Origin of the sequence: Micromonospora sp. NPDC049274 (assembly GCF_040678875.1) — a bacterium.
In the GTDB taxonomy this organism is placed as follows: Bacteria; Actinomycetota; Actinomycetes; order Mycobacteriales; family Micromonosporaceae; genus Micromonospora.
This window is the reverse complement of sequence record NZ_JBFAQS010000005.1, coordinates 337659-395329: the sequence shown is the minus strand read 5'-3', so window position 1 is coordinate 395329 and position 57671 is coordinate 337659. Positions and strand designations below refer to the sequence as shown.

The following is a 57671-nucleotide window of genomic DNA, read 5'->3' as shown; positions in this document are numbered from 1 at the left end:
CACTACGTGCTCGCCGCGCTGGCTGTCGCCATCTACCTGTTGACGGCCGTCCGGGGTGTACCCGAGTCACCCGGCTACCTGTGGGCGCGCGCCTCCAGTGGCGACGGCCGTGACGGTGACCTGCGGCGAGGGCTCCAACTCCTGGTGCCCACGGTGGTGGTGACCGTCGCGGTGGCGCTCGTCGCGGGCATGACCGTGCCGCTGTCCGCGGCCGTCTCCGAGGCGACGTCCACCTCGGCGACCCCGACCGCCGACGAGGGGACGTCCACCGAGACGCCGCCGACGCCCGACCCGGTCCCGACGACGGCTTCCGGCGTGGAGACGCCGACACCGACAGCGAGCGACGACCCGGACGCGCGGCGACGTGCGCAGGCCGAGGTGGTGGACGCCCTGCTGTCGGAGTCGATCGCCTCCCGCGGCGACCTGGCCACCGCCATCGCGGCTGTGGGAGAGTGCCGCGACCTGAGCCGGTCGCTCGCTCTGCTGGACGGCGTCACGCGGGAACGCCGCGCCCAACGTGACCAGGCCGGAGCTCTTACCGTCGACGCGCTCGGCGACGGCCCGGCGATGCGGTCCCACCTGGTCTCCGCCTTCACGTACGCCGGGGACGCCGACGCGGCGTTCGCCGCCTGGACGCGACGCTCCATCAGCTCCGGCTGCTCGCTCGACGCCAACTGGCGGCGGGGAAATCAGCTCTCCGAGCAGTCCCAGAAGGCCAAGAACGAATTTCTGCGCCTGTGGAACCCGATCGCCCTCTCGTGCGGGTTGCCCACGCGCACCAGCAAGGAAATCTAGGGAGCTGGGAGATGACGACGTGACGGTGACCGAGGCGCCGCAGACCGACCACTTCGACTTCCCGTCGTACCAGGTGCCACCGCTGCTGTCCGACACCACACGGCGCCTGTGTGGTGCGGCCTACCTCGACCAGTCGTACGCCGACACGGTGATCAGAGAGGTGATCGAGGACGAGCGGCGTGCCGTCGCGCTCTCGTTCGGCTTCGACCTCAACGCGGTCGTCCGGCACTGCTTCCGGGCACGGCACCGCTACCTGACCCGCGATGCCATGCTGTTCGCCCTGCTCGTCATCGGTGTGGTGACCTCGCTCAGCGCCACCGTAGGTTGGCTGGTGCTCGGATTCACCGTGCTGCTGGCGCGCTCTCGGGAAGCGCGCACGCTGTCCCTGCCCGCCCGCTTCCTGTTGTTCGGAACGCTGATCACCATCGTGGTGTGCAGTGGCGGCCTGGCGCTCGTGCTGCCCCTGTTCAGTCTGTCCGACGGCCTCGCGTTCCTCGCCGGCCCCCTGCTGGGCTCCGGCCCCGATCTCAGTGCCGACGCACTGGTCGAGGCGTTGCGATCCAGGATGACGGCCGGCCTCTTCGGCTTCCTGGCCTGGATGCCACTCCTGCTCGGCGCGGCCACGCTCGCCGTCCTCGTCCGGTTCGAACGCGCCACCCACCAGATCCTGACCGACGAGCTGCGCCCCGGCATCCCACCGGTCCTGCCGACCCTGCCCGACGAACGGGTTGCCCGCCGACTCGACCTGGTGGCCCGTGCCCAGTACGGCAACATCACAGTCCAGGAGGGGGACCCCTTCCTGGGCTGCGGCGCGGCGGAGCACGGCTGGTCGTACGCCATTCCGGTGCGTCCCGCCCTCGGCCGGGCCGCCGGCACGGATGCCCCGCCGATCGACCAGGCGGAGCTGGGACCGGCGCTCACCGCGCACGTCCGGGCGGCGATCCGGCGGATGCGGGAGGAACCGCTGCCCCGTCCCGTCCGGGTGCCGGGGCTCTCGCTGGTGCCGCACATCGTGGCGGACGGCGTACGCCGGCAGGGTGACCCGCTACTCGACCCGGCGACCGGGATGCCGCGCAGCCGCGCCTCGGAAGAGGTGATCGACGTGATCGTCCGGCATCCGCAGGGCGGGCTGCGCTACTACGACCGGATCGTCGTCAGCGGTGCCGGGAAGCCGCTGCACACAGCCGACGGGCGGCTCGTACTGCCCGAGCAGGACCTCGGCATCGACATCTCCGCGTTCGTGCACGCCGCCGTCGAGGGCGGGCTGCTCTATGTCGAGTTCGTCACCACAGTGATGTATCCCATCAAGGCCCGGTACGCGCTCGTCGACCGGCTACGCCCCGAGCAGTCGACGGTCCGGATCGCGCGTGACGTGCTGGCGAACATGGTGACCGACTCGGTGCTCAGCGGTTGGAACCTGGTCAAGCGACTGCGGCACGAGCGGGGCATGAAGACCCGGATGGACGACGCTCTCGCCGCGAGCGAGCAGTTCCGGACGCACGACTACGGCGCCCGGGTCAGTGTGCGCCAACTCGTCGCCGAGCCGGCCGCGGTCAAGCACCTGCAACTGCTCGACGAATGGAAGTACACAAAGCTCCTGGAGCGGGCCGTGTTGGAGGCGGTCGCCTCGTTCCTGACCGAACGTGGCCTGGACACCGGCGATCTGGTGCAGCGCGCGTCCCAGGTGCAGAACATCTTCGGCAACGTCAACACCATCTTCGGCGGTCAGCAGGCGATGGGCAGCTCCCACGTCACGTTCGAGCAGCACAATTAGGAGGCCCAGGATGGCGGACCCGGATCAGCCACCCCGGTCGGTCGTGTTCCACAACACGATCCTTGGTGGTCAGCAGGCGATGGCGAGCGACAATGCCGTCTTCGTGCAATACAACGGGACGAACGACCTCGCCGAGCGGTTCGACGCGCTGCTGCGCACCCTGAAGGAGCACGTCGCCGACTTCGAGGACCCGGATCGCGCCAGCCGCGAGGTGGCAGCGATCGAGGCGGCCCGTGAGCAGCGGCAGCCGGACCGCACGCCGGTGCTGACCTCGTTGGAGATCCTGGCGGCCCTGGCCACGGTGGGCGGAACGCTTGCCGAGGTGATCCGGGGCGCCATCGACATCGTCTCCCAGCACTGGCCACTCTGACCTGCGCCGTGAGCAGAGCTGACCGGCCCGGCCGCGCCGAGCGCGCCCGCGTCGGTGCGAGGCACTGCCGGGAGGTGGGCCAACGGCCCGCCGCAGGCGCGGAGCGCCGAGCGCCACCGACCAGGAAGCAGAGCGGGCAATATACCGATGGACATCTATAGACATGCCATCCTGTTAACGCTAACGTTGCCGACGACCGTCGATATCGGAGCGTAATCTGACCGTCACGAAGGGCCTGTAACCGCTGGTCCCGGCTGTGCGGTCGACATCGTTCGCGGCGTGGGGCGGGTGGATTGCGGCCGGCACGGGACGGCCCACGATCACCACCGGGCGACTCGCGCCGAGGGCCGGACGATTCCAGGCCATCTTCATCGATCACCTCCGCGTCCCCGGGCAGGACCGTGGGCGGTGACCGGCAACCGTAACGCCGCGTGCAGAACCCTCTGGTCCGCCGACCACACCGTCACCGACGGCGCACCCCGGCGCCGGACGGCCTCGGCGTCGCCGTACGCGGCCGCAGACCGGGCCACGTCCCGCCGTTCCCCCTGCTCAGAGTCCGGGCCCGAGCAGGGGGAACGGGACTGGCCCCGCGACATCGTCAACCTCACCGATGAGGAGAGCACGTGCGAATCAGACACCCCCGGCACCGGCGGTCGGCGCTCGCCGTCGGCACCGCCACACTCGTGCTCGTCGGCGCCGCCCTCACCCAGACCGGCGCTTCGGCGGCCGCCGCCGGATGCCAGGTCACCTACTCGGTCAGCTCCCAGTGGCAGGGTGGCTTCGGTGCGAACGTCACCGTCACCAACCTGGGTGACGCCGTCACCGGATGGCACCTCACCTGGAACTTCGCCGCCGGCCAGACCGTCACGCAACTGTGGAACGGCAGCTTCACCCAGGCGGGCGGCGACGTCGCCGTCACCAATGCCCCCTACAACGCCGCCATTTCCACAAACGGCAGCACGAGCTTCGGCTTCAACGGCAGTTGGACCGGCAGCAACCCCGTGCCGACCTCCTTCGCCCTGAACGGCACCACCTGTACGGGAGACGTGGGCCCGACGACACCCCCACCCACCACACCGCCACCCACCACACCCCCACCCACGACGCCCCCACCCACGACCCCGCCCCCGACGACCCCGCCGCCCACCACACCGCCGCCGAGCACGACCCTGCCCTGTGACATCTACACGGCCGGTGGCACGCCCTGCGTCGCGGCGCACAGCACCACCCGCGCCCTGTACGCCTCCTACAACGGCTCGCTCTACCAGGTACGTCGATCCTCGGACAACAGCACCCGCACCATCGGCGTGCTCAGCACCGGAGGACGGGCCAACTCCGCCGCCCAGGACAGCTTCTGCGCGAACACCACGTGCGTGATCACGGTGATCTACGACCAGTCCGGGCGGGGCAACAACCTCGGCTACCAGGGCGCGGGCGGGATCGGGGGCGCCGTGCAGCCCGCGGTCGCGACCCGGGAGTCGTTGACTGTCGGCGGCAACAGGGTCTACTCGCTCTACATCAACGGCAACAGCAGCTACTGGCGCGACGGGCACCTGACCGGCATCCCGACCGGGGCCGCGCCGGAGGGCATGTACATGGTGACCAGTGGCACCCACGTCAACAGCGGCTGCTGCTTCGACTACGGCAACAGCGAGACCACCCGTCGGGCCGACGGCCGGGGCACCATGGACGCCATCTACTTCGGCACGAGCTGCTGGTTCGGCGGCTGCTCCGGCAGCGGTCCCTGGGTGCAGGCCGACCTGGAGTGGGGTCTGTTCCCCGGTGGCAGCAGCTCGTGGAACCCGAACCAGCGGGCGTTCACCAGCAAGTTCGTCACCGCGACGCTCAAGAACAACGGCACGACGCGCTTCGCCATCAAGGGCAGCAACGCCCAGTCCGGCAACCTCTACACGCTCTGGGACGGCTCGCTGCCCTCGGGCTACAACCCGATGAGGAAGCAAGGCGCGATCATCCTGGGCAGCGGTGGCGACTGCTGCATCGACAACTCCAACCAGAGTGTCGGCACCTTCTACGAGGGCGCGATGGTGGCCGGCTACCCGTCCGACGCGACCGAGAACGCGGTGCAGGCGAACATCGTCGCCGCCGGCTACCGCTGAGGCTCCGCGGCCACCCGCCGGGCGGCGGGGGCCGCGACCAGGTCCGCTACGCCACGTGGCCCGGCTCGGGAACAATCCCGAGCCGGGCCACTCGTGCGTTCAGGCCGTGCGCCGCGAGCGCACCCCACCCGCCACCATCGACGAGATGGGGTACGTCCTCAGCTCCGCGTCCACTTCTGGCTGTTGCTGCCGTTGCAGGTGGCGAGGACCACCTGGGTGCCGTTGGCCGTACCGGCCGCGTTCGGTGCGAGGCAGAGGCCGGACTGCACCCCGGTGATCGTTCCGTCGGTGTTGACGTTCCACTGCTGGTTGGTGCCACCGTTGCAGTCCCAGATGATCACCCGGGTGCCCGCGGTCGTCCCGGCGCTCTCGGCGTCCAGGCACTTCGAGCCGTACACCTGGAGTTGTTTGCCGGCGGTCGACGACCACTGCTGGTTGGCGCCGGCGTTGCAGTCCCACAACGCCACCTGGGTGCCGTTCGTCTGCGACTGCGACGGGACGTCCAGGCACCTACCGGCGCCTGTGTTGCGCAGCGCCGCCGTGCTGCCGCCGCCGGCACCGGCGACGACGTTCAGGTTGTCGAACTGCGCGGTCTGGCCCTGGCTGGTCCCGAAACCGACCAGACCCGCGGAGTACGCCGAGTCGGTGGCCGTGCCGACTGTCGCACCGTCGACGGTGGCGGTGATGGTGCTGCCGGAGAAGCCGAGAGCGAGGGTGTGCCACCGGTTGGTTCCGAGAGCGGCGACGCTGCCACTGCGCAGGGTGGTGAGCTGGTTGCTGGTGCTGTTGCGCAGGATCGACCAGGCCCCGCCGTCGGTGACGCGCAGGAAGTAGGCGTTCTGGGCGCTGACCGGGTCCAGGGTCTGGTTGCCGACCCGCCCCTCCAGCTGGACGTAGCCGGACTTCTCCAGCATGACGTCGGCCGAGACCGTGTAGTTGTTCCAGTTCAGGTTGCCGCCGTACGTGCTGGGGTCGGCCAGGGTCTTCCAGGTGATCGGCGCCATCGGGGACGCCTGGCGCAGGCACATGCCCGTCCGGCCGCCGCCGCACGTCGCGGTCTCGAACGCGCCCTGGTTGTCCTGCAGGTACTTCGCCAGCTTGCCGGCCGGGTAGCTCTCGAAGGTGTCGCTGTAGGGCAGGCCGAGCTGGCCCTGCGACGGGCTGGTCGCGGTACCCTTGCCGGCGCCGCTCGTGGTGGTGATGGTGTAGATGCGACCGGGCTGCACGGTCAGCGAGTACGCGCCGCCGGACGGGGTGATGTCGGCGCCGCGCACGAAGTGCTCGGCGGTGTTGGAGGAGTTCAGGTTGGTCGACCACACGTGCACCGCCGACGTGGACAGGCCGCCGGTGACGTTGAGGTTCAGCGTCTGCGCGGCGGTCGCGTCCATGGTCTCGATGACGGTGGTGTAGTCGGAGTTGTTCGTCGACTTCAGCGACACGTAACTGCCGTTGTTGCGGACGCCACCGAGATAGCCGCTGGACGAGTCGAGGTACTTCCAGCCGGGCGCGGTGAACTGGGTGGTGTGCGCGACGGTCCAGGTGTTCTTGCCGACGGCGTACCAGCCCGACCAGGGCTGGTTGGCGAGCATCAGCCCGACGGTGGCCCAGGGGATGTTCGGGGTTGTCGCGCCGATCAGGTTCCAGTTGATGTACGCGGTCATCTTCCCGTCGAGGTAGCCCCGGTTGATGCCCCGCGCCAGCGGCTTGGCGCCGTCGTTGTAGTCCTGTGAGCCGCCCTCACTGTTCCAGAGCGTCTCGCCGGTGGCTGTCGCGTTGGCCGACACCGTGCAGGTCGTCTGCGCGGCCAGGTAGCCGCACGGGTAGTGACCGCCGATGACGTCGATCGCGTTGCGCAGCGCGGCGTTGTTCACGGCCACGTTGGCCGGGTTCCAACTGCCCGGGTAGTCGTCGCCGAAGATGAGCTTGACGCTGCCGTAGCCGTTGTTGTTGAGCGCGCTACGCAGGCTGATGGTCCAGTTCGCGTCGTACCTGCGCTCGTTCTGGGCGGCGGTGAGGTAGTCGATCGTCAGGTTGTGCTGCCGGGCGCAGCCCAGCCACGACAGGTGGTAGTCGATCGAGTCCTGGGACATGAAGTTGCCGTTGCCGATCCAACCCGGCGCACCCCAGGCCAGCCCGACGAGTTTGATGTTCGGGTTGCGGGCCTTGGCCTGCTCCATGATCCACCACTCGTAACCGCGGTCGCAGTTCAGATCGCCGCGGAAGTGGGAGTGGCTCGGCTCGGACCCGCTCGTGGAGTTGGTGTCGCCGCCGATCTCCACCTTGAGGATCTGCAGCGCCGCGCCGTAGCCGGGCTTGAACAGGTAGTCGAGGATCTGGCCGCGTTGCGGCTCGGGGTAGTCCATCAGCAGGCGACTGTTGCCGCCGCCGCCGCTGACCGCGCCGACCCCGTCGAACGTACGGCCACCCGACGCTCCGTTGATCGTGATGGAGGTGGCGGCCTGCGCGGGTGTCGTGAGCCCGCCCACCACGCCGCTGGCGGCCAGCACACTGCCGGCGACCAGGAGCGCGAAGGTTGACGAACGGCGGATCAGACGTGTGATTCCTGGCATGTGATGTCTCCTTGGAACAGGTGTGGGGCACGGCGGCCCCCTGGTCACACCGCGCGCCGCCGTCCCGGTTCCGGGTCCGGTGGCGTCGCGGGTGACGGACCGGGAGCGGTCCGCCACCCGCGTCGGGTGCGTCAGGCGCCCGCCGGGTGTGTCAGTTGGCGGTGCAGGTGGGGGTCAGGCCGGCGCCGCTGCCGGTGCCCTGGAAACCGAACTCGGCGACCTGGCCGGCGGCGAGCCGCCCGTTGTAGTCCACATTCGAGAAACGCACGGCCCCGGTGCTGCCACTCGCCGTGGCGGACCAGGTGTTGGTGACGCTCGCGCCGCCCGGAAGCGTCATGCCGACCGCCCACCCGTTCGTGCCGGCGGAGCCGGCGGTCACCTTCACCGTCGCCACGAACCCGCCGTTCCACGCGTTCAACGACACCGAGGCCGCACACCCACCGGGAACGGGCGGAGGGGTCGTCGGCGGCGGCGTGGTCGGCGGAGGGGTGGTCGGCGGAGCAGTCGTGGGCGGCGGTGTGGTCGGCGGCGTCGTGCCCTGGAACTGGGCGAAGAACTTCCAGACCTCGCCCTTGGTCCAGGTGGTGATGCCACTCTCGGCGTACGTGCCGTCGACCGGGCCGGGCATGTGGCCGTTGTCGAAGGCCGCCCACTGGACGGGGTATCCGGCGCGGCAGCCCGAGTAGGTGGTGGTGATGTGGCTGCGGCTCCCCGCGGCCGGCTCGCGCGGGCTCTGCGCCGTACACCCGTTGTTACGGACGAAGGTGTCGCGCAGCGCGCGGCCCTGCGAGATGTTGAGGACGTTGTCGGTGATCCCGTGCAGGCCGAAGTAGGCGATGGGTTGGGTGCCGCCGCTACAGCCGCTGATCTGTGCGCCGCTGAAGACGGCAACGGCGCGGAAGGTGGTGGCGCGGGCGCAGGCGAGGGCGTAGCTCATGCCGCCACCCCAGCTGAAGCCGAGGGCGAAGCGTTGGGTGGTGTCGACGCAGAGGTCGCCTTCGATGCGACGGATCATGTCGTCGACGAAGGTGACGTCCTCGCCACCGGAGTTGCCCCACCCGTTGCCGAAGCCCTGGGGCGCGACCAGGATGGCGGTGTCGTTCGACTGCTCGAGTTGGCCGTAGTAGGACCAGGGTCGTCCGCTGGTGCCTCCGGAGTCGACCTCGGTCGCGGTGCCGCCCCGCCAGTGGAACGCGAAGATCAGCCGGTACGGGTTGGTGTTGTTGTAGTTGCTGGGGATCCGCAGGATGTAGCTGCGGCTCTTGCCGTTGCTCTGGATCGTCTGCGTACCGCTGCGCAGCGTCGGGGCCTTGCCGCAGCCGGCGGTCGCCGCGGCGGTGCCCACGTCCGCGACCGGCGTGGTGGCGCCGAGCCCACCGCTGAGCGCGGTCGCGCCCGCCGCCACGACGAGCAGCGCCGCGAGCGCGATGGGCCCGGAGCTGAACCGATGTCTGAACATTGACCACTCCCTCTTTCCGGTGGGTCAGTTGGCCGTGGGGGCGGGGTGCCGCACGGTCATCCGCGCGACGACTCCCACACGGGCGCGCGACGTCCACCGCACGTCACCGGCGGCTGCTGACAAGTCCTGATGCGACGGCCGCCTGCCCTGCGGGACGTCGTGATCGCGAGGGTCGAATCAGCTGGCCCGCCCGGTGGGCCGTGGACGCTGTTCGCCTCGCATCGACTGTGAGCGATAACATGCCGTTCGTCAAGTCGTAACGAACGACGTCTGACAAGTCGCCGTAGGGGCCTTCGATCGCAGCGGGAGGCGCGGCCGACACGCGCCTTGTTATCGGTAACATGTGGAGCCGGAGGACCTGTCGACGCAGCGGATTCCCGGCGGCGATCCGACCGGGTGAGCCCCCGCCGCGACGCCGACCGGCGGCAGGCATCATGTCGGCGTGAACTCAACCCTGGCCGCCCTGCTCGGCTCCGCGCTCACCGCCTTCGCATCGCTGTTCGTGGTGTGGGTGCACAGTCGGATCAAGCGGCGCCAGCGGGAGCGGGCCGAGCTGCAGCGGGCGTACGTCCTGGTGCTGTCCGGCGCGCTCCGCCTCGCCCACAAGGCCGAGGCGTTGCGACAGACCAGATACTGGCGATCGGGCCTGCCGGAGGCGGGCAACGACCTGCTCGGAGGGCAGCGGCCGCTGGGGCCGATGGTTCTGCACGACTGGCTGGCCCGGGACATGGCCACCGTGGAGGCCGCCTGGTCGGAGATCTGGACCCGCGCGGATCAGGACGGCATCGCGCTGACAAACGGACTCATGACCGCGTTCAACGCGGTGCTGGCCGCCGCGCTGCGGACCAGCGGGACCGAGCCGTTCGAGGCGTCCGACGAGATGACGATCGCCGGCCGCCGCCTCGGCGAGGCGCGCCGGCAGCTCGCCCTGCATGCCCGCCGGGTCGCGAACCTGGGTCCGCGAGACGTCGACCTGTTCACCGAGCGCGAGTACGGCTTACCGGTGGGTTGAGATCCCGTTCGCCGTCGCGGACGTGTCGCTCGGCGGGCGTGGGCAGGACCAGGTGGACGACCCCGAGCATCAGCGCCGCCACCACACCGTCGAGCCAGTAGTGGTTGCCGGTGGCCACGACGACCAGCAGGGTGACGATCGGGTGGGCCACCCACAGCCACCGGAGACGCCCGCGGGTCACCGCGACCAGCGCGACGGCCACGGCCAGCGCCCACCCGACGTGCAGCGACGGCATGGCGGCGTACTGGTTGCTGAGGGTGTCGGTGTCGGGTGGACCGTAGACGGTGGGCCCGAACCGGCGGCCGGTGTCCACCAGGCCCGTCAGCGCGGTGAGCCGGGGCGGCGCCAGTGGGACCAGGAGGTGCAGCGCCAGAGCCCCCGCGGTGAGACAGGCGAGCACGCGACGCGTCCACAGGTAGTGCGCCGGGTGCCGCAGGTACAACCAGACCAGGGTGAGCACCGTGGCGGGGAAGTGCACGTACGCGTAGTAGCTGTTGGCCAGGTGCGCCACCAGGTCGTACGCGAGCAGAGGCTGTTGGACGGCGGACTCGTCGGGCAGGTGTGTCAGCCGTTCCAGGTGCCAGATCGACTCGCCGTTGGCCAGCGCGGTCGACACCCGGCCGGCCACCGCCATGCGCGCCATCTTGTAGAGGAGGAACAGCGTGGCGACGAGCAGCAGTTCGCGCGCCGCGCGGCGCAGCGCAGTGGCCCGGCCGGGTGCCACCGGCCGCGGCACCGCCAGCTCTGCGATCTCCATGGGCGCCTCGATTCAGTCACGTCACCGGGTGGACCGGGCCGCCACCGTCCGGAGACGGTGGCGGCCCGCTGCGGTCGGACGTTAGCGCCGGTCGGGCGCCCCCTTCGGGGCGGGGTCGACGTTGACCTGGTCGAACGCGGGCGCCCCGTCGACCGCGTCGGCGCCGACCGCCGCCGTCGTCGCGGCGTCCGGCAGGTCGAGGCTGGTCCGCAGGGTGACCGGCCTGAGTAGGAGCGCTGCGATGACGCCGACCACTCCGATGGCGGCGGAGATTCCGAAGATGTGTCCGGTAGCGTCACCGTACGCGGCCCGCACAATGTGCTGGATCCCCTCGGGCAGCGCCGTGATGTTGAGGTTGCTGTCGCCGCCGGCGCCGGAGGCGGGGATCCCGGCGGCGGTCAGGTCGCGCGTGATCTGGTCGGTGACCCGGTGGGCGAGGACCGCGCCGAGCACCGAGACACCGATGGTGCCGCCGAGCGACCGGAAGAACGCGACACTGGAGCTGGCCGCGCCGATGTCCTTGAGGGCCACCGTGTTCTGGACGGCGAGGACGAGGTTCTGCATGGTCATGCCGACGCCGGTGCCGACGATGAACATGGCGACACCGACCAGGACGAGCGACGTCTCGTGGTCGATGGTGCCGAGCAGCGCGAACCCGGCGACCAGGATGATCGAACCGGCGACGATGTACGGCTTGATCCGCCCGGTCCGGGTGATCAGCCGGCCGGCGACGATCGAGGAGCCGAGGACTCCGGCCATCATCGGGATGGTGAGCAGACCGGCCTCCGTCGGGCTGTAGCCGCGGCCGATCTGGAAGTACTGGCCGAGGAAGACCGCGCCGCCGAACATGGCCATGCCGACCGCGAGGCTGCCGAGGATGGCCAATGCGGTGGTGTGCTGGCGCACGATGCCGAGCGGGACGACCGGCTCGGCGGCCCGCGACTCCACCCAGACCGCGAGTGCGAGCAGCAGCAACGCGCCGCCCACCATGGCCACGGTCTGCCAGGAGAGCCAGGCGAACGAGCCGTCGACGAAGGAGATCCAGATCAGCAGTACGCTGACGCCGGCGGCGATCAGGCTCGCACCCAGGTAGTCGATCTTGACGTTCTCCCGCCGCAGCGTCGGCAGGTGCAGGGTCGCCTGGAGCAGGATCAGCGCGATGACGGCGACCGGCACGCCCACGAAGAAGCACCAGCGCCAGCCCAGCCAGGACGTGTCGACGATGAGACCGCCGAGCAGCGGGCCGCCGACGGTCGCGACCGCCATGACTCCGCCGAGGTAGCCGTTGTAGCGCCCCCGCTCACGCGGCGGGATCATGGCCGCGATCGCCACCTGGACGAGGGCCTGCAGGCCGCCGACCCCGATGCCCTGGAACGCCCGGGCCGCGATGAGCTGCCCCGCGCTCTGCGAGAAGCCGGCGATGACCGAGCCCAGCAGGAAGACCACGATGGCGACCTGGATGAGGAGCTTCTTGTTGAACAGGTCGGCCAGCTTGCCCCAGATCGGGGTGGTGGCCGTCGCGGTGAGCAGGGTCGCGGTGACGACCCAGGTGTACTGGTTCTGGGAACCGTTCAACGACCCGATGATCTTTGGCAGCGCGGTCGAGACGACCGTGCTGCTCAACATCGCGACGAAGAGCACCAGCAGCAGACCGCTGAGTGCCTCGAGCGTCTGCCGATGGGTCATCGGCTCGGTGCCGGCCGTGGTGGTGGGTGCGCTCATCGCGCGGCCTCCAGCTTGTCGTGGTTTTCGAGGGCGACGCCGTCAGGGCTGCGCGGGGTTCACGCACGGACGCATTCGCGCACCTGACTTGGTTGCCTCACGCAAGCATCTACCGATCTTGCCCAATCGGCAAGTTTGCCCATTGAGAAGCCGATCACTCGACGTACGCTGAGCGCGATGGACGAGATCACCGGCCTGCGGGAGCGCAAGAAGGCGGCCACCCGCCTCGCCCTGCACGAGTCAGCCCTGCGCCTCGCCGCCGAGCAGGGCCCCGACGGCGTGACAGTCGAGGCGATCGCCGACGCCGCCAACGTCTCCCGGCGGACGTTCTCGAACTACTTCTCCAGCAAGGAGGAGGCGCTCTTCCACGGCGACACCGTGCGCCTGCGCCGACTGTTGCAGTTGGTTCACGAGCGGCCGGACGGCGAGCCGCCGTGGACCGCGCTGAGCCGGGCGGCCGAACAGTTCACCAGGGAATCATCGGATGATCGCGACCACAGCTGGCTCACCCGACGCCGGCAGCTGCGCGGGCACCCCGGGCTGGCCGCGCACCAGGTGGCGGCGTACACCGCGATCGAGCGGGAGCTGGCCGCGGAGCTCGCCCATCGGCTCACCGGGACGGCGGTGGCGCTGCGCTCCCGCCTGCTGACCGCGACCTTCCTTGCCGCCCTGCGCGTCGCCATCCAGCACTGGATCGACCACCCGGGCCAGGACCTGCTGGAGATCGTGCGAACCGCGCTCGCGGAGGTCGCTCCCCCGTCGGCCGGCGCTGCGGCGGGCGACCCGACGGCCTGACCACCGACGGGCAGACGACGCGGCGCGACGACGGCGGGCCCCGTCGCGCCGGCCACCACCGCGCTGGGCGATGGTGGCCGGCGGACGAGGCCCGCCGTCGACGGGATCAGCGGTAACCGGCGCTCACCACGCTGGCCTGCACCGCGTTCTCGGTCGCGTCGGACGGGTAACCGGCGACCATGGCCCCCTCGTAGAACGTGCCGGCGCTCAGGTTCGCGCCGCCGTCGGGCTTGCAGCAGTCACCGCCACTGCCCAGGATGATCGCGCCCTGCTTCTTCATCGGGTTGTAGCCCGAGGGCAGCGAGCCGTCCCACAGCGTGTAGAGGCTTCCGGACTGGGCGTCGCTGCCCTTCATGGCGAAGCGCGTCGTGCCGTTGTTCTTGAGCGTCGCGGTGACGAACTTGCTGGTGAACGCCCGCTGGTTCGGGTTCCACGAGCTGCTGCCACCGGGGAACAGACCCCACTCCAGGTCGGCCTGCACCCAGGGGCCACTGCCCGAGCAGCCGCCGAACCAGCACTGCTTGCCGAAGTTGATGGCGTCCATCGCGCCGGCCGCGTCGGCCTTGCGCGTCGTCTCGCTGTTGCCGTAGTCGAAGCAGCAGCCGCTGTTGACGTGGGTCCCGCTGGTCACCATGTACATGCCCTCGGGCGCCGCGCCGGTCGGCACGCCGGTCAGGTGCCCGTCGCGCCAGTAGCTGTTGCCAGGGTTGATGTAGAGCGAGTACGCCTTGGCGCCGCCCACCGTCAGGGACTCCGTGGTAGCGGTCGCCGGCCTGCTCTGCGGCGAGCCCGGAACCACGCTGGACCCCTGGTACCAGAGGTCGTTCCCGCGACCGGACTGGTCGAAGACGACGGTGATCACGCATGTCGTGCCGGAGCAGAACGAGTCCTGCGTCGCCGCGTTGGCGGTGCCGCCCGTGCCGTTCAGCCCGATGTTGCGGGTCGTGTTGTCCGACGAGCGCCGAACCTGGTAGAGGTTGCCGGCGTACGTCGCGTAGAGGGCTCGCGTCGTGCTGTGCGCCGCCACGCACGGGGTGCCGCCCGAGGCGTAGATGTCGCACGGGCGCGCGCCGCTCGGCGGCGGGGTGGTCGGCGGAGTGGTCGTCGGCGGGGTCGTGGTCGGCGGGGTCGTCGGCGAGGCCCACTGCTGGTTGGCGCCGCCGTTACAGGCCCAGAGGATCAGCTTGGTGCCGTTGGCGGTGGCGGCGCCGTTGGCGTCGAGGCACAGCCCGGACTGGACGCCGGTGATGGTGCCGTTGCTGTTGACGTTCCACTGCTGGTTGTTCTGGCCGTTGCAGTCCCAGATGATCGCCGCGGTGCCGTTGGTGGTGCCTCGGCCGGAGGCGTCCAGGCACTTGTTGCCGTACACCGTGAGCTGCTTGCTCGACGTCCAGGTCCAGGTCTGGCCGGCCGCGCCGTTGCAGTCCCACAGTTGGGTCTGGGTGCCGTTGGTGGTGCTGGAGTTGGGGACCTCGACGCATCGACCGGACGGGGCGCCGACGATTGTGGTGCTCTGCCCCGGCGCGATGGCGGCGGCCGCCATCGGCGCGGCGGCGGCCTCGGCGGCGGACGATCCGGCGCCGGCTGCCGCACCGACGGTGACGAGGACGAGGACGCCGGCCAGGGCACTGGCCAGGACCGCCAGGCGTGGGAAGCGATGCCTCGGGATGGGATCGCGGGCCGGGCCGGGCCCGGTGGGGGACGGGGTTCGCACGGGGTGCTCCTCGGAGTCGTGGCAGCGCGTGGATGTGCCGACGCCGCGAGTGGTGGTGGCGGGGGCGGCCGAAGCGAGTCGCGGCAATCGTAGGATCATTTTTCGATGAGTGTCAATGAAAGCCCGGTCGGCGGAAGTCCGGCGGTGGCCGCCCGTGCCGGCGGCCACCGCCTGACCTCTTCCGCGCCGCCTACCGCCCCCAGATCCGCCAGGTTTGGTTCAGCGGGCTGCCCTGAGTGACCGCGTTGCAGGGCCACTGGAGGACCGTCGCGCGGGCCGCCGTGGAGACCCCGTTGACGTCGACGCACTTGCCGCTGTGCCGGGCGACGAGCTGGTAGTCGTGCGAGTCGTTACCGGAGTAGGTCACCTTCCGGAGGGTGAACTGCTGGTAGGGCACGTTCTGGCAGGTCCGCTGGTCGACGGCGGCGCTGTTGGCGGTGGAGCCGCCGCTGACGTCGAGGCACTTGCCGCTCTGCTGGTTGACAACCGTGTACGTGTTCGCCACGCCGGCGACCGGCTGGAAGTTCCAGAGCTGCTGGGCGCCGCCCTCGCAGTAGAACTGCTGTTGGACGTTGCCGTCGGCGGTGCTCAGGCCGGTGTTGTCCAGGCACTGCTGAGAGTGCTGGGCCACTGCCACCGACTGGAAGCCTCCTTCGGAGGGCGGCAGCAGGGTCACCGTGTACGTGTCGTTCTGGTTGCCGTACCCCAGGTTCACCGTGGCGTTGTTGTTGGACAGGGTGACGACGCTGTTGGAGACCGTGATCGGACCCTGCACCGCACCGCCGTTGTTGTACGGGATGCGCTGCGTGAGCACCCGCACCTGGTTGTTCTGCACGACACCACTCGTCGTGTCGAGACGTTGCAGGTTGACGCTCAGGTTTCCGGTGGTGCGGCCACCACCGACCAGGACCTTCGCCACCCCGGTCGTCTTCGTGGCGTACGCGTCGTACGACTGGCTGCCGGTCACCGCGACGTTCTGGCCGGTCTGCGAGGCGTAGTAGCGGTAGGCCCACCACTCACCCTTGGGCTGGTGCTGGCCGGCCGAGTTGCGGATCAGCAGGTTGCCGAGGTCGTTGTGCAGGTTGCCGGCGCTTGCCCAGTTGGCCCGCAGACCGTCCGCGCCGGCCCGCTCCAGACGCGCGATGTACCAGGCGCCGTCGGCCGGGTTCTGCTCGTTGGACGCCCCGTACTCGTTGATCTGGTACGGGCGCGGATGCGGGATGCCACGCGGGTCGAGGGTGGCGTTGGCGGCGGCGACGTTGGCGACCGGGTCACCGGGCAGCGAGTGCCAGCTGATGATGTCCGGGACCGTGTTGGTCGAGCGCACGAAGTCCAGGTACTGGTTCCAGAACGCGTGGTTTGTCGACGGCACGCAGGCGCAGCTCGGCCCGACGATGAGCTGGTTGGGGAATTCCGTCCGGAGGCGCTGGTAGGTGCGCCGCCAGAGCTCCAGGTACTGGGAGATCGGCCGGTTCCAGAAGATGGTGATGTTGGGTTCGTTCCAGATGTCCCACTGCACCGACAGGCCGGACGCCCGGACGTCGTTGATGACTCGGCTCAGGAAGTTGTCGTAGTCGGTCCAGTTGCCGTTGTCGCCGGGGAAGCGGGAGATGCCGGCACCGTCGGCGCCCCACAGGTCGTGCGGCAGCAGGATGAACTGGCCGCCGAGGGCGGCGGTCCGACGCGCCTGGGCGAGTGTGGCGTTCCAGCGACGATCGTAGTTTCCGCCGACCCAGCCACTGCCGGGCAGTTGCGCGCCGCCAGCGCGCATGTAGCGGAAGTTCACGTCGCGGTAGAAGTGGTCGGGCGGGCCACTGGCGTTCTCGGTCATGCCGTAGATCCAGCCGGCCGCGCGGTAGGTGGGCGTGCCGGTGGTCGTGGAGAAGTTGACGCTTATCGACTCGTCCGCGGCCTGGGCCGGGGACGCGGCGACGGTGACGGCGGTGGTTGCGGCGAGCAGGCCGACGACGAGTCGGGCGACGAGCGCGTGGGCTCGCCCCGACCTGCTGCGGGACGGGGTTTTCACGGGCGGCTCCTTGGTGGGGCGCGGGGGACGCTCTCCGGAGGGCTGCGCTTGCGAATCGATTCGCACGGATCGTAGGTCGGGGACTCACTCGTGTCAATGAAGTGACGATCGGGTGAAGGCGGTGTTTCCCAGCAGCACCAACCGGCCAGCTCACCCAACCCTTGACCAGCGAGCAGGGGCGGTCCTATCTTCGTGCGAACCGTTTCGTCGAATCGGTTCGCCTCATGGTCGGACGTGGTCCGGCCCGCGACGGTCAACCCACGACACCCCACCTGACGATCGACTTTAAGTGAGGCAGCACATGACAGGACTCAACCGACGGCGACGCCTGGCCGCCGTTGCCGTGCTGGCGCTCGCCGCGGTGACCGCCGGCGCCTGCTCGTCGTCGTCCGGCGACTCCGACACCGGCGGCGGGGCCTACCTCGTCTGGGACCCGTATCCGCAGTTCGCCGACGACTCCGACTGGGTCGCCCTGCTCAAGAAGTGCGGCACCTCGGCGGGCGTGACTGTCGAGCGGACCGGTTACGACACCACCGATCTCACCAACAAGGCGCTGCTCGCCGCCCAGCAGGGCAACTCGCCGGACGTGCTGATCGTCGACAACCCGGTCATCTCGACACTGGCCGAGGCCGGGGCGCTCACCACCACCGACGAGAACAAGCTGGACGTGTCGAGCATGGCGCCGAACCTGCTCGGCGCCGGCCAGAGCGGGGGCAAGACGTACGGGGTGCCGATCGGGGCGAACACCCTCGCGCTCTACTACAACAAGGACCTGCTGACCACCGCCGGCGTCGACCCGGCCTCGGTCACCGACTGGGCGTCCCTGACCGCGGCGCTGACGAAGGTCAAGGCGAAGGGCAAGAAGGGCATCACCTTCTCCGCGATCGGCACCGAGGAGGGCAGCTTCCAGTTCCTGCCCTGGTTCTGGGGATCGGGCGCGCAGCTGACCAGCCTGGACTCGCCGCAGGCGGTGTCCGCCCTGACCCTCTGGACGAACTGGCTCAGGCAGGGCCTCGCCCCGAACTCGGTCATCAACAACACCCAGACCACGAGTTGGCAGGAGTTCGCCAGCGGCAACTTCGCGTTCGCCGAGAACGGCACCTGGCAGCTGGCCAACGCGGAGAAGCTCGGCTTCTCGTACGGCACCATCGCGATCCCGGCCAGCGCCGGTGGGCCGGCCCCGGCGCCGACCGGTGGCGAGTTCGTCTCGATCCCGGTGCAGAAGAAGACCGGTCGGTACGCGACGTCGCAGAAACTCGTCACCTGCCTGACCAACGCCGACAATCTCCTCACCACCGACACGACGCTCTCCTACGTCGCGCCCGTCACCGCCGTACAGGACCGGCAGGCGACCGAGAACCCCAAGCTCAAGGTCTGGGTGGAGGCCGTCCGCGCGGCGAAGGGCCGCACCGGTGACAACCTCGGCACGAAGTACCCGAAGATCTCCGAACCCCTGTGGACCGCCGTGCAGGCGGCCCTGAGCGGCGGGAAGTCGCCGCAGGAGGCGTTGACCGGCGCGCAGGCCTCGGCCACGAGCAAGTAAGCGGGCCGACCCGACACGATGACCCCCACGACACGTACCACCACCACAAAGCGAGGCCACGGCGGGGCGGCGAAGGCCGCCCCGCCCGGGCCCCCCGCGCCTCGAACCCGCCGGCCCGGACGATGGCTGGCATGGGGCTTCCTGGCGCCGACAGTCGTCTACCTGCTGGCCTTCTACGCCTACCCGCTCTACCGCAACATCGAGCTGAGCCTGCGCGAGTACACGGTCCGCTCGTTCGTGCAGGGCGGCGCACCCTTCGCCGGCCTGGACAACTACCGCACCGTCCTGACCGACCCGGCGTTCTGGCCGACGTTGACGCACACACTGGTCTTCACCGGCGCGTCACTCGTCTTCCAGTTCACCATCGGCATGGCCCTGGCTCTCTTCTTCCGTCAGAACTTCCCGCTGTCGGGCACCCTGCGGGCGCTGATCCTCGTACCCTGGCTGCTGCCTTTGATCGTCTCGGCCTCGACCTGGTCGTGGCTGCTCAACAGCGACTCGGGGTTGGTCAACGCCGCGCTGGGCGTCGTCGGGATCGACCCGGTCAACTGGCTCACCTCGCCGACCTGGTCGCTCACCTCGGTGATCATCGCGAACGTCTGGATCGGCATCCCGTTCAACCTGGTGGTGCTCTACAGCGGTCTCCAGGCCATCCCGGTCGAGGTGTACGAGGCGTCCGCGCTCGACGGCGCGAGCGGCTGGCAACGGTTCTGGTCGATCACCTTCCCGCTGTTGCGCCCGGTCTCCGCGATCACGCTGCTGCTGGGGCTGATCTACACGCTGAAGGTCTTCGACATCATCTGGATCATGACCCGGGGCGGCCCGACCGGTTCGTCCGCAACGCTCGCCACCTGGTCGTACCGCCTCGGCTTCGGCAACATGCTGCCGGAGTTCGGGCCGGGCGCGGCCGTCGGCAACCTGCTCATCGTGATGGCCCTGATCGCCGGGCTCGTCTACATCCGGTCCCAGCGGAGGCAGTACCAACGATGACAACGTCACCGCGTCGCGTCTGGTGGAAGACCGGAATCGGTCTGGTGCTGACCGGGCTGATGCTCTTCCCCGTGTACTGGATGATCAATGTGTCGTTCACCCGGGACCAGGACATGCGGGCCAGTCCGCCGCACCTGTTCCCGACCAACGGCACGCTGGACGGCTACCGGGCCGTCCTCGACCAGCAACTGCCGTACCTCGGCACCAGCTTCGTGGTCGGGCTCGGCACCGTCGCGCTGACCCTGGCGCTCGCCGCCCCCGCCGGATACGCGTTGGCGAAGCTACGGCCGCCAGGCGGCCCGGCGCTGAGCTTCCTGCTGCTGATCGCCCAGATGATCCCGGGAATCATCATGGCGATGGGCTTCTACGCCATCTATCTCACCCTCGGCGTGCTCAACACGCTGCCGGGCCTGATCCTGGCCGACACGACACTCGCGGTGCCGTTCGCCGTACTGATCTTCACGGCCTTCATGTCCGGCATCCCCGACGAACTGCTACAGGCCGCCGTGGTCGACGGCGCGGGACGGCTGCGGACCTTCTGGTCGGTCGTGCTGCCGGTCAGCCGCAACTCGATCGTGACGGTGTCGCTGTTCGCGTTCCTGTGGTCCTGGTCGGACTTCATCTTCGCCTCGACCCTCGCCGGCGGTGGCGACCACCAGCCGATCACCCTCGGCATCTACCACTACATCGGCAACAACAACCAGCAGTGGAACGCCATCATGGCCACCGCTGTCGTCGCCTCCATCCCGGCCGCCGTGCTGCTGGTCCTGGCTCAGCGGTACGTCTCGATGGGCGTGACCGCCGGCGCCGTCAAGGACTGACCACCCCGCACCACAGAAAGGCAACCGCCACCCATGACCGTCGCCCCGTCCGGTCCGGAGTTCGGAATCCAGGACATCCCGTTCAGCTACCGAGGATCCTGGCTCAACATCTCCCCGGTGGTCGCCGAGAAGACGTACGCCGACGACCTGCACCTGGTGTCGCACCAGACCGGGCTGCACCCGGTGCTGCGCCTCTCCCCCACGGCCGCCGGCACCACAGTCGTCGCCACGCCCGCGCTGCTCACCTGGCATGCCGGTACCGGTCGGATCGACGCCGTCTACGACGGACCGGACACCCTGCGGCTGCGGGGCCGGCAGCTCGGCCTGCGCATCGCGGCGGCCGCGGACACCCTCACCCCGTTCAGTGGCACCTACCTCTACCTCGACCCGGTCGACGGGTCACACGTGTTCACCTCGTACGAGACCGGGCGCCGCTACCGGGTGACGGTGCTCTCCGGCGGGCTGCGCCGCACCGACGGCGTCGAGGCGCTCGGCGCCGCCGACCGCTTCCTGGACCTCCCCGGCGACCAACCCTGGGAGATCGCCATCGAGGAGTACGCCACAGCCCGCCGGCCGTACGCCGTCGCCGTCCCCTTCGACCAGGTGTGCCGCGACCGCAGCGCCGAGTTCGCCGCGTTCGTCGACGCGGTCGCGCCCTGGCGCAGCGCGGACACCCCGGCCGCCGAACTGGCCGCCTACGTGTTGTGGTCCGCCACCGTCGCCCCGGCGGGCTTCGTCACCCGGCCCGCCGTCCTGATGTCCAAGCACTGGATGGACAAGGTGTGGAGCTGGGACCACTGCTTCAACGCGATCGCGCTCGCGGCCGGCGAACCGGAGCTGGCCTGGCACCAGTTCCAACTGCCCTTCGACCACCAGGACGGCGCGGGCGCCCTGCCCGACTCGGTCACCCACTCGGAGGTCCTGCACAACTACGTCAAGCCCCCCATCCACGGCTGGGCCCTGCGCCACCTGCGCCAGCGGCTTCCCCAGCCACCGGACCCCGCGGAGCTCGCCCGGACGTACGACAGGCTGGCTCGCTGGACCGGGTTCTGGCTCGACGCGCGCCGCGCGCCCGGCCAGGACCTGCCGCACTACCAGCACGGCAACGACAGTGGATGGGACAACGCCACCACGTTCGACGACAACCGCGTCCTGCAGACCGCCGACCTGGCCGCGTTCCTGGTGTCCCAGCTACGCTGCCTGGCCGACCTCGCCACCGAGCTGGGCGAACCCGCCGACAGGTGGTCCCGGGAGGCCGACCGGATCCACACGGCGATGCTCGGCCAGCTGTGGGACGGCAAGCGCTTCACCGCCCGCAGCCCGCACACCGGGCAGCAGCGGACAAGCCGCAGTCTGCTCGACCTCATGCCCGTCGCCCTCGGCGCCGACCTACCCGCTCCGATCGCCGACGCGCTGGCCCGGGACGTCGAGACCCACCTCACCACGCACGGGCTGGCCACCGAGCCGACGGACTCGGCCCACTACCTCGCCGACGGCTACTGGCGGGGGCCGATCTGGGCGCCCTCCACCGTGCTGGTCGAGGACGGTCTGCGGCGGGCCGGGCACACCGGGATCGCCGACGACATCAGCCAGCGCTTCCTCGCGCTGTGCGAGAAGTCCGGTTTCGCGGAGAACTTCGACGCCGAGACCGGCGCCGGGTTGCGGGACCGCGCGTACACCTGGACGGCCAGCAGCTACCTCATCCTCGCGGCAGCTCAGGAGGAGCGCCGAGCCGCGCGGCGATAGGCGGCCGGCGCGGGCCTCACCGACCCCCGGGGCCCGCGCCGGTCAAAGGGTCAGCGCGTCCGGACCGGACCGGTGCTGGACCGCAGCGAGATGGGCGGGCTGTACAGGCGGTGCCGCGGCACGCTCTCGGGGGCGGCGATGATCTCCAGCAGCAGCGCCACCGCCTCGGCGCCCATGTCGCGCATGGGGACGTCCGCGGCGGTCAGCGGCGGGCGGAAGTCCTCCGCCCAGTGCTGGGCGGCGACCCCGGTGACGGAGAAGTCGGCAGGTACGGACAGCCCGGCGCCGGTCAGCGCGCGCTGCATCCCGGGCAGCGCCGCCTCGTTGATGGTGGCCACCGCCGTGACCTCCGGATGTGTCCCGAGCAACTGCTCCACGCACGCCTCGCCGGAGGCCGTGTCGTCGCCGCAGCAGACGTCCACGCCGGTCAGACCCCGTTCCGCCACCGCCGTCTGAAAACCGGTGAGCGCGCGGTGGCTCGGCCCGTAACCCGCCGCCACCAGCTCGGCGGAGCGGTTGACAAGCGCCACGTGCCGATGCCCCAGGTCGGCCAGGTGGTGCACGCAGCGCGCGATCAGACCGGCGTAGTCGATGTCGACCCAGCTCATGCCGTGCGCTTCGGCCGTCCGGCCGATCGTGACGAACGGCAGCCCCGTTCTGGCCAGCCGCGTGACCCGGTCGTCCTCCAACCGGATCTCCATGAGGACGACACCGTCCACCCGGCGCCCGCTGACGATCCGCTCGAACGACCGGTCGTGGTCGCCACCGGACGGGGACAGCAGCACATCCAGATCGTGGCGGGCGGCGGCCTCGACGACGCTGGCGACGAAGCCCAACTGCATGTCGGTCAACCGCTGGCTCGCCGGTGGGATCACCAGCCCGAGGGTGCGGGTACGCCCCTCCTTCAGGGCGCGGGCGCTGGCGTTCGGCCGGTAGTCCAGCTCGTCGATGACCGCCTGGATCCGCTGTCGGGTCGCCTCCGAGACGGTCCGCTTGCCGCTCAGCACGTACGACACGGTGCTGCGGGACACCCCGGCCCGCCGGGCGATCTCCCCGATGTTCATACGCCGCCCTCGAATCGTTCCCTGCCCCGACGGGGACGCGCCCAGCTCCGGTTGAGCATAAGCGCTCGGCGGCGGCACCCGGACGCCCCGCCCGACCGGGTCGGCTCGCCCGGTCGGCCGGCCTCCGACCCGGTCAGGAATCAAGAAGCACCTGTCGTCACCCAGGCCTAGCCTTTTCCCAGGTAGCCGGCACCACGCCGGGCCGAGGAAAGATCGAGAGGGAGCACACCATGACCGAGTCCGACGGCTTCAGCGCCGAGGAGCGCGCGGCGATGAAAGAGCGTGCGGCCGAGCTGCGCGCCGAGGGCAAGAAGGGCGCCAAGAGGGCAGACGGGTTGCAGGCGGTCCTCGACCGGATCGCGCAGATGGCCCCCGACGATCGCGCGCTCGCCGAGCGTGTGCACGTGGCGGTGACCACCGCCGCACCCGGGCTGTCGCCGAAGACCTGGTACGGGATGCCCGCCTACGCGAACGCGGCCGACAAGATCGTCGTCTTCTTCCAGGACTCCGGCAAGTTCAACTACCGGTACTCGACGCTGGGCTTCCAGGACACGGCCACCCTCGACGACGGCGACCTCTGGCCGGTGGCGTACGCGCTGCGGACGTGGAGTCCCGAGGTGGAGAAGCGGGTCGTCGAGCTGGTGCGGGCCGCGATCTCCTGAGCATCGCCCCGACCCGGTCGTTCGCGGGCGGCGGCCCGATCCGCTGGCGAGCACTCTGGTGCCGCTTGCGCCCACCGGCGATGATCGACACGTGTCGCTCTGGGAGGTCGTCTCGCACATCTGCGTACCGCTGATGGTCGTCGGCGGCGCCGCGTTCATCGTGGTCGGCGCGTGCACCAGCCCGCCGGATTCCTTCTCCTGGCCACGCGGCTGGCAGTGGGCGTGGGTGGGGCTGTGGCTCATGGCCGCCGGCGACGCGGCGTTCGGCGTCGACCGACAGTGGTTCGAGCGCGCGTGGAAGGGCGCCGCCGCGCTGCTCGTCGCGGTGGCGTGCGGGGTCGCCGTGTGGCGTCACCATCGGTGGCGGAGGCGGGCCGGGCCGACGGGCGCTGAGGAGGGTGGTAGCTGACGCACCCGGACACCGGCCGTCCAGCCCGCCACCGGGCCGGCGGCGGGCTGGAGCAGAGGCGGGAGACGCGCCGGGTCAGGTCGTCGTGCAGGTGATGTCGGTGGGCGGGTTGTTGACGCCGGTCGTGGAGGCGATGAAGCCGAACGTCGTGGAGCCACCGGCCGGCAGCGACCCGTTGTAGTCGACGTTCGTCACCCGCACGTTCGCGCCGCTCTGTGTGTGCGCGCCGCTCCAGATCTGGCTGATCACCTGCCCGTTGGGGAAGGTCCAGGAGACGGTCCAACCACGGGTCGGGGCCGCGCCGGCGGTCACGGTGACCTCGCCCTGGAAGCCGCCCGACCACGAACTCGTCACCGTGTACGTCGCCCGCGCGCCGGACGGTGAGGGCGTGCTCGTCACCGTCGGCGTCGGCGTCGGGCTCAGGGTGGGGGTGACCGTGGGCGTGGGCGTCGGCGTGCTGCTCAGCGTCGGCGACGGGGTCACACCGGGGCGCGCGGCGCGGTAGGTGTGCCCGGCGCGGACGGCGAACTGGACGACATCGGTCTCCGGTCGGGTGGTGGACGGTGTGCTGTCGTCGGTGGCGTCGACGAGGGTGAACGAACCGGTGAAGAGCCGGGCGCGCAGACGTAGCGTGCCGTCCCGGTCGGCACGGACGCTGATCTCGTCGGCCTGCCCGCTGGTCCAGCGCACGCCGACGGTGTATCCGCCCCGACCACGCAGGCCCGCGACCTGGCCGGTGGGCCACCCGCTGGGCAGCGCCGGCAGCAGGTGCAGTTCGCCCGTGTGGCTGTGCAGCACCATCTCGGCGATGCCGGAGGTGGCGCCGAAGTTGCCGTCGATCTGGAACGGGGGATGCAGGTCGAACATGTTCGGCGCGAGCCGGTCGGTCCGCACCAGGTCCTTCAGGAGCTTGTGGGCGCGGGTGGCGTCCTCCAGCCGAGCCCAATAGTTGATCTTCCAGGCGAGGGACCAGCCGGTCCCGTCGTCGCCCCGCAGCTCCAGCGTCCGGCGCGCGGCCTCGTACAGCGCCGGAGTGCCGCGCTTGGTGATCTGGTTACTGGGATGCAGGCCGTACAGGTGTGAGACGTGTCGGTGGTTGCGCTCGGTCTCGACCCAGTCGGCGAGCCACTCCTGGACGTTGCCCCGGGAGCCGACACGTGTGGGCGCGAGCCGGTCCCGGGCCGTCCGCACCTGAGAGCGGAACGTGGCGTCGACGCCGAGCACCTCGCCGGCCCGGGCCACCGCGTCGAACAGGTCGCGCAGAATCTGGTTGTCCATCGTGGGACCCGCGCAGACGCTGGCGTTCGAGTGGTGCGGCAGCTCCGGCGAGTTCGACGGGTTCGTGACCAGGTATCCGAGCGTCGGGTGGGCGACAAGGGTGTCGAGGAAGAACTGGGCCGCGCCCTTGAGAGCCGGGTAGTTGGCCTGGAGGAAGCCGACGTCGCCGGTGAACAGGTAGTGCTCCCAGATGAGGGTGGACAGCCAGGCCCCGCCGGTCTGCCACATGCCCCACAGCGCCCCGTCGACGACCGAGGCGCCCCGCCACCCGTCGGTGTTGTGGTGTGTGACCCAGCCACCGGCGCCGTACTGCGCCTGGGCGACGCGCGCGCCGGTCACCGTGAGGTCCCGGACCATGTCGAAGACCGGCAGGAAGCACTCGGGCAGGTTCGTCGTGTCGGCGGGCCAGTAGTTCATCGGCAGGTTGGCGTTGATGGTGTACTTCGAATCCCACGGCGGGGTCATCGAGTCGTTCCAGATGCCCTGCAGGTTCGCCGGTTGCGTGCCCGGTCGCGAGGAGGAGATCAGCAGGTACCTGCCGTACTGGAACAGCAGGGCGGAGAACTGCGGGTCGTTGGTGCTCGCGTGTTGGGCGATCCGCACGTCGGTCGGCTGGTCGGCGGCGGCCGTACGCCCCAGGTCGATGGTCACCCTGTTGAACAGGGCCTGGTAATCGGCGAGATGGCGACTGCGCAGCTGGTCGAAGGCGACGGCGCGGGCGGCGTTGAGTCGGGTGCGCGCGATGCCCTGATAGTCGCCGTTGACGACGCGGTAGTTGACGTAGCTGGAACCGATCGAGATCAGCACTGTCACGCTCGTGGCGCCGGAGACGCGCAGGGTTCCGCCGGAGCTGCTGACCGTGCCGCCCGTCGCGACGGCCTGGGCCAGGGCGAGGAAGCGCACCGACCCGTTGACGCCCTCCATGGCGCCGGAGATGCCGTCGATGCCGATGGTGGCGGCGTCGGGGCTCGACACCGTCGTCCGCTGTGGGCTGTCGAAGGTCGCGTTGAACGTTATCGAGCCGGCCCGGTCGGCGGTCAGCCGGATCACGATCACCTGGTCGGGCGCGCTGGCGAACGACTCACGCTGGTACCGGATGCCGTTCAGCACGTACGTCGTGGTGACGGTGGCGGTGGTGAGGTCGAGTGTCCGGTTGTACTGGGAGGCGCCGCTGGCGGACCCGAAGGCGAGCCGGAGGTTGCCCACCGGCTGGTAGGCGAGCTGGCCGCCCGGGTTGCCCATCATCGTCTGGTTGATCAGGTCCTGCGCCTGGGTCCACTGGTCGGCGAAGACCCGTCGCCGGATCTCGGCGAGGTTGGCCGCGCCACGGGTGTTGGCGGAGTCGTACGGGCCGCCGGCCCAGATGGTGTCCTCGTTGAGCTGCAACCGTTCGGTGTCGACGTTGCCGAACACCATCGCGCCCAGCCTGCCGTTGCCGATCGGCAGCGCGCGTAGCCAGTCGGTGCCGGCGGGTTCGTCGTACCACAGGGCGAGGTCGCCGGCGGCGAGCACCTGCGGCGGCGCCACCGAGCCGGCGCGGGCGACGGCGGACCACGCGACCGGCAGCAGGGCGGCTCCGGCGCCCGCGGCACCGGCCCTCAGCACGTTCCTTCGTGTCACGTCGGGCATGGTTTCTCCATTCAGCGCAGCTCAGAGGCGCAGGCAGAGGAGGGAGGTGCCCGTTGCCGGGCCACCGCCCCAGGAAGTCGAATGTCGTGGACGCGCGCCGTTCGCGGTCTCGAAGGAGACGCCGTCGGTCGTGTGCGGGCACCCCACGCTGTTAGCGTTAACAGTGCTGCCCGGCCGCACCCTGCACTGACGCTTCACAGCCGGAGACCGGTGCGCCGAGCTCCCGGCGGCGCGCCATCTCACCCTCTATAGACCTTCGTAGATGGCAAGGCCAGCCGTCAAGACATGGCGGCGATGTTTCCCGCCAGCACCCCTCGGGGGTCCCCGCCCGGTCGCGAGGCGCACCACTACGACCTGGAGGTGCAGGCCGGCGCCGTCCGCGTCGTCGGCCGCGTCGGGCCGTTCGGGCAGGTCTTCGCGTCCCTCGACGTACCCGCTGGCCCGCTGGTCCTGACGGTCACCACCCCGACCGACGACCTCTACCCGCCGACCGTGACCTCCGCGGCGGACCTCACGGCCGCGGACGAACCCTTCGGCGTACGCCCCGCCACCTCCGACATGGTCGCGTTCGAGGTGGAGACCCCCGAGGGTCGCGTCCTGCTGGCCGAGCTCGACGGGCGCTACCTGTCCACCGAGGTCGCCGGCGGCTTCACCGGCCGGGTCATCGGCCTGTACGTCACCGAGGGCAGCGCCGCCTTCGACTGGTTCGACTACCGTCCGGCGGCACGGCCTACCGACTGAGCGCGGACCGGTATTTTTTTTGGCGGTGATGTCGAGAATCGGCGCGCGGCTCCGTCTCCGAGGTGAACGTGACCGGAACGGGTCACACCAGCGAGGAGGAACACGACGATGGCGAAGTACCTGCTGCTGAAGCACTACCGCGGCGGTCCGGCCGCGGTCAACGACGTACCGATGGACCGGTGGACGCCGGAGGAGATCTCGGCGCACATGCAGTACATGCGCGACTTCGCCGCCCAGTTGGAGAAGACCGGCGAGTACATCGAGGGTCAGGCGCTCGCCCCCGAGGGAGCGTGGGTCCGCTACGACGGCCCCGGGCGCCCACCGGTCACCGACGGCCCGTTCGCCGAGACCAAGGACCTCATCGCCGGCTGGATGGTGATCGACGTCGACAGCTACGAACGCGCCGTCGAGCTGGCGGGGGAACTGTCGGCCGCTCCGGGGGCGGGCGGGAAGCCGATCCACGAGTGGCTCGAGGTGCGCCCCTTCCTGACCGAGCCGCCCACCATCGCGGAGTGACCTCGGCGATGAACGAGGCACTGCTCCGGAGTCTCACGCCGGCTGTGCTCGGGATCCTCGTCCGCCGCGGAGCTGACTTCGCGGCGGCCGAGGACGCCGTGCAGGACGCGCTTGTCGAGGCCGTCCGCGTCTGGCCGGCCGACCCGCCACGGGACCCGAAGGGCTGGCTGATCAGCGTGGCCTGGCGCCGGTTCCTGGACGCCACCAGGGCCGACGCCGCCCGGCGCCGTCGTGAGGACCTCGTCGACGAGGAGCCGGCGCCGGGGCCTGCGCCCGGGGTGGACGACACCCTGCAGCTCTACTTTCTCTGCGCCCACCCGTCGCTGACGCCGTCGTCCGCCGTCGCGCTCACACTCCGCGCCGTCGGAGGGCTGACCACCCGCCAGATCGCCCACGCCTACCTGGTGCCCGAGGCGACCATGGCACAACGCATCAGCCGGGCCAAACGCACAGTCTCGGCGGTACGGTTCGACCAGCCCGGCGACGTCGGCACCGTGCTGCGCGTCCTCTACCTGGTCTTCAACGAGGGCTACACGGGTGACGTCGACCTCGCCGCCGAGGCCATCCGGCTCACCCGGCAGCTCACCGCCGCGATCGACCACCCCGAGGTGGCCGGGCTGCTCGCCCTCATGCTGCTGCACCACGCCCGCCGGGCCAGCCGGACCGCGCCCGACGGCAGCCTGGTGCCGCTCGCCGAGCAGGACCGTGGCCGGTGGGACACCACGGTCATCGCCGAGGGCGTGGACATCCTCCAGGCCGCCCTGGCCCGCGACCGCCTGGGCGAGTTTCAGGCCCAGGCCGCCATCGCCGCGCTCCACGCCGACGCGCCCACCGCCGAGGAGACCGACTGGGTGCAGATCGTCGAGTGGTACGACGAGCTGGCGCGCCTGACCGACAGCCCTGTCGTCCGGCTCAACCGGGCGGTGGCCGTCGGCGAGGCCGATGGCGCCCGGGCCGGCCTGGCGGCGCTCGCGGCGCTGGACGACTCACTGCCCCGCCACACGGCGGTGGCGGCGTACCTGCACGAACGTGACGGCGACCTCGCGAGGGCGGCGCGCCTGTACGGCGAGGCGGCCCACCGGGCCCCCAACCTCGCCGAGCGCGACCACCTGACGCGCCAGGCCGCTCGGCTCAACGCTCGCCGGCAGCGGTGAGGCTCACGCCGAGCGCGCTGGCGCGTGCCACGGGTTGACCTGCCGGCCCCGCCACCTGGTGCGGCGGGGCCGGCCCGAGCGGACGTGTTCGGTCAGCTGTTCAGGGTGGCGAGCAGCGCGCTGCTCATACCCTGCTCACCGCGCGCGTTGGGGTGGAAGGGCGCGGCCGAGTTCTGCGGCACCAGCCCCTCGACCCACCGGGTGCCGCTGCTCTTGCACGCGTCGCGACCGATCGACGGGGTGTAGACGTCGGCGTAGGTGGCGCCGTTCGCCGCCGCCGCGCCGGCCAGCATGGCGTTGAGCGACTTCTCGATGGTGCGCAGGTAGGGCACGTCCTGGTAGGCGATCGGGACCACCGGCCAGCAGCCGTACCCGCTGTCCGGCAGGATCGCCGGATACCCCAGCACCACGACCCGCGCGCTCGGCGCGGCGCGGCGGATCGCCTGGAGCACTGTGGTCACCTTCGGAACGGTGGCCGCGATCCGGGCCTGCAGCTGGTCCGTGCCGCCGGCGGTGTACCGGTTCTTGCACGGTGATCCGAGGGGACTGCTGAGGCTGGCCTGGGCGCATTCGCCGATGATGCCGGAGAAGCCGATGTCGTTGCCGCCGATCTGCACCGTCACCAGCGCCGTGCTCGACGTGACCGCGTTGAGCTGCGGTGGCACCGTGATGCCCAGCTGGCCGCTGCCGCCGTAGAGGATGTCGTCGGTGGTGGCCCCGGAGCAGCTCACGTCGGCGAACGACGCCGAGCCGGCGGACGCGGCCACCAGTGAGGGATAGTTGCGGTTGGACCGCAGGCAGTTCAGGTCGACCTGACTGGGGATCAGCGGACCGGCGGTGTACGAGTCGCCCAGCGCGACGTAGCGGCCGGAGGGGACCGCGGCGCTGGCGGGTGCGGCGACGGCGAGCAGCACACCGGCGGTGGCCGCGGTGAGCGCGGCGAGTCGGGTGGCTGCCCGCAGGAGCGGCAGGCGGGGACGGGGCATGACGCCTCCCAGGGGAGATCGCGGTGGCGGTGGTGTCGAGATCCTGTCGCCGTCGCCATGCGCCGTCAATATAGACAGTCCTCACTAAATATCGTCCCACGGTGTGGGCCACGAGGGCTGCGCGGTCGGCCCCGACGGCCCTCGCGGTCCACGCCGGATGCCGGCGACGTTGACGTCATATGTCGTACGAGTTAAATTGGCATCGATCTATGCCGTTGGCTCCTGTGGGCCTCGCCACCGACCACCCGCAAGGAGTACACGTGCTCAAACGAAGAATCGCCCTGCTGCTCCCCGCGCTCCTCGCCGCCACCCTCGGCACCGCGGTGGTCAGCGGCGCGGTGGTGCTCACCACCACCGCGCCCGCGCAGGCGTTGGAGAACGGGCTGGCCCGCACGCCGCAGATGGGCTGGAACGACTGGAACTCGTTCGGATGCAACGTCAACGAGTCGCTCATCCGGCAGACGGCCGACACGCTTGTCTCCAGCGGCATGGCAGCGGCGGGATACCGCTACGTCAACATCGACGACTGCTGGTCCACGAAGCAGCGCAACGGCAGCGGTGACCTGGTCGCCGATCCACAGAAGTTCCCGAGCGGCATGAAGGCCCTCGCCGACTACGTCCACGGCAAGGGCCTCAAGCTGGGCATCTACTCCTCGGCCGGGACCCTGACCTGCGCCGGGTACCCGGCCAGCATCAACTACGAGCAACGCGACGCCAACCTCTGGGCATCCTGGGGGATCGACTACCTCAAGTACGACAACTGCGGCGACCACCTCGGCCGGAGCGCGCAGCAGCGCTACACGGCCATGCGGGACGCGCTCGCGGCCACCAACCGGCCGATCCTCTACAGCCTGTGCAGCTGGGGACAGGACAGCGTCTGGACCTGGGGTGCGGGGGTGGGCAACTCCTGGCGTACCACAGGTGACATCGGTGGTAACTGGAACTCCATCATGGGCATCCTCGACCAGCAGGTCGGCAAGGAGTCGTACGCCCGGCCCGGCGCGTGGAACGACCCGGACATGCTGGAGGTCGGCAACGGCCCCACCGACACCGAGTCCCGGGCGCACTTCAGCCTCTGGGCGCTGCTGAACGCCCCGCTGCTGGCCGGCAACGACATCCGCACCATGTCGGCGGCCACCCGCACGATCCTGACCAACACCGACGTGATCGCCGTCAACCAGGACTGGGGCGGTCAGCAGGGCCGCAAGATCAGTGACAGCGGCGACCTGGAGGTCTGGCGCAAGCCGATGTCCACCGGCGGGGTGGCCACCGTCCTGCTCAACCGCGGCAGCGGCACGACCACGATGTCCACCACGGCCAGCGCGCTCGGGCTCGGCAGCGCCGGCTCGTACACCGTGCGTGACCTCTGGTCCCACACCACCTCGACGTCGACAGGCACGATCAGCGCGTCGGTGCCGGCACACGGCGCCGCCATGTTCCTGGTCACCGGCGGCGGCACACCTCCGCCGACCACCGCCCCGCCGACCACTCCCCCACCGAGCACTCCTCCGCCGAGCACGACGTCAACGATCCGCAGCACGTCCGCCGGCCGGTGCCTGGACGTCAACGGCGCGTCCCAGACCAACGGCGCCACCGCCATCATCTGGGACTGCCACGGCCAGGCCAACCAGTCCTGGACGTCGACCAGCTCCCAGGAGCTGCGGGTCTACGGGGGCAAGTGCCTCGACGTGTTCAACGCCGGCACCGCCAACGGGACATCGGTGATCATCTGGGACTGTCACGGCCAGGCGAACCAACAGTGGCGCTTCAACGCCGACGGCTCGATCACGGCGGTCGCCTCGGGCCGCTGCCTGGACCTGGTGGGCAACGGTACGGCGAATGGCACCCGCGCCCAGATCTGGGACTGCAACGGCGCGGCCAGCCAGCGGTGGAGCCGCAGCTGAGCGATCAACCCCGGTAGCCGGGGGCGTGGCCGGCCGGGCGACACGCGGGCATCGACCCCGCGTCGCCCGGCCGACGCGCACCGCGCCACGCTCACCCCTGCGCCACACGTGCAACGTGCGACGCATAGCATTGCCACGGTTCGGGGCGGCTCTGCTGAAACGAGGCGACATGCGTTGGCTCCAGCGGTTGCTGGGCGGCGGGCGGGTCCAGCTCGACCCGGGACGGCAGCAGGCGCTGCTGCGCGACCTCCAGCACGGGTACGGCCCGCACGCGCGGGTTCCGTTTCCCGCGCAGGTCGAGGCGGCGACCGGCATGCTGAGCGGCGACGACGGGCTGGTGGTCGCGGCGCGGATCCTGCACCAGGTCGCCGACGAGGCGCACACGGATCTGCGGGCGCAGGCGCAGGACATCCACCGGCGGACGGGCCGGCGGCTCCTGGTACACCGGAAGAACTACCGGCCGCTGTGGACCGAGGCCGGTCCCGGCCTGCGGTGGCCGCTGTTCGGTTTGCCGTGTGGCTTCCACCCGTACGCCCAGGTGGCCGCCGCCGTCGCGGTGGTCGGCAGCGGGGCGGCCCGGCTCGAGCGGGTGACCGACCCGAACCCGCTGGTGACCCACCTGTTCGAGGTGCTCGACCTCACGACCGCGGGCTGGGAGTACGGCCGGGTGCGGGTGGACACCGACGCCGCCGCCCTGGCCGATCGACTGATCACGAGCGCCGCGCAGATCCTCGCCGCGATGGACGACCCGCCCCGGCTGCCGCCTCCGGTCCGTGCGCTGATGCGTCGCAACAACACAGTGGACGTGCACGATCCGGCAGGCCCGCGGGCGGTGGGACGGATCAACCTGGGCGCGCGGATGCGGGAACAGTTGCTGGCCTGACCGCGGCGGCGTCGACGGGGCGCTCCGGAGCCAGCCCTAGGCGCGGGTGTGCGCGCCCAGGAAGGCGAGCAGCAGGGTCACCGTCTCGTCGGGGTACTGCACGTGCGGGTAGTGACCCGCGCCCTCGATGACCTCGAGCTGGCCCAGCCCGGCCGGCAGCGCGGCCACGATCGCCTCCCCCTCGGCCCGCGGGTCGGCCCAGTCCGGGTCGAGCGTGCCCTCGACGATCAGGGCCGGGCAGCGGACGTTGCCCAGTTGCGCCCCCGCGTCGGCGGGCGTCGACTGGCCCATCTTGCGCATCGCCGCCATCCGGCCGGGCTCACGCATCATGGCGTCGATCCGGGCCGTGCGGGCCGTCCAGTCGGCCGGTTTCCGCGCGGGGTAGGCGATGTCGAGGTAGCTGCGCCAGAGCGGCACGCTGCCCAGCAGGCCGGTGCCGAGCAGCCGGGCCATGCCCCTGCGGTAGCGAGCGACCCGCAGGTCACCCAGCTTGATCGACTGCTTGCGGGTGAAGGGGGCCAGCTCGACGATGCCCGTGATCAGCTCGGGCGCCTGGGCGGCGGCGATGGTGGCGGCCCCGCCGGAGATCGAGTGACCGACCAGCACCGCCGGACCGCCGAGGTGACGGATCACCGCGAGCAGATCGCCGGCGATGTCGGTGCGGCTGTAGGAGGGCCACCGCGCGCTCGACTCGCCGCAACCCCGCAGGTCGACGGCGGCCACTCGGTAGCCGGCGGCCACCAGGCGCGGCACCACGAAGCGGTACGCCTCACGACTGTCACCCATGCCGTGGGCGAGGACGACGAGCGGCCCGGAGGCCCCGGTCACCTCGTACGCCAGGGTGCCGCCATCGACGGTCAGGTACTCGGTCATCGGAACCTCCACGGTTGGCTAATTGCGTTAGCTTTAAGCTAGTGCGATTAGCCAACCGTGTCAAGTGACGTCGGACGCACCCGCTGGCCCCGACTGACAGGCGGGCTCAGCGCGGCGGCGGTGTACCGGCGTCGTCGCCGAACCTGATCACCGCCGCCACCTCGCCGAGGTCGTCGTTCAGTTGGTGATCACGCCCCGGCAGCCGGTACACCCGCGCGTGCCCGATGACGCCCGCGTACAGGTCCGCGTGCGACGGCGGCGCCGTCTCGTCCCCGAGCCCGTGAAACACCCGCACCGGTACGCCCCGTGGCAGCCGGGCGCCGAGGTCGTGCGGCAACTCGAACTCGTCGCCGGGCCAGCCGCCCGCCCCGACGAACGGCGTGGCGACCAGCACGATCATCGCGAGGTCCCGCTCGGGTGGCCGCTCGGCGAGCGCGTGGACGAGAATCGCCCCTCCCAGCGAATGGCCCACGACGACGGCGCCGTCGTCCAGCTCCGCGATCTCCCGTCGAATGGCGGCGCTCCAGGCGGCGTAGCTCGGGTCACCCTCGTCGGGCATCCGTGGGTAACGAACCTCGTACGAGTCCCCGAGCGCGTGCCGCAGGCTGTCGAACAACCTGTTGTCCCACTCGTCGTGAGTGCCGGCACCACCGCCCTGAACGAACAGGACCTGCGCGGTCGTCGCCATGACGGACCCCTCTCGCGTGCTCGCCCGATCGGATGCCGATACCGTGCTCGCCCGATCGGATGCCGATACCGTGCTCGCCCGATCGGATGCCGATACCGTGCTCGCCCGATCGGGTGCCGATACCCGATGCGAGCGGCGTCGACACGGCGACATGCGCCGACGGGGATGCGAGCCGCGCTGCCGCAGTGCGCTTCGACGGGATCGCGCGGCCCGTGGAGGGCCGGCGGGAACGTGCCGGAATGCCTGCCGCACGGGCGAGGACCAGGCACGGATCAGAGGAAACGGTTCCGTGCACAGCGGGAAAAACACCGCTGATATCCGCTCCCACTTTAACGTATATCGCAATAGGGGTCTTGCCGCAAGACCCGGGTCTTGCCGCAGAATCGTCCGCCGGACACCGGAACGGACGAAGGAACGGGGCGCGATGATCGACCAATATGTGCGAGGTCTCGACGAGGTCGACGAGACGCAGATCGCGATCGTCGGCGGCAAGGGCGCCCGGCTGGGGGCGCTGTCGCGGATCGACGGGATCCGCGTACCGGCTGGCTTCTGCGTGACGACTGACGCCTTCCGACGGGTCCTGGCCGACGTGCCCTCGATCGACGGTCAGCTCGACCACCTGTCGCGCCTGAAACCGGACGACCGGGAGGCGATCCGCGCCAGCAGCGCGGAGATCCGCCGGACCATCGAAGGGGTCGCCCTGCCCGACGACGTGGCGGCGGCCATCACCCGGGCACTCGGCCAGTACGGCGAGAAGGACGCCTACGCCGTGCGATCCAGCGCCACGGCGGAGGACCTGGCGACGGCCTCCTTCGCGGGCCAGCAGGACACGTACCTGAACGTCACCGGCGCGACGGCCATCCTCGCGGGCGTTCGACGGTGCTGGGCGTCGCTCTTCACCGAGCGGGCCGTGGCCTACCGGCAGCGCAACGGCATCGACCACCGCGCGGTCCACCTGGCCGTCGTCGTGCAGAAGATGGCATTTGCGCAGGCGGCCGGTGTGCTGTTCACGGCCGATCCCGTCACGTCCAACCGGAAGGTAGCCACCGTGGAGGCCAGCTTCGGCCTCGGCGAGGCCCTGGTCTCCGGGTTGGTGAACCCGGATGCCTACCGGGTGCGCGACGGCGCGATCGTCGACAGGACGATCGCCGCCAAGCGTCTCGCCATCGCGGCACTGCCGAACGGCGGGACCACGAAACAGGCGGTCAGCCCGGAACGACAGGAGCAGCCGGCGCTGACGGACGCGCAGGTCCTGCGGCTGGTGGAGGTGGGTCGGCGGATCGAGGCGCACTTCGGCCACCCGCAGGACATCGAATGGTGCCTGGTCGACGGTGACGTAGAGATCGTGCAGAGCCGGCCGATCACCACGCTGTTCCCCATTCCGACAGCGGCCGGGGACGGGGAGAACCACGTCTACCTCTCCGTCGGCCACCAGCAGATGATGACCGACGCCATGAAGCCCCTGGGGCTCTCCATGTGGCGGCTGACGGCCATGGCGCCGATGCACGAGGCCGGCGGGAGGTTGTTCGTCGACGCCACCCGGCTCCTGGCGTCGCCTGCGAGCCGGGTGGGCTTCCTCCGGATGGCGGAGACCTCGGATCCGTTGACCAAGGACGCGTTGGAGACCGTCCTCGCCCGCCCCGACTTCGTACCGACGCTCGCGGAGGACGGCCCCGATATTCCGCGGCTCAGCGGCGCCCCGACCACGATCGAGAACGACCCGGCGATCGTCGCCGAGCTGATCGGGCGCAGCGAGGCGTCGCTCGCCGCCCTGCGACGCGACATCGCGACGGTGACCGGACCCGCGCTGTTCGACTTCCTGCTGAAGGCGTTCGAGGAGCACAAGCGTCTCCTCAGTGATCCCCTGAGCATGCAGGCGATCATGGCGGGCATGCAGGCCACCTGGTGGCTCAACGAGCATCTGGAGGAATGGCTGGGCGAAAGGAACGCCGCCGACACCCTCACCCTGTCCGCACCGGGCAACATCACGTCGGAGATGGGCCTGGCGCTGCTCGACGTCGCGGACGTGATCCGCCCATACCCGGAGGTGGTGGCCTTCCTCAAGGATGTCGACGACGACGGCTTCCTCGACGAGCTGCCGAGGCTCGCGGGCGGGACGCAGGCGCGCGACGCCATCCGGGCCTACCTCGACAGGTACGGCATGCGCTGCGTCGGCGAGATCGACATCACGAGACCCCGCTGGAGCGAACGCCCCACCACGCTCGTGCCCCTGATCCTCGACAACATCAGGCTCCTCGAGCCGGGGGCCGCCGGGCGGCGTTTCGCCCAGGGGCGTCAGGAGGCGCAGCAGAAGCGCGAGGAGCTGCTGCAACGGCTGCGAGCCCTGCCGGACGGGGATCGGAAGGCCGAGGAGAGCGCGCGGATGATCGACCGGGTCCGCACCTTCATCGGGTACCGGGAGTATCCGAAGTACGCCATCATCAGCCGCTACTTCGTCTACAAGCAGGCCCTGCTGGCCGAGGCGGAGCGCCTCACGCGGGCCGGTGTGCTGCGCGACAGGGGCGACATCTCCTATCTCACCTTCTCCGAGCTGCACGACGTCGTGCGGACGCACCAGCGGGTCGACGACCACCTCGTCACACGGCGGAGGGACGCGTTCCGGTGGCACCAGACGCTCACGCCGCCCCGGGTGCTCACCTCGGAGGGTGAGGCCATCGCCGGGGCGTACCGGCGCGACGATGTGCCGACCGGCGCGCTTGTCGGTCTCGGAGTCTCCGGCGGGGTCGTCGAGGGCCGAGCCCGCGTCCTGCTGGACATCGCCGAGGCGGACCTCGAACCCGGCGACATCCTGGTCACCTCCTACACCGACCCGAGCTGGTCACCGCTGTTCGTCGCGGTCGAGGGCCTGGTGACGGAGGTGGGCGGCCTCATGACCCACGGCGCGGTCATCGCCCGGGAGTACGGACTGCCCGCCGTGGTCGGGGTGGCCGACGCGACCAGGCTGATCCGCGACGGGCAGCGAATTCGCGTGCACGGCACCGACGGGTACGTCGAGATCCTGCCCCTGTCGGACGAGGTCGACGGTCGCGCTCAGTTGTAGGGCATCGTGGGGAACCAGCCGTAGCCGAACATCGCGGGCACCCGGACGGTCCAGTAGACGAGTGTGAAGACGCCCAGCGCGAGCAGCAGCGAGCCGGTGACCGCGAGGGTACGTGCCGGTCGCGCGGACAGCCAGCGGATCAGCCCTCCACGGGTGACGAGGACGACGAGTGCGAACAGGATGCCTACGATCGCGATGTTGCCCAGCGACTGCAGCACGAAGGCGGCGGCGCCGTAGAGGGGGTTGCCGTTGTCGGCGGCCCACTGGAAGAGCTTGTGGAACAGCGGGTACGGCCGGCCGATCAGGAAGGCGCCGACAAGCATGCCGAGCACGAAGACGCGGGCGAACGGGCGGCGCGCGAAGGGATCGGGGACCTTGTCGAGAGCCGCGAGACCGAGGTAGATGAACGCGAGTCCGATCAGGCCGAAGACCACCACGGACTGCACGAGTCGTACGGGCATGCCGCTGGCGGTCGTCGCCGTCGACAGCTGCGGCAGCGAGTCACCGAGCAGGACTCCGACGAACCCGTACGTGGCGGAGACGGCGACCATGCCCAGCGCCAGCAGGCCCACCGGCCGAAGCATGAAGCGCAGCCCCGCCGCCGGTGTGCCGCCGGCGCCGGCGTGTGTCATCGGCCCGATGGAGGCGGCCATGGCGATGTTGCAGGCCGTGAACGTACCCGCCAGCCCCGAGACGAACGCGAACAGCAGGCCCGCCGCGGTGCCCCCGATCGCTGTCGCCTTCGCGTCGTGGCCCAGCAGGGTGTTGGCGACGTTGTCACCGATCGTCTGGTCGACGAACTGGTACGACCAGAGCAGGGCAAGCGCGATTCCCGCCAGCACACTGCCCACGATCAGCGCGCCGCGCCGGCCGGAGCGTGTCGGAATCGGGGCGATCGGGGTCTGCACGGCCGGTCTCTGCGTGGCGGTCATGGCAGCCTCTTTCCGGTGTGACGGCGGGATGCACTGACTGATTCTCCGCGCGGCGGACCGGCCGGTCGTCTTCCTGCTTGCGGTTTCCCGCGCGTGGAGGACGACCGGCCGGTCCGCTGTCGATCGACGGGTCAGCGGGCGATCGGCAGTTCCACCGCCGCCGGCGGCGGCACCGGCTGCACCGCTGTGCGGGTGCCGCGCCGCTCGGCGAGCCACCTGCCCCACCAGAACAGACCCCGTGCCAGGCACACGATCGTGACCGCGAAGAACAGGGTGTAGACGACGTTGAACAGCATCAGGACGCCGTACACCATGGCCACCGAGGCGCCGAACATGAACTGGAAGCGGGGCTTGGAGGGCGTGGTGCCCGGATCGGTGACCATGTAGTTGGTGAAGAGCACGAACGCCACCCCGGTCATGATGCTCAGCGCCGACCAGAGCTGCACGTCCCAGACGTAGTGCCGGATCAGGGCCTGGATGACGAAGCCGCCGACCCAACCCACGATCAGCGCGACCTTCTTCGTGAGCATCGCGTTGAGAATCGTGCCCGCGGTGAGCACGACCATCGGGATGAACATCCGGAAGACGTCGGGCACGTTCTCCGTGAAGTGGTACGGCGGTGCCACGTTCACCCAGGAGAACGCGAGCAGCGTGATGGTGATGCCGAAGTTCGACGGGTTCATGAAGTGCCGCATGCGCCCGGCGATCGGGGCCTGGAGCACGGCCTTCTGCCCGACGGCGACGACCACCGCGAAGGCGATCGGCCAGAACATGTCGTTGGCGTACAGCAGCATGTTGGCGGCGAGCGCGGTGATGTGGGTCGGCAGCAGGAACGTGTAGACGCCCCACGCGCCGTTACCGCTGTAGGCCGGTCGGCGGCCCAGGGATCGGGCGGCGACCGCCTCGATCGCGAGCTCGACCGTGTAGCCGATCGCGAGGGCGAACAACGGCCAGGTCCAGGGCTGCTCGAAACCGAGGACCGTGTAGCCGAGCACGTTGAGGATGGACATGGAGATGGCGAAGTTCCGCAGGGCCAGGTAGCGCGGGTCGCGCTTGTCCACCCGGGGTACGGGCGGTCGCGTGTCGACGCCGGCCAGTGCCCGGTCCGGCCCCCTGCCGTTGCGGGTCGCGTCGGCGACCTCGGCCGTGGTGGTCACGCCCACCGGGGCGCGTTTGACGTCCGTCATGGTGTGGTCAGCTCCTGGGCTCGGTCGGTGAGCGTGAGGTCGTGCCATCCGGCGGAGAGGGGCAGGGTCTGCTGATGCTGGACGCCGTCGAGGTCGCGCCAGCTCAGTTCGACGGTGACGGGCGTGCCGCCCTGGTCGCCGAGTCCGAAGAACAGGTCGAAGCTCCGCTTGCCCGAGTGCCCGCCGCCGCCGTCGAGTTGGGCGAGCTGGGTGCGGCCGTCGGCAGTGGTCACCCGGGCCTGCGCGCCGTACGCCGGGGTGCGGGCGTCGGTGCCCGTGGCGGCGCCGAGCGCGGGCCGGTGCAGCCGCAGCCCGAGGAAGCCGCCGACCTGCGCCTTGGTGTTGTGGTAGTACGCGGGCGGACCCCACTGCCGGGCCACCGCGAAGTCCTGGCGGCCGTCACCGTCGGTGTCACCCACTGCGATACCGCGGGTCGGGGTCCGGTCGTCGAGTCCGAGCTGCGGACTCAGGTCGACGTAGCGGCCGTTGTCCTCCGGCGCCCAGAACGCCAGCGCGTTCGAGCCGGCGATGTCGTCACCCGGCTGCGCGTTGGGCCACATGTCCGGCTCCCGCAGCATCAGGTCGTTGCTGGCGGCCAGCTCCTGCAACCAGTTGAACCTGTTGACAGTGCCCTTGACGAAGCCGCAGGACTGCACCACGACGAGCCGTCCGCTGTTGTCGAAGTCGGCCATCTTGACGTCCCAGCCCCAGCCGACCCAGGCGAGGTTCTTCGCCGACGCCCTGTTCTCGAAGGGAGCGATGCCCTTGGAGAGCCGTTCCCGCGCCTCCTGCGGGTTCGCCGCGGTGTTCTGCCAGACGAAGTTGCTCTCCTCCAGCCCCCACGACTCGGTGATGTTGCTGACGAAGGCGTCGAACCTGCCGCTGCCGCGCAGGTCGGCGAAGTCGACGGCCATCCCCTTGAACGAGTCGTGACCCACGACCAGCGACTTGGGGTCCAGCGGGCCGCGGCGGCCCTCTGCCAGGGCGAACCTGATCCGGCCGGGGGCCGACACGTTGTGGAAGAAGCGGTCGTTGCCGAAGTCGTTGGCGAGGTACAGCTCGGGCAGCAGATCACCGTCGAGGTCGGCGGAGGCCGAGGCGAGCGTCCAGCCGGTGGCGTACCGGGGGTCGATGGCCTTCTGCTCCTCGTAGGTGACACTCGGCTCGGCGCCGGCGGTGGCCGCGGTCCAGCGCAGGACGTGCGCCCCGCCCGCGTTCTGCGCGCGGGACATGGAGTGGTTCATCTGCACGTTCGGCAGGCCCTGCGCGTCGAGCACCTGGGAGTCCGGGAAGTAGTTGAAGATTCCGATGTCGGGTCGGCCGTCACCGTCGAAGTCGGCGACAGCTGTCGCGTTGGTGTTCCAGAGCGGCCCCCGGTAGCGGCCGTCGGTGGTCTGCTGCTGCGGGATCAGCTCCACCGGGCGGTACGACGCCAGGCTCAGGCTGGCCGCGTTGCCGGTCTGCAGGAACACGACAGGGGTCCGTCCCCAGTAGACGACGAGCAGATCGGTGCGTCCGTCGACGTTGAAGTCGCCGGGCGTGCAGCCCATCGGCGCGATAGCCGATCCCATCGGCAACGGCGCCGGGTCCAGCACGAACGGCGCGTAGCGGGCGCCGCCGCCGGGCGCCGGGGTCACGACGACGCTGTCGCTGCGGGGGTCGACGAGGCAGAGGTCGTTGGCGCCGCCCTGCCCGTCGAGGTCGTTCACCGCCACCGCGGCGCCGACCGACGAGATCCAGGACCGGATGTGCTCGTACTTCGGGTTCACCGTCCGGATCGTGCGCTGCGGCAGACCCGGCGGCAGGGCGATGGGCATCTCGGTGAACGCGAACTGTGACGCCATCGCGCGTCGGTCCGCCGCGGACGCGGACGGCAGCCGCGAGATGGTGAACAGCCCCGCGACGAGTACCAGGACGAAGACGACGGGAATGAGTCTGCGCAGCGGACCCACTGGTTTCGGTGGCAACGATCCCCCTCGGGTGGCGCCCGACCCGTCCGGGTCGGGCTGTCGGGTGGTGCGGTCGTGGGTGACAGCGGTCCGCGGTCACCCGGCGGTGTCCTCTACTCCGCCGGACGCACGGTCATCGGCAGGCCGCCGCGTATCCGCAGCGACAACATCGGCTCGGGTACGACGTCGTGCGTGGCGACGGTCGTGAGCGTCAGGTCCCGGGCCAGTACGGCGAGAACGAAGGCGGCCTCCATCAGGCCGAGGTGGTTCCCCACGCAGAACCGCGGTCCCGCGCCGAACGGGATGTAGGCGTACCGCGGACGGTCGGTGGTGCGGGCCGGGTCGAAGCGCTCCGGATCGAAGCGTTCCGGCTGGTCCCAGAAGTCCGGGTGCCGGTGCAGCGTGTAGGGGCAGATCAGCACGTCGGCGCCCGCCGGCACCGGGTACCCGCCCAGCGCGTCGGCGGCGAGCGCCTTGCGGGGCAGGATCCACACCGGCGGGTACATCCGCACCACCTCGTCGATGACCATCGCGGTGTACCGCAGCCGGCCCAGGTCGTCGAAGGTCGGCAGCCGGTCGCCCAGCACCGCGATCGCCTCTTCCCGCAGCCGGTGGCGCACCTCGGGATGCCTGTCGATCAGGTGCAGGGCCCAGCTCAGCGTGCTGGCCGTGGTCTCGTGCCCGGCCAGCAGCAGGGTCACCAGCTCGTCGCGCAGCCGCTGCCGTCCGACCCGGGGGTCGGCCTCGGCCCGGGCCGACACGATGAGCCGCGACAGCACGTCGTCGCGGTCACCGGTGTGGGTCCCGCGCTCGGCGACGAGCTGGTCGACGATCGTCTGCAGGCGGCGGCGGGCCCGCCGGAAGCGCACCTGACGCGGCAGAGGCACCCAGGGCGGCACGGCGCTCAGCGACGCGAGTTCGAACATGGCCTGGTCCTGCACGACGGCGAAGTCGCGGCCGATCGACGGGAACCGCCCGAGGTCGGTGTCGAGCAGAGTGCGCCCGAGCACGCCGAGGGTCAGACCGGTCATCTCCTGGAGCACGTCCACCGGGCCGCTGCGGCCCAGCGTCCGCAGCCGGTCGACGAGGGCCACCGCCTCCTCGGCGACGATGCCGGCCTGCGCGGCGATGCGTCGGCTCTGGAACGCCGGCTGCGCCACCCTGCGCTGCTTGCGCCACAGCTCACCCTCGCTGGTGAGCAACCCGTCGCCGAGCGCGCGGCGGGCGTGCACCAGGCCGATGCCCTTGTGGTAGTTGGTCGCGTTGTCGGCGAGCACGTGCTTGGCGTGGTCGGGGTGGTTGAAGAAGTAGAGCTCCTTCGGGCCGACAGGCAGCAGCGCGGCGTCGCCGTAGCGGGCGGCCGCCGACGTCATCATGCCGAGGCGGTCGCGGCCCATCGTGATGAGCATGTTGACGGCCGACGCGCGCGACGGACCGGGCAGGGACGGCGTCGGTCGGATGACGGCGGTCATGACGTCACCACTGCCGACGGTGCCCTCTCGAGCCGGCGGAACCGGCCGCCGAGGAACACCAGGGCCTCGCCGTCGCCGTCGTCGTACCGGCGCATCCCGCACGGACGGCCCAGGAAGATCGTGTGGTCTCCCCCGTCGTACGACCGCCAGAGCTCGCACTCGATGTGGGCCGCGGCGCCACCGAGCAGTGGCGCCGCCGTCCGCGCGCCCGGCCGCCACTCGGTGAACTCGAACTGTTCCTGCCCGAGTGGGCGGCGTCGGTCGGCGTAGTAACGCGCCACCGCCTCCTGGTCGGCGGCCAGCACGGAGACGCCGAACGCGCCGGCCCGGCTGAGCGCCTGGTGCATGAGGGCGTCCCGGCCGACGCACACCAGGATCAGCGGAGGGTCGAGGGACACCGCGTTGAACGAGTTCGCGGTCATGGCGTGCGGCTCGTCCCCGCCGACGCTGACCACTGTCACACCGGTGGCGAAGGTCCCGCAGACGCGGCGCATCAGCACCGGATCCGCCAACTCGTCCGTACCGAAGGTCGTCATCGCCGGACCCCGGCGGCGGCGTAGGGTTCGAGGGCGCGTTCGAGCGCTTCCGGGACCCGGGTGGGAACGGTCCGGTTGTTCGGGCCGCGCATGCAGGCGACGCGCTGGGCGCCGCGGGCGACGAGCGTCTCGCCGGCCGGGCCGGTCCGCACGTAGTCGAAGCCGAACTCGAGCTGCGTCTGGGCGAGTTCGAGCAGACGCATCCGGACGGCGATCTCGTCGAAGGCGGTGATCTCGGCGAAGAACTCACACTCGACCTTGAGCGTGAACAGCTTGAGGTCGTCCTGGAGGTCGGCGAGGACGCTCGGCGCCCGGTCCTTCAGGAACATCTCCCGGCAGCGGCCCTGCCACCGCAGGTAGTTGACGTAGTAGACGTTGCCGACGATGTTCGTCTCCTCGAACCCGACTGTGTGCCGCAGTTCGTAGTAGCTCTCCATGCTCATCCCTCCGCACCGGCCAGAACAGTGATGACGACGCGTCCGTCGCTGCCGCGCAGGCTCGTGACGAACGAGGCGGCCCGCGCGCCGCCGGCGGCGAAGAGCACCCAGCCGGGAGGTGCCGTAGCGCCCAGGACGAGTGGGCCGCGCATCGGCAGGCCTGCCTTCTGCATCGCCTCGACCGCGGTCCAGACCCGGGTCGCGGCGGTGTCGGCGTCCTCGCCCGAGTCGGCGGCGAGTTGCTCGGCGAGCCCGGCGTGCGGGCCGAGCAGGCCCTTCCACTCGTCCGGGCCGCGCCGCGTCACGCTCTCCAGATCGCAGCCGAGGACGCCCACTCCGGCGACGGCAAGGGTCACGCCGGCGCCGTGCGCGATCGAGACGGTGTGCTCCCCGGCGACCTCGGGTCGACCGTCCGGCCGGTAGGTGATCTCGACCGGTCGCCCGAGCGCCTGCCCGAGGGCGCGGACGCTGTCGCGACGGCGCGTGACGGAGTCCTCGGCCGGCTCCGACGCCGGGACGTCGGGCTCGATGGCGACGGCGACTCCGGTGAGCCCGAGATCTCCCAGCCCACGCTCCAGGTAGGGGCCGAGCAGCGGCGCCACCCAGGGGCCGGCGCCGTCCTGCTTACGGACCGCGCGCAGCCGCAGCCCCTCCCACCGCTCGACTGTCATTCCGGACTCCGTGCGCAGGGCGATGTCGTAGACGTACGTGTCGCCGTCGCGCTCGCGTTCGGTGGCGCAGTACCGCAGCTCGCGGGCGGACGACAGCTTCTCCCCACCGGGGTGGATGCGTTCCACGCCGACGGGCAGCAGCGTGGCGTCCGGCACGCACACCTGGTTGCCGTGCATGAGCGCGTCGCGGACGCCGGGGTCGCCCAGCAGCAGCGTCGCGGAGACGTACGGGGCGAACCACGCCGTCGAGTCGTCGGCCTCCACGACCGCGTCCACATGACGGGCGGCGGCCCGGTGGTACCGCCGGATCCGCTGGAACCGGCCGCCCTGGAACAGGGTGCCGCCGTACAGGTCGTCGAGCGGGGCGATGGAGGCCGGCGCCAGACCGTCCGGCACCTGGTCCGGAGGGCCGTCGGGCACGGCGTCGGCGCCGAGGCGCAGCCGGGCGGTGAAGTGGTCGGCGGTGAAGCCGGTGTCCTCGCTGCGGATCGCGACCTCGACGACGTCGTCGTCGGTGACGAGGGCCGCCACCCGGATCCTCGTGTGCCCGTGCGGCGCGACGATGATGGGCCGCAGGAACTCCGCCCGCTCGATGACCGGGAGGACGTCGGCGCCGGAGAGGGCCGCTGCCACCTGTGCCATGGCCTCCATCCCGAACACCGCGGGGAACAGCAGGTTGCCGTCCAGGTCGTGGTCTTCGAGGTAGCGGTCGGTGCCGACGTTGAGTTCCGTCTCCACCACGAGTTCTACCTGGTGGTAGCGCACCAGCGCGCGGTCGACGAAGCGCAGCAGCGGCAGGGCCGGCTGGTGGTACCGGACGGTGTGGATGCCCTCGGTGCGGCCGCTGATCACCACCACGACCGGCGCGGTGGTGTCGGCGACCAGACGCCGCAGGATCGCGATGCCCTGGTCCGGGGTGATGGGCGTGACGCCCTCGCGGCTGAGCGCCTCGACGACCGACAGCCGTTCGCCCATGCCGACACCCGACCAGACCGACCATTCCAGGCATCGGGTACGGCAGTCGGGGTACGCCCGGGAGAAGGCGGTGGTCTCCTCGGCCAGCCAGTCGTTGGCGGTGGCGTAGTGGGCCTCGCCGCGCAGTCCCGCCCGGCCGATGATGCTGCCGAGCGTCACGAGCAGCCGGAGCCGGGACTTGTCGACCGCGTCCAGCACCGCCCGCAGGCCGTCGACCTTCGGTGCCAGGGTGCGGCGGAACGCGGCCGGGTCCAGGCTGGCCAGTCCGGCGGGTTCGTTGCGGCCGGCGCCGTGCAGCACACCGGTGACCGGCCCGAGCTCGGCGGAGAGGTCCCGCACCGCCTGCCGGACGGCGGCCGCGTCGGTGACGTCGGCGCGGGCGTACCGCACGGTGACGCCGGCGGCGGCGATCCGGGCCAGGTTCGCGGCCAGCTCGGCGTCCTCGGCGGGGTCGGAACGACCCAGCACCGCCAGGCTGGCGCCACTGTCGGTGGCCAGGGCGAGGGCACACTCGGCAGTGATGCCCTTGCCCCCGCCGGTCACCAGCAGCACGTCGTCCGCGCCGAGCGGAGCCTTTGCCGTCGCGGGGCGTACCGGCAGCGCGCGGAGCGTCGGCACACGACGTACCCCGTCCACGTGGTGCACCTCGGTGAAGCTTGTCGTCGCGGCGACCTCCCGCACCACCAGATCCACAGCCGCGTCGTCGGCGGCGGGCAGGTGCACGACGGTGACCAGCACGGACGGCGCCTCAAGGTGCAACGTCCTGGCGATGGCCGCCGCGCCCCGGCCGTGCCCGACCAGGACGAAGCGGGTGCTACCGGCCGCGAGGGCCCGCTGCGCTCCCCGTAGGGCCGGCTCCAGGTGCTCCTCGGTGCAGTCCGGTGGCAGGCAGACCAGGACGCCGCCGCCGACGCCGGCCTGTTCGAGCGACGTGGCAAGGGTCGCGGCGAACGGGTGGTCGGCCGCCGCGTACACGTGCCACCGGCCGTGCGCGGCGGTGGCGTCGCCGGGAACCGCCGGCAACGGGACCTCGTCGAGGTCGAGACGCCAGGGCCGCGCCCAGCCGGCCACACCCGCCACCACGGGCGTGGCGGTGGCGTCGCTGTCCCTTGCCGTACGCGCCAGGGTCTCCATCGTCTCGGCGAGTTCCCGGACGGTGGCGGTCGCGAAGTTGACGGGCATCTGCGCCGGTGGCAGTTCCAGACGCTGTGCGAGCTGGTTGGCCACCTGGCCGATCGTGATCGAACTCAGGTGCAGGTCGTCGAGCAGGCGGCTGTCCGGTCGGACGAGTTCGATCGGAAGCTCGGCGCGTTCGGCGGTGAGCCGCCGCATCAGGTCCTCGGTGGACTCCTCTCCCGCCCCGACCGGGTCGGCGGTGGGGGACGGGGACGCCACGGCGGGCCCGCGTCCGATCGCCGCGCCGAGTTCGGGCGCCTGCTCGCAGGCGCTGGTCAGGAAGGAGAACTCGGCGCCGACCTCCAGCGGCCGCACGAACCGCCCGTCGAACAGGGCCGCCGGGGCCGGGGCGGCGCCGACGACGTACGCGGCGCCGGCGACCTGCAGCAGACTCGCGAGCGAGTCGTCGTCGGTGTCCACGGCGACCGCCGGGACGTCCGTGACAGTCGTGGCCAGTCCCGTGAGCACCCGGCCGGGCCCGACCTCGACGAACAGGTCGGTGTTCTTCGCGGCGAACGCGACGGCCTGGTGGAACAGGACCGGGTCGATGATCTGGCGGCGCAGGAGGTCGCGCACGTCGGTGCCGGCGGGCAGCACCTCACCGGTGACCGTGGAGACGACCCGGGCGTCGACCTGGTGGAAGGTCTCGCCGGCGAGGGCGTCGACGAACGTGTCCGCGGCCGGGGCGACCAGCGGGGAGTGGAAGGCGTGCGACACCCGCAGCCGCGTCGCGTTCAGGCCGGCGGTCCGCGCCTTGTGACAGACGGCCTCGATCGCGTCGACCGACCCGGAGACGACCGTGTGCTCGGGCCCGTTATAGGCGGCCACGACCACCGGAAGCCCTGCGATGATCGCGTCGACAGTTTCGGGGGGCGCGCCGATGTCGGCCATCGTGCCGGCCTGGCTGTGCCCGGCCATGGTCCGGCCCCGGGTACCGGCGACGCGCAGGAGCGTGTCGGAGTCCATGACGCCTGCCCACTGCAGGGCCACGATCTCGCCGAGGCTGTGCCCGATCGCTGTGGACGCCTCGATGCCGAGCAGCGACAGGGCGTGCTGCCCGGCCAGTGATCCGGTGACGATGCGCGGCTGGGCGACCTCGGTCGCGACGACGTCGCTGCCGGTGGGCAGCGCGGCGCGCAGGTAGACGTCCTCGACCTCGGCGAACCGTCGCCGCAGCGCGCCACCGCTGACGCCGCGTCCGGAACCCTGCCCCGGAAAGAGGAAGCTGATCCGGGCCGGACCGCTGACGTGGCCGAGCAGGAACCGGCCGTCGGGGCGGATCAGTCTCGTCTCACCGGATTCGACGGCCTCGCGGGCCGCGGTCAGCAGCCGCTGCGCCTCCTCGGGTGACGAGGCCACGACCGCGGCCCGGAACGGCCGGTCCTGTAGGTCGCGGTGCAGCGTCGCCGCCAGGTCGCCCAGCTCCGCGTACGAGATCGCGGACACGAAGGTGCTCAGCTCGGCGAGCCGGACGGCGAGCTCCCGCGCGGAGGCCGCGTCGACCAGCAGCAGCTCCGCGTCCTGGGCGGAGGCGGCCAGGATACGGACGCGGCGATCCGGCACGGGCCGACGCGGGCCGTGCCGTTCCAGCACGACGTGCGTGTTGATGCCGCCGAAGCCCATGGCGGTGATGCCGGCTCGCACCGGTACCGCGCCCGGCCACGCTTCGGCCTTGCGCAGGGTGCGCAGCCGGGCGCCGTCGGCGGCGAGAAGCTCGTGGGGGTCGACGGAGCCGACGCTCGGGGGAAGCACCTCGTGGTGCACCGCCATGGCGGCGCGGAGGAAACCGGCCACCCCGGCGGCGGCCTTGGTGTGACCGATCATCCCCTTGACCGAGCCGATGACGGCCGGCGGCGCATCGGGATTCGCCGTCTCACGCGCGCTGGACAGCGCCGTGAGCTCGGTGGTGTCTCCGACCTTCGTGCCGGTGCCGTGCCCCTCGAACAACCCGACCGTGTCGATGCCGAAACCGGCCCTGTCGTACGCGCGGTGCAGGGCGAGCCGGTAGCCGTCGACCTCGGGTCGGGTGATGCCACCGCGGCCGTCGGAGGAGACACCCCACCCGGCCACCGAGGCGTATATCCGGTGACCCGCCTCGGCGGCCTGGTCGGCGCGCATCAGGACCACCATGCCGCAGCCCTCACCGGGCCAGAACCCGTTGGAGGCACGGTCGTAGACCCGCATCTCGCCGGTGGCCAGCGCGCCTGTCTTCGCGAAGCCGATGACCTCGAACGGGTCGATGGACAGGTCGACTCCGCCGGCGATCGCGACGTCCAGATCCCCGTCGAGCAGCGCCCGGCACGCGGTCACCACGGACAGCAGCGACGACGAGCAGGCGCCGTCGACCGTGTAGCCGCCACCCTTGAGGTCGAAGTGGTTGCAGATGCGTCCGGCGATCGTGTTCGACAGGGCGCCGGCGAGCGTGTCCTCGTTCACCGGCGGGAACGGGCTCTTGTACGACTCCTCGTAGGTGGCGAGGAAGGCGGACAGCTTCTCGTCGTCCCAGCCCTCCGCCCGCAGAGCCGCCGCCACGGTCCGCCGCACGTACGGCCAGCGCAGCCGCATCTGGTTGGCTCGGGAGAACTCACCGGTAAGGGTGTTGCCCACGATGACGCCCGTACGCTCCTGGGGCAGCCCCTCCCCGGCCGGGAAACCCGCGTCGGCAAGTGCCGTCGCGGCGGTCTCCAGGGCCAGCCAGTGGGCCAGGTCGGTGGACCGGTACGTGCTCCCGGCGACCTTGTAGCCGACCCGGTCGAACTCGTAGCCCTCGATGACGGCGGCGTTGCGCGCGTAGAAGCGGTCCGGGGCGGCCGGGTCGGCGTCGAAGTAGTCGTCGGCGTTCATGCGGACGTCGGGGAGCCGCCGGAACGCCCGGCGACCCGCGATCGCGTTCTCCCACAGTTCCTGCGGTGAACGGGCGTCGGGGTAGCGGCACGCCATCCCGACCACGGCGATACTTGTCATTGCTCACTCGGCTTTCGTGTCGCTGGCGACGTGTCGAAGGCATTCCTGATGCGCTGGCGCCACACCTCGTAGGCGGGCAGGACGTCGTCCGGAGGCAGCCCGACCCGCGCCTCGTCGGTCACCCGTGTCGCGTCACTCACCGTCATGCCGCAGAGGACACGGGTCGCCAGTTCGTTGTGCGGCAGCACCAGACCGGCCCGCTGCCGGGCCGCGGCGCCGAACGACGCGCCCTGCGCGAGGTCCGGCCGGTACGTCCCCGCGCACTCGGCGAGCCAGTTCAGTTCCCGCTCACTCGCGCCGCCCGCGTAGCAGACGGCGAGGCCGGCACCGGCGTACAGGTCGCGGCGGCGGTCGGCGGGGAACGCGTCGAGGAGGCGGACGAGTTGCTCCGGATCCGTTCCGGCGACGAACCAGCAGGCGCGACCGATGCCCTGGTCGATGGCGCGCACCGAGTAGTCCCGGGGGCCGTCGGCGGGCCACGCGAAGGTGGACGGCCGGCGCCGCTGGCGCACGTACCTGTCGGTCCTGAAGTACGCCTCGTGGAACCCGTATCCGTCGAGGACGAGCCAGCGCAGCAGCGGGTCCGGGGCGTACAGGCGGTGCCACAGCAGACGCGGCAGGCGGGCCATCGCCCAGCCCACCCCGACGTACGCCATGTAGACGTGCTCGTCGTGGTCGGCGAGGAACCGCGCGACGTGCCGCGGACGCCCGGGCAGGGCGTCGCGGATGGCGAAGGCCATCGCCGCGCCCTCATAGGCGAAGCCCCGGTACGCGGCCGGCGTGGCCTCGACCGAGGGTGCCGCTTCCGGCGGGCTGTTCGCCTCCGCGGCGGCCCCGAATCCGTGCAGGAACGACCTGCCGACCGTTTCCAGGCGCTCGCGGGCCTGCTCGTCCTTGAGGTGGAATCCCCGCGTGCTGATTGTGGTCTGCCCGACGTCGGGGGTCAGAATACGGCGTCGAAGTCTGGTCAATGAACTCATCATATGCTCCGGCCCTCCCGCTGAGACCTCATTGTTACGCGACTATGCACGGCGGAACTTCTCCTGCATTGCGGCGGTTGCCGAAGGCGCGTGAAAGACGGCACGTTTTCGCAGCTCACAACTATTAGAAAGGGGTCGAGTGGATAGTGGACAGCGGGAATTACCAGCACGGCCCGGTTAGCGCAACACAGGAGATGGACGCGAGGGGCTCCCCGATACCACGATGACTGGCATCCGAACGACACCTCCGGAATTGACATCCGGACTTCCTCGAAGGAGCGTGCCGTGGAATCCGACGAAGCGGCCGAACACCGGATGCGGACGATGGTTCTGGAGGCATTCGCCGACACCATCATTCCGGGCGAGAAACGCGGTCCTGACGATGCGGCGATCGCCGGCGTCGACGTCGGCGGCGGCGCCGTCGCGGGCGGCGCGATCGAACTGCTCGAAGACCCCGCCGGAGGGCTGGCCCCGGCGCTGGAGACGATCTGCGTGGAGCTCGACGAGTACGCCCGGGAGCACGCCGCCGCCACGGGCCTCGACCTGGAGCCGGACCTGCCGCCGTTCGTGGGCCTGCCGTTCGAGGCCCGGACCGCCCTGATCGAGCAGCTGACCAGCCCCGATCACCCGGACAAGCAGATGTGGGTGGGGCTGGCGCTCTTCTGCAACATGGCCTTCGACAGCGCACCACACCTGCACACGGTGGACGCGTTGGCCGCCGGGCATCCGGGCCTGCTGGCGATGGGCTACGAGTCGCCCGACCCGGACGGGCTCTGGCGCTTCCCCGCGTTCTCCTACGGTCGGCAGCTCGCCAACCCGCATCCGTCCACCACCGCCACGGGGAGCCCGGCATGACGGCCACCGAGTCCACCGACGTCCTGGTCATCGGCAGCGGCTTCGGCGGCGCCATCGCGGCCTACCACCTCGCCGCCGGCGGGGCCCGGGTGAAGGTCTTCGAGCGTGGCCCGTGGCTGAAGGCCGACGACTTCGAGCACGACTTCAAGCTGGGAGCGTCGTACACCCGGGTCTTCGACTTCGTCATCGGTGACGGCATGAGCGTGCTGGGCGGCAACTGCGTGGGCGGCGGCAGCGTGGTCTACTTCGCCACGATGCCGCGGGCGCCACGGTTCGTCTTCGAGCGGCACGGCAGCATCGGGCGACGCATGTGGCCCGCCGCCATCAACCGGGACACCCTCGAACCCTGGTACGACCGGGTGGCCGAGGCGCTGCCGGTGACCCAGCAGACCTGGGACCGGGTGCCGTACGCCGGTGGCCTGTTCGCCGCCGCCTGCCACCACGCCGGCCGTACCGCCAACCCGGCCCCGTCGGCCATCGACGTGGACATGTGCACGAACTGCAACTGGATGATGGCCGGCTGCCGCTTCGACGCCAAGCGCTCGCTGCTGCTCAACTACCTGCCGGCGGCGCTGGCGCACGGCGCCGAGATCCGGCCGCTGCACGAAGTGCAGCACCTGGTCCGTAACGACGACGGCAGCTACCGGGTCCACTATCGCGTGGTCGACGAGGAGGACTACCGGATCCTGCACGGCGAGGGGACCATCGACGCGAAGATCGTCGTACTCGCCGCGGGCGCGGGTGCCACGCCGGTGATCCTGCAACGCTCGGAGCCCCATCTGGGTCGGATGCCGCACGCGGTCGGGCGGTACTTCTCCGGCAACGGCGAACGCCTCAACACCGCCGTGTTCGACGAGGATCGGGTCCGCGAGGTGCTGAAGCTGTCGCGGCCGGACGGCCGGGCCTACGAGGCGTACCAGATCGGGCGGGGCCCGACGGTCGCCAGCTGGGACCGGCTCGACGGCGACCTGCCGGAGTTCGAGCGCTACTCGCTCGAACAGCTCTACTTCCCGCCCGCGCTGGGCACGATCCTGGCGCAGGTGCCCGACACGAGCCCGAGCTGGTTCGGCCGGGGAAAGAAGGAGATGCTGCGCCACTGGCAGTCGTGGCTGACGATCTTCACGATGTCCGAGGACGACAACGAGGGCGTCTTCGGCCCGCCGCCGGAGACCGGCAACGCCCATCGCTTCTCCCAGCAGATGCTGGGCCACGGCCCGCTGCGGTACCGGCCCACGGCGAACACCTGGCGCGGATGGTCGCTGGCCGACGCCGACGTCAAGGGCATCCTCGAGCGCGACGGGCTGTCCCGTGTGATGCCGTGGACGAACGACCTGGTGGGTGCGTACACCGTGCACCCCCTCGCGTCGTGCCGCATCGGCGACGACCCGGCCACCTCGGCACTTGACGACCGCCATGAGCTGCGCGGGCACCCGGGCATCTTCGTGACCGACGGATCCGCGGTGCCCGGCGCGTTGACTGTCAACCCGGCCTCGACGATCGCGGCCCTCGCCGAACGCGCCATGCCGGGCATCGTCCGGGCCGCGCGGGACCGGGGCGTCGCGGTGACCTACGGCGCGCCGTCACCGGACGGCGAGACCGCGGGACGACGCGCGGTCGCTCGCCTGGTGTCATGAGCTTCACCGTCGCCGGGCTCACCCGGCGGGCCACCTTCGCGCACCTGCGACACGTCTCCCCGGTCCCCGCGGAGACCGCGCCGGTGCGGGTCCGCCGGGTGTACGACCAGGTCGAGCGCGACTTCGGCCTGCTCGCACCGCCGATCGCCCTGCACGCCGCCGCGCCGGAACTGCTCGCGGCGGCCTGGTGCATCCTGCGCGAGACCCTGCTCGTCTCGGGCACGACGAGCCGTCGGGAGCGCGAGGCGGTGGCCGCGGCGGTGTCGGCCGCCAACGCCTGTCCGTACTGCGTGGAGGTCCACCAGGCAGCCGTACGCGGGCTCGGGCGCCGGGGTGCCGCGCCGCCGTCGCCGCCGGCGGTCCTGTCGCCGGAGCTGATCGGCGTGGCAGTCGACTTCCACTACCTCAACCGCATGGTGAACGTCTTCCTGCGGGACTCACCGCTGGCGGCGGTTCCCGCTCCCCTGCGCGGCGGCGCCCGGAGCGCCGCGGCACGGTTGCTGGGTGGCCTGGCCGGCCGGGAGGCGGTGGCCGGGCAGTCCCTGCCGCTGCTGCCCGGCACGGTCGGCGCGGTACGGCGTCTGCCGGACGACCTCCGGTGGGCGGCGGGGCTGCCACACGTCGCGGCCGCCATGACCGGAGCGGCGGCGGTGATCGAGGACGCCGGACAGCGGTCGGTGCCTCCCGCCGTACGGCAGCTGGTCCGTGAGTGCCTCGTCGACGGCACCGCCCCGGGCGACCTCGCGGGGGTCACGGACTGGCTCAACTCGCGGCTGGCGGGCCTGTCCTTCGCGGACCGGCCGACCGGGCGACTGGCGATGCTTGTCGCCTTCGCCTCGTACCGGGTGCCGGACTCGGCGGTGGCCGCCGTTCGCGCCGAGGGCCACGACGACGCGGGGTTGCTCGGCCTGGCGGCCTGGGCTGCCCTGACGGCGGCACGTCGGCACGGTGACGCGCTCGCCACGGCGTACGAAGCGGCCTGTTGACAAGCGAGCGTCGGCCGGCCCCGACCGGAAACGGTCGGGGCCGGCCTAGCTGTGCGCTCAGACCTTCGGCACGTCGAACAGGGAGGGGAACTTCGCGATCAGCGCGAGGTCGCCCCGGGTACGCAGCCGGCCCTTCATCGTGAGTACGACCGGATGCGCGTTGCCGGTCACCACCAGCAGGAAGTCGGCGCCGCCGATCGTCAACGTCAGCTTCGGCTCGCGATCGGCGACGGGCGACACCAGGCACCTCCCGTCCGCGATCTCCAACTGGTAGCGGTCGGCACCGCCGTCGGGCCGGTCACCGATCACCCAGTGGATGACGGCGTCGAGACCGGCGGCCCGGTCGGCCCGGAACACGTCAGGCATCCGCCGAAAGACCTCCCGCAGCAGGGCGTCCCGGCGCTCCCCGCTCATCAGCGCGCGGACGTCCGGCAGCGGGGTGCGCTTGACGAAGATGGCGAGGTCACGAGGTGCCAGGGTCGCCGGATCGGCGTTGTCGGTGGTCATCTCCAGGCTCCTTGGGTCATCGTCTGTACAGGCCCTAGCTGTCGCTGACGCCGGCGGGCTGGGCGATGCGCTCGCGGATCACCCGCCGCCACTGCTCGTAGGCCGGGCCGTCGCCGTGCCCGTCGACCGCCGCGGCGTCGGCCAGCTCGGCGGCTGCCTCCGACGACAGACCGGCAAGCGCCCGCACCGCCGTCTCGGTGTGCTCCGGGCAGTGGCCCGCCCACGTCCGTGCCTTGGCCGCGAAGACCGCTCCCTGGGCGAGGTGCGGGCCGTGCTCGGCTGCCAGCGCCCGCAACGACTCAAAGCCCACGGTGTCGCACCCGCCGGCGAACGTCGCGGCCAGTCCCACACCGCTCCACAGGTCCGCGCGACGCGGGGCAGCGAAGCCGTCGACGGTCGCCGCAACCGCCGCCGGGTCGGCCGCGTGCCGGAACCACAGCGCCCGGCCGATCCCCTGGTCGAACGCTCGTGGGAAGTAGTCGGCGTGCCCCTGCCAGGGGTACGGCCGGGGCCGTCGCTGCCCGACGATCCAGGTCTTCTGGTCGAAGTACGCCTTGTCGAAGCCGTAGCCGTCGACGGCCAGCCAGCTCATCGTCGGGTGGTACGGGACGCCGGTGAGGTCGGGCAGCACCTTGCGCCACAACACGCGCGGCAGCCGGGCCATCGCGAAGCCGATGCCGATGCAGGCGAGGAAGTAGTGCGGGCGCCCCGGCCCCTCCAGCAGCTCACGGGTACGGGAACCGCCGGCCGTCGCGTCGAGCACCGTGTAGGCCATCGTCGCGCCCTCGTAGGCGAAGCCACGGCGTTCCGGGTCCACGAGAGCGAGCCGGCGTTCCAGCTCGGCGACGCTCGGGCCCTCGATGCCCCACTCGAAGCCGCAGACCACCGCCTGTGGGATCGCCTCCAGGTGGACGGTGGTGGCGGAGGCCGTGACCGGGAATCCGAGCGCGGCGAAGGAGACCTGCTCCAGCGAAGGCGCGAGAACCATGCGGCGCATCGACCCGAACACTCTCGACATACCGGCCACCCTTCGTTCGGTGCCGCGGCGGCGGTCACCGCGGCGATTTCATCCTCGCCGGGTTCGCGAAGCCGCGCGTCTCCGAGCGTGCCCGGTCGGTTCCGAGCCCCGCGCTGGGCTTTCGAGGTGGCCGCGGACGGTCGGGGCCTGCACATCCCGTCGTGGCTGCGGGCGTGAGATCCCGCTCCGCGTCGACCGTGCGTTCGACGCGGAGCGGGATCATCGGTGGCTACCCGGGCGTCGTCGCCGGGTGGGTCAACCCGGCGACGACACTCGGTTCAGTTGGCCCGATCCGCGAACTGACCCGGCTCGCGGCCGGGTCCGGCGGGACCCCGATAGGCCTGGGCGATCTCCAGCCAGTGTGTGGCGATCTCCCCCTGGGCACGGACCGCGAGATCGTCGCGGTGCCGGCGGCGGGTGACCAGGAGGCAGAAGTCCTCCGCGGGCCCGGTGACGCGCTCCGGCGACTCCGCGGGGCCGAACTCCCACCGCGCGCCCGACGGCGCGGTGATCTCGAAGCGGAACTCGACGTCCGGGGTTTCGAGGCCGCGCGCCTGGTAACCGAAGTCCCAGGTCCGGACCGCGAACCCCACGATCTGCCCGATCCGGTCGGTGAACGTGCGCCGGACGCCGAGAGCGTCGGCGATGTCCTGCCCGTGGGCGAAGAGTTCCATCATCCCGGCCATGGCCAGTACCGCCGCCGGCAGCGGACGTACCAGCCACGGAACGAGCTGGTTCATCGGCAGGGCGCCCAGCGACTTCTCGGCCCACGCCCGCTCGTCACGCCAGCGCCGCAACAACTCCGCCGGCTCCTCGGCGAGGTAGCCGGACAGCGCCGCTGTCACGTTGGCGTTGAAGTCGGCGCCCAGCCGCCCCGTCATGGCGACGAACTGGTCGGGGTCCGCTGCCGCCAGCCCGGCCATGCGGAACGTGGCCGCGAGGTGGGCGATCTGGTGGGCGACGGTCCAGCCGGGCGCGGGGGTCGGTAGCGCCCAGGCGGCAACATCGAGGTCGCTGACCAGACGGTCGAGGTCGTCGCCGTCGGCCGCCAGGTCGGCTATCACCTGGGGATGCTGTTGTCGGGTCACGGTTCTGCCTCTCAGTTCGATGACGTCCGGAGAGTTGGATCAGTGCCGAGGGACGGTCGCGAGATCTGCGGGGGCCACCTGCCGGCGTCCGCCCAGCAGGGCGATGGCGATGACGAGCCCGACGGCGGTGAAGATCGCGCAGGTGATGAACGCGGGGCGGAAGCCCGCCGCCGGGGCGGCGCTGGTCGAGAAGGAGACGATCACTGTCGACACGATGGCGATCCCCAGACCGCCGCCGATCTGCT

Annotated in this window: 44 protein-coding genes (2 of these 44 cut by a window edge); 21 read left to right on the top strand and 23 right to left on the bottom strand. The window is 71.0% G+C overall.

Translation table 11 applies throughout. The features are described 5' to 3' along the window. The 4 genes from AB0K10_RS12880 to AB0K10_RS12865 form a co-directional block, all read left to right on the top strand. A protein-coding gene (locus AB0K10_RS12880) for a hypothetical protein (RefSeq protein ID WP_363682825.1) crosses the window boundary here: on the top strand, nt 1-795 show its 3' portion. Its footprint begins 384 nt before the window's first position; 795 of the gene's 1179 nt are visible here — the last part of the coding sequence; its start codon lies beyond the left edge, outside the window; the stop codon is at nt 793-795. 19 nt (nt 796-814) lie between these two features. Next, nucleotides 815-2569 carry a hypothetical protein gene (locus AB0K10_RS12875; protein WP_363682823.1) on the top strand — a complete coding sequence of 585 codons (1755 nt, stop codon included), beginning with the start codon at nt 815-817 and terminating at the stop codon, nt 2567-2569. A 10-nt stretch (nt 2570-2579) separates the two neighbouring features. After that, entirely contained in the window at nt 2580-2939 is a 360-nt protein-coding gene (locus tag AB0K10_RS12870) for a hypothetical protein (protein WP_363682821.1), read from the top strand. 623 nt (nt 2940-3562) lie between these two features. Beyond that, on the top strand, nt 3563-5056 hold the full coding sequence (locus tag AB0K10_RS12865) for an arabinofuranosidase catalytic domain-containing protein (RefSeq protein ID WP_363682819.1): 1494 nt from the start codon (nt 3563-3565) through the stop codon (nt 5054-5056). Between the two features lie 158 nt (nt 5057-5214). On the opposite strand, the gene AB0K10_RS12860 is transcribed toward AB0K10_RS12865, so the two are convergent. Continuing rightward, nucleotides 5215-7626, bottom strand: a complete 2412-nt coding sequence (locus tag AB0K10_RS12860; protein WP_363682817.1) for a ricin-type beta-trefoil lectin domain protein — start codon at nt 7624-7626, stop codon at nt 5215-5217. 151 nt (nt 7627-7777) lie between these two features. Beyond that, on the bottom strand, nt 7778-9085 hold the full coding sequence (locus AB0K10_RS12855) for a cellulose binding domain-containing protein (protein WP_363682815.1): 1308 nt from the start codon (nt 9083-9085) through the stop codon (nt 7778-7780). Nucleotides 9086-9527: 442 nt separating this feature from the next. On the opposite strand from AB0K10_RS12855, the gene AB0K10_RS12850 reads away from it, so the two are divergent. Beyond that, nucleotides 9528-10097, top strand: a complete 570-nt coding sequence (locus AB0K10_RS12850; RefSeq protein ID WP_363682813.1) for a hypothetical protein — start codon at nt 9528-9530, stop codon at nt 10095-10097. On the opposite strand, the gene AB0K10_RS12845 is transcribed toward AB0K10_RS12850, so the two are convergent. Together AB0K10_RS12845 and AB0K10_RS12840 are read right to left on the bottom strand one after the other, a co-directional pair. Then, nucleotides 10063-10854 (bottom strand): phosphatase PAP2 family protein, encoded by a 792-nt coding sequence (locus tag AB0K10_RS12845; RefSeq protein WP_363682811.1) that lies wholly within the window; start codon nt 10852-10854, stop codon nt 10063-10065. The two genes, AB0K10_RS12850 and AB0K10_RS12845, sit on opposite strands and share 35 nt — an antisense overlap. An 81-nt stretch (nt 10855-10935) precedes the next feature. Further along, nucleotides 10936-12576 carry an MDR family MFS transporter gene (locus tag AB0K10_RS12840; RefSeq protein ID WP_363682809.1) on the bottom strand — a complete coding sequence of 547 codons (1641 nt, stop codon included), beginning with the start codon at nt 12574-12576 and terminating at the stop codon, nt 10936-10938. A gap of 177 nt (nt 12577-12753) precedes the next feature. On the opposite strand from AB0K10_RS12840, the gene AB0K10_RS12835 reads away from it, so the two are divergent. Continuing rightward, nucleotides 12754-13371, top strand: coding sequence for a TetR family transcriptional regulator (locus tag AB0K10_RS12835; protein WP_363682807.1), 618 nt, complete (start codon nt 12754-12756; stop codon nt 13369-13371). A gap of 106 nt (nt 13372-13477) precedes the next feature. On the opposite strand, the gene AB0K10_RS12830 is transcribed toward AB0K10_RS12835, so the two are convergent. Together AB0K10_RS12830 and AB0K10_RS12825 are read right to left on the bottom strand one after the other, a co-directional pair. Continuing rightward, on the bottom strand, nt 13478-15085 hold the full coding sequence (locus AB0K10_RS12830) for an arabinofuranosidase catalytic domain-containing protein (RefSeq protein WP_363682805.1): 1608 nt from the start codon (nt 15083-15085) through the stop codon (nt 13478-13480). Nucleotides 15086-15275: 190 nt separating this feature from the next. Continuing rightward, nucleotides 15276-17111 carry an RICIN domain-containing protein gene (locus AB0K10_RS12825; protein ID WP_363682804.1) on the bottom strand — a complete coding sequence of 612 codons (1836 nt, stop codon included), beginning with the start codon at nt 17109-17111 and terminating at the stop codon, nt 15276-15278. Between the two features lie 301 nt (nt 17112-17412). Between AB0K10_RS12825 and AB0K10_RS12820 the strand changes: the two genes are divergently transcribed. Genes AB0K10_RS12820 through AB0K10_RS12805 form a run of 4 tightly spaced genes read left to right on the top strand, consistent with a single transcriptional unit; the run spans nt 17413 to nt 22211 of the window. Beyond that, nucleotides 17413-18654 (top strand): extracellular solute-binding protein, encoded by a 1242-nt coding sequence (locus tag AB0K10_RS12820; RefSeq protein WP_363682802.1) that lies wholly within the window; start codon nt 17413-17415, stop codon nt 18652-18654. 18 nt (nt 18655-18672) lie between these two features. Then, complete coding sequence (locus tag AB0K10_RS12815; RefSeq protein ID WP_363682800.1) at nt 18673-19644, top strand: sugar ABC transporter permease; 972 nt, start codon at nt 18673-18675, stop codon at nt 19642-19644. After that, a complete protein-coding gene (locus AB0K10_RS12810) occupies nt 19641-20465 on the top strand; it encodes a carbohydrate ABC transporter permease (protein WP_363682798.1) in 825 nt (274 codons plus the stop codon). Before AB0K10_RS12815 ends, AB0K10_RS12810 begins: the two co-directional genes overlap by 4 nt. 33 nt (nt 20466-20498) lie before the next feature. Further along, nucleotides 20499-22211, top strand: coding sequence for a trehalase family glycosidase (locus AB0K10_RS12805; protein ID WP_363682796.1), 1713 nt, complete (start codon nt 20499-20501; stop codon nt 22209-22211). A gap of 50 nt (nt 22212-22261) precedes the next feature. On the opposite strand, the gene AB0K10_RS12800 is transcribed toward AB0K10_RS12805, so the two are convergent. Continuing rightward, entirely contained in the window at nt 22262-23275 is a 1014-nt protein-coding gene (locus tag AB0K10_RS12800; protein WP_363682794.1) for a LacI family DNA-binding transcriptional regulator, read from the bottom strand. 230 nt (nt 23276-23505) lie between these two features. Between AB0K10_RS12800 and AB0K10_RS12795 the strand changes: the two genes are divergently transcribed. Both AB0K10_RS12795 and AB0K10_RS12790 read left to right on the top strand, forming a co-directional pair. Then, nucleotides 23506-23937, top strand: a complete 432-nt coding sequence (locus tag AB0K10_RS12795; protein WP_363682792.1) for a hypothetical protein — start codon at nt 23506-23508, stop codon at nt 23935-23937. A gap of 91 nt (nt 23938-24028) precedes the next feature. Further along, nucleotides 24029-24346 (top strand): hypothetical protein, encoded by a 318-nt coding sequence (locus tag AB0K10_RS12790; RefSeq protein ID WP_363682790.1) that lies wholly within the window; start codon nt 24029-24031, stop codon nt 24344-24346. A 75-nt stretch (nt 24347-24421) separates the two neighbouring features. Here AB0K10_RS12790 and AB0K10_RS12785 read toward each other — a convergent pair whose 3' ends face one another. Further along, nucleotides 24422-27253, bottom strand: a complete 2832-nt coding sequence (locus AB0K10_RS12785; RefSeq protein ID WP_363682788.1) for a glycoside hydrolase N-terminal domain-containing protein — start codon at nt 27251-27253, stop codon at nt 24422-24424. A 285-nt stretch (nt 27254-27538) separates the two neighbouring features. Between AB0K10_RS12785 and AB0K10_RS12780 the strand changes: the two genes are divergently transcribed. The 3 genes from AB0K10_RS12780 (at nt 27539) to AB0K10_RS12770 (ending at nt 29664) form a co-directional block, all read left to right on the top strand. Then, nucleotides 27539-27994 (top strand): hypothetical protein, encoded by a 456-nt coding sequence (locus AB0K10_RS12780; RefSeq protein WP_363682786.1) that lies wholly within the window; start codon nt 27539-27541, stop codon nt 27992-27994. 108 nt (nt 27995-28102) lie between these two features. Continuing rightward, entirely contained in the window at nt 28103-28510 is a 408-nt protein-coding gene (locus AB0K10_RS12775) for a YciI family protein (protein WP_363682784.1), read from the top strand. A gap of 8 nt (nt 28511-28518) precedes the next feature. Further along, entirely contained in the window at nt 28519-29664 is a 1146-nt protein-coding gene (locus AB0K10_RS12770; protein WP_363682949.1) for a DUF6596 domain-containing protein, read from the top strand. Nucleotides 29665-29756: 92 nt separating this feature from the next. On the opposite strand, the gene AB0K10_RS12765 is transcribed toward AB0K10_RS12770, so the two are convergent. Next, nucleotides 29757-30650, bottom strand: coding sequence for an SGNH/GDSL hydrolase family protein (locus AB0K10_RS12765; RefSeq protein WP_363682782.1), 894 nt, complete (start codon nt 30648-30650; stop codon nt 29757-29759). Nucleotides 30651-30910: 260 nt separating this feature from the next. Between AB0K10_RS12765 and AB0K10_RS12760 the strand changes: the two genes are divergently transcribed. After that, complete coding sequence (locus AB0K10_RS12760; protein WP_363682780.1) at nt 30911-32554, top strand: lectin; 1644 nt, start codon at nt 30911-30913, stop codon at nt 32552-32554. Nucleotides 32555-32723: 169 nt separating this feature from the next. After that, complete coding sequence (locus AB0K10_RS12755; RefSeq protein ID WP_363682778.1) at nt 32724-33437, top strand: hypothetical protein; 714 nt, start codon at nt 32724-32726, stop codon at nt 33435-33437. 36 nt (nt 33438-33473) lie between these two features. Here AB0K10_RS12755 and AB0K10_RS12750 read toward each other — a convergent pair whose 3' ends face one another. After that, nucleotides 33474-34310, bottom strand: coding sequence for an alpha/beta hydrolase (locus AB0K10_RS12750; protein ID WP_363682776.1), 837 nt, complete (start codon nt 34308-34310; stop codon nt 33474-33476). Between the two features lie 106 nt (nt 34311-34416). Beyond that, entirely contained in the window at nt 34417-34998 is a 582-nt protein-coding gene (locus AB0K10_RS12745; RefSeq protein WP_363682774.1) for an alpha/beta fold hydrolase, read from the bottom strand. Between the two features lie 424 nt (nt 34999-35422). On the opposite strand from AB0K10_RS12745, the gene rph reads away from it, so the two are divergent. Further along, a complete protein-coding gene (gene rph, locus AB0K10_RS12740) occupies nt 35423-38059 on the top strand; it encodes a rifamycin-inactivating phosphotransferase (RefSeq protein ID WP_363682772.1) in 2637 nt (878 codons plus the stop codon). On the opposite strand, the gene AB0K10_RS12735 is transcribed toward rph, so the two are convergent. The 8 genes from AB0K10_RS12735 to AB0K10_RS12700 form a co-directional block, all read right to left on the bottom strand. Beyond that, nucleotides 38050-38991 (bottom strand): hypothetical protein, encoded by a 942-nt coding sequence (locus tag AB0K10_RS12735; protein WP_363682770.1) that lies wholly within the window; start codon nt 38989-38991, stop codon nt 38050-38052. The genes rph and AB0K10_RS12735 overlap by 10 nt on opposite strands. A gap of 131 nt (nt 38992-39122) precedes the next feature. Beyond that, a complete protein-coding gene (locus tag AB0K10_RS12730) occupies nt 39123-40178 on the bottom strand; it encodes an enediyne biosynthesis protein (RefSeq protein WP_363682769.1) in 1056 nt (351 codons plus the stop codon). After that, nucleotides 40175-42145 carry a CRTAC1 family protein gene (locus AB0K10_RS12725; RefSeq protein ID WP_363682767.1) on the bottom strand — a complete coding sequence of 657 codons (1971 nt, stop codon included), beginning with the start codon at nt 42143-42145 and terminating at the stop codon, nt 40175-40177. Before AB0K10_RS12725 ends, AB0K10_RS12730 begins: the two co-directional genes overlap by 4 nt. A gap of 95 nt (nt 42146-42240) precedes the next feature. Further along, nucleotides 42241-43599 (bottom strand): cytochrome P450, encoded by a 1359-nt coding sequence (locus tag AB0K10_RS12720; RefSeq protein WP_363682765.1) that lies wholly within the window; start codon nt 43597-43599, stop codon nt 42241-42243. Further along, nucleotides 43596-44135, bottom strand: a complete 540-nt coding sequence (locus tag AB0K10_RS12715; protein ID WP_363682763.1) for a flavin reductase family protein — start codon at nt 44133-44135, stop codon at nt 43596-43598. Before AB0K10_RS12715 ends, AB0K10_RS12720 begins: the two co-directional genes overlap by 4 nt. Next, entirely contained in the window at nt 44132-44572 is a 441-nt protein-coding gene (locus AB0K10_RS12710; protein ID WP_363682761.1) for an acyl-CoA thioesterase, read from the bottom strand. The genes AB0K10_RS12715 and AB0K10_RS12710 overlap by 4 nt, the downstream gene beginning before the upstream one ends. 2 nt (nt 44573-44574) lie before the next feature. Then, the gene (locus AB0K10_RS12705) at nt 44575-50358 is read right to left on the bottom strand and encodes a type I polyketide synthase (RefSeq protein WP_363682759.1); all 5784 of its coding nucleotides are present in this window, start codon (nt 50356-50358) and stop codon (nt 44575-44577) included. Continuing rightward, nucleotides 50355-51338, bottom strand: coding sequence for a DUF1702 family protein (locus AB0K10_RS12700; RefSeq protein ID WP_363682757.1), 984 nt, complete (start codon nt 51336-51338; stop codon nt 50355-50357). Before AB0K10_RS12700 ends, AB0K10_RS12705 begins: the two co-directional genes overlap by 4 nt. A gap of 324 nt (nt 51339-51662) precedes the next feature. On the opposite strand from AB0K10_RS12700, the gene AB0K10_RS12695 reads away from it, so the two are divergent. From AB0K10_RS12695 to AB0K10_RS12685, 3 genes are read left to right on the top strand one after another with little or no spacing between them, the layout of a single operon-like run. Then, on the top strand, nt 51663-52193 hold the full coding sequence (locus AB0K10_RS12695) for a DUF5987 family protein (protein ID WP_363682947.1): 531 nt from the start codon (nt 51663-51665) through the stop codon (nt 52191-52193). Next, nucleotides 52190-53827: a GMC family oxidoreductase gene (locus AB0K10_RS12690; RefSeq protein ID WP_363682755.1), complete on the top strand. Its 1638-nt coding sequence runs from the start codon at nt 52190-52192 to the stop codon at nt 53825-53827. The genes AB0K10_RS12695 and AB0K10_RS12690 overlap by 4 nt, the downstream gene beginning before the upstream one ends. Then, complete coding sequence (locus tag AB0K10_RS12685) at nt 53824-54813, top strand: carboxymuconolactone decarboxylase family protein (protein ID WP_363682753.1); 990 nt, start codon at nt 53824-53826, stop codon at nt 54811-54813. The genes AB0K10_RS12690 and AB0K10_RS12685 overlap by 4 nt, the downstream gene beginning before the upstream one ends. A 57-nt stretch (nt 54814-54870) precedes the next feature. Here AB0K10_RS12685 and AB0K10_RS12680 read toward each other — a convergent pair whose 3' ends face one another. The 4 genes from AB0K10_RS12680 to AB0K10_RS12665 form a co-directional block, all read right to left on the bottom strand. Continuing rightward, complete coding sequence (locus AB0K10_RS12680; RefSeq protein WP_363682751.1) at nt 54871-55320, bottom strand: SCP2 sterol-binding domain-containing protein; 450 nt, start codon at nt 55318-55320, stop codon at nt 54871-54873. A 34-nt stretch (nt 55321-55354) separates the two neighbouring features. Then, nucleotides 55355-56338 carry a DUF1702 family protein gene (locus AB0K10_RS12675; protein ID WP_363682749.1) on the bottom strand — a complete coding sequence of 328 codons (984 nt, stop codon included), beginning with the start codon at nt 56336-56338 and terminating at the stop codon, nt 55355-55357. Between the two features lie 278 nt (nt 56339-56616). Beyond that, nucleotides 56617-57426: a TIGR03084 family metal-binding protein gene (locus AB0K10_RS12670; protein ID WP_363682747.1), complete on the bottom strand. Its 810-nt coding sequence runs from the start codon at nt 57424-57426 to the stop codon at nt 56617-56619. Nucleotides 57427-57465: 39 nt separating this feature from the next. Beyond that, on the bottom strand, nt 57466-57671 hold the final stretch of the coding sequence (locus tag AB0K10_RS12665) for an MFS transporter (RefSeq protein ID WP_363682745.1). It continues 1231 nt past the right edge of the window; the window shows 206 of its 1437 coding nt (coding positions 1232-1437); the start codon falls outside the window, past its right edge; its stop codon occupies nt 57466-57468.

Excerpts from the sequence above, each read along its gene's own strand:
- AB0K10_RS12870 (WP_363682821.1), top strand. The coding sequence starts at position 2,580 with ATGGCGGACCCGGATCAGCCACCCCGGTCGGTCGTGTTCCACAACACG.
- AB0K10_RS12860 (WP_363682817.1), bottom strand. The coding sequence starts at position 7,626 with ATGCCAGGAATCACACGTCTGATCCGCCGTTCGTCAACCTTCGCGCTC.
- AB0K10_RS12855 (WP_363682815.1), bottom strand. The coding sequence starts at position 9,085 with ATGTTCAGACATCGGTTCAGCTCCGGGCCCATCGCGCTCGCGGCGCTG.
- AB0K10_RS12845 (WP_363682811.1), bottom strand. The coding sequence starts at position 10,854 with ATGGAGATCGCAGAGCTGGCGGTGCCGCGGCCGGTGGCACCCGGCCGG.
- AB0K10_RS12840 (WP_363682809.1), bottom strand. The coding sequence starts at position 12,576 with ATGAGCGCACCCACCACCACGGCCGGCACCGAGCCGATGACCCATCGG.
- AB0K10_RS12835 (WP_363682807.1), top strand. The coding sequence starts at position 12,754 with ATGGACGAGATCACCGGCCTGCGGGAGCGCAAGAAGGCGGCCACCCGC.
- AB0K10_RS12820 (WP_363682802.1), top strand. The coding sequence starts at position 17,413 with ATGACAGGACTCAACCGACGGCGACGCCTGGCCGCCGTTGCCGTGCTG.
- AB0K10_RS12815 (WP_363682800.1), top strand. The coding sequence starts at position 18,673 with ATGACCCCCACGACACGTACCACCACCACAAAGCGAGGCCACGGCGGG.
- AB0K10_RS12810 (WP_363682798.1), top strand. The coding sequence starts at position 19,641 with ATGACAACGTCACCGCGTCGCGTCTGGTGGAAGACCGGAATCGGTCTG.
- AB0K10_RS12805 (WP_363682796.1), top strand. The coding sequence starts at position 20,499 with ATGACCGTCGCCCCGTCCGGTCCGGAGTTCGGAATCCAGGACATCCCG.
- AB0K10_RS12800 (WP_363682794.1), bottom strand. The coding sequence starts at position 23,275 with ATGAACATCGGGGAGATCGCCCGGCGGGCCGGGGTGTCCCGCAGCACC.
- AB0K10_RS12795 (WP_363682792.1), top strand. The coding sequence starts at position 23,506 with ATGACCGAGTCCGACGGCTTCAGCGCCGAGGAGCGCGCGGCGATGAAA.
- AB0K10_RS12785 (WP_363682788.1), bottom strand. The coding sequence starts at position 27,253 with ATGCCCGACGTGACACGAAGGAACGTGCTGAGGGCCGGTGCCGCGGGC.
- AB0K10_RS12780 (WP_363682786.1), top strand. The coding sequence starts at position 27,539 with ATGGCGGCGATGTTTCCCGCCAGCACCCCTCGGGGGTCCCCGCCCGGT.
- AB0K10_RS12775 (WP_363682784.1), top strand. The coding sequence starts at position 28,103 with ATGGCGAAGTACCTGCTGCTGAAGCACTACCGCGGCGGTCCGGCCGCG.
- AB0K10_RS12770 (WP_363682949.1), top strand. The coding sequence starts at position 28,519 with ATGAACGAGGCACTGCTCCGGAGTCTCACGCCGGCTGTGCTCGGGATC.
- AB0K10_RS12765 (WP_363682782.1), bottom strand. The coding sequence starts at position 30,650 with ATGCCCCGTCCCCGCCTGCCGCTCCTGCGGGCAGCCACCCGACTCGCC.
- AB0K10_RS12755 (WP_363682778.1), top strand. The coding sequence starts at position 32,724 with ATGCGTTGGCTCCAGCGGTTGCTGGGCGGCGGGCGGGTCCAGCTCGAC.
- AB0K10_RS12750 (WP_363682776.1), bottom strand. The coding sequence starts at position 34,310 with ATGACCGAGTACCTGACCGTCGATGGCGGCACCCTGGCGTACGAGGTG.
- AB0K10_RS12745 (WP_363682774.1), bottom strand. The coding sequence starts at position 34,998 with ATGGCGACGACCGCGCAGGTCCTGTTCGTTCAGGGCGGTGGTGCCGGC.
- rph (WP_363682772.1), top strand. The coding sequence starts at position 35,423 with ATGATCGACCAATATGTGCGAGGTCTCGACGAGGTCGACGAGACGCAG.
- AB0K10_RS12735 (WP_363682770.1), bottom strand. The coding sequence starts at position 38,991 with ATGACCGCCACGCAGAGACCGGCCGTGCAGACCCCGATCGCCCCGATT.
- AB0K10_RS12730 (WP_363682769.1), bottom strand. The coding sequence starts at position 40,178 with ATGACGGACGTCAAACGCGCCCCGGTGGGCGTGACCACCACGGCCGAG.
- AB0K10_RS12720 (WP_363682765.1), bottom strand. The coding sequence starts at position 43,599 with ATGACCGCCGTCATCCGACCGACGCCGTCCCTGCCCGGTCCGTCGCGC.
- AB0K10_RS12715 (WP_363682763.1), bottom strand. The coding sequence starts at position 44,135 with ATGACGACCTTCGGTACGGACGAGTTGGCGGATCCGGTGCTGATGCGC.
- AB0K10_RS12710 (WP_363682761.1), bottom strand. The coding sequence starts at position 44,572 with ATGGAGAGCTACTACGAACTGCGGCACACAGTCGGGTTCGAGGAGACG.
- AB0K10_RS12705 (WP_363682759.1), bottom strand. The coding sequence starts at position 50,358 with ATGACAAGTATCGCCGTGGTCGGGATGGCGTGCCGCTACCCCGACGCC.
- AB0K10_RS12700 (WP_363682757.1), bottom strand. The coding sequence starts at position 51,338 with ATGAGTTCATTGACCAGACTTCGACGCCGTATTCTGACCCCCGACGTC.
- AB0K10_RS12695 (WP_363682947.1), top strand. The coding sequence starts at position 51,663 with ATGGTTCTGGAGGCATTCGCCGACACCATCATTCCGGGCGAGAAACGC.
- AB0K10_RS12690 (WP_363682755.1), top strand. The coding sequence starts at position 52,190 with ATGACGGCCACCGAGTCCACCGACGTCCTGGTCATCGGCAGCGGCTTC.
- AB0K10_RS12685 (WP_363682753.1), top strand. The coding sequence starts at position 53,824 with ATGAGCTTCACCGTCGCCGGGCTCACCCGGCGGGCCACCTTCGCGCAC.
- AB0K10_RS12680 (WP_363682751.1), bottom strand. The coding sequence starts at position 55,320 with ATGACCACCGACAACGCCGATCCGGCGACCCTGGCACCTCGTGACCTC.
- AB0K10_RS12675 (WP_363682749.1), bottom strand. The coding sequence starts at position 56,338 with ATGTCGAGAGTGTTCGGGTCGATGCGCCGCATGGTTCTCGCGCCTTCG.